4 protein-coding genes and 1 pseudogene are annotated in these 45,290 nt (G+C 74.9%); all 5 read left to right on the top strand.

The annotated features are described in order from the left end of the window. On the top strand, positions 1-3,107 hold a 3,107-nt coding region (locus C2L59_RS49720), incomplete at its 5' end, for an SDR family NAD(P)-dependent oxidoreductase (protein WP_233224095.1). Positions 3,108-3,286: 179 nt separating this feature from the next. After that, on the top strand, positions 3,287-17,674 hold the full coding sequence (locus tag C2L59_RS46270) for a type I polyketide synthase (RefSeq protein WP_103355951.1): 14,388 nt from the start codon (positions 3,287-3,289) through the stop codon (positions 17,672-17,674). Further along, entirely contained in the window at positions 17,675-32,812 is a 15,138-nt protein-coding gene (locus C2L59_RS46265) for a type I polyketide synthase (RefSeq protein ID WP_103355950.1), read from the top strand. A gap of 68 nt (positions 32,813-32,880) precedes the next feature. Continuing rightward, positions 32,881-41,940, top strand: coding sequence for a type I polyketide synthase (locus C2L59_RS46260; RefSeq protein WP_370444847.1), 9,060 nt, complete (start codon positions 32,881-32,883; stop codon positions 41,938-41,940). Positions 41,941-41,972: 32 nt separating this feature from the next. Further along, a pseudogene (locus C2L59_RS46255) lies at positions 41,973-45,290 on the top strand (type I polyketide synthase); the annotation flags it as partial.

Genomic DNA, 45,290 nt, shown 5'->3' with positions numbered 1-45,290 from the left:
CGCAGCCGGCGTTGTTCGCGGTCGAGGTGGCGTTGTTCCGGCTGGTTTCGTCGTGGGGTGTGCGCCCGGATTACGTTGCCGGGCATTCGATCGGAGAGATTTCGGCGGCGCATGTCGCCGGTGTTTTGTCTCTTGTGGACGCTTGCCGGCTGGTGGCGGCGCGGGCGTCCCTGATGCAGGCGTTGCCGGCCGGTGGGGCGATGGTGGCGATCGCCGCGCCCGAGTCTGCTTTGGAGCTTCCTGAGGGTGTTTCGCTTGCGGCGGTGAACGCGCCTGACTCGGTGGTGGTCTCCGGCGAAGAGGCCGCGGTGCTGGCTTTCGCGGCTCGGTTCCCGAAGACCAAGCGGCTGTCGGTGAGTCACGCGTTCCATTCGTCTTTGATGGACCCGATGCTGGCCGGGTTCCGCGCGGTGGCGGAGTCGTTGACGTATCACCCGGCGGAGATACCGGTGCTCTCGAATGTGAGCGGTGCTCTCGCTGTGCCGTTCACGGCGGAGTACTGGGTGCGGCACGTGCGGGAGACGGTCCGGTTCGCCGACGGCCTTGCGACGTTGTCGGCTGCGGGCGTCGGAGTGTTCCTGGAGGTCGGCCCGGATGGGGTGCTGAGCTCGATGGTGCCGGGGGTCGCGGTCCCGACGATGCGCCGCGACCGCGACGAAGAACGGACGTTCTTCACCGCTTTGGCGACCCTGCACACCGCGGGCGTCCCGGTGGACTGGACCACCCTGCCCGGACACCGGATTCCCTTGCCCACGTACGCGTTCCAGCGCGAGCGCTTCTGGCCGGCGCCGGCCCCGCGCCCGGCGGGCGGCGAGGTGGACGCCCGGTTCTGGGCGGCGGTCGACCGGGCGGACGCGGCGGGGTTGTCGGCGGACACGGGCGTGCCGGAGTCGGACGTGGCGAAGGTGCTCCCGGCGCTGGCGTCGTGGCGACGGGACCGCACGGACGCGGCGGCCACGGAGTCGTGGCGCTACCGGGTGACGTGGGTCCCGGCGCCGGAGCCGGTCCCGGTGGCCCCGGCCGGCCGGTACGCGATCGTGGCGGCTCCCGGCGCGGCCCGCCGGTGGGCGGAAGCGTTGGTGCGGCCGGGGGTTCTCGTGGTCGGGCCGGGCGAGCTGCCGGGTGAACCGTGGGACGGAGTGGTGCTGGTTTCGGCGCCGGGAGACAACGCCCTGGAGAACGCGATCGCCCTGGCGAGGACAGAGGTGCGGGCCCGGCTGTGGTGCGTGACGCTCGGCGCGGTGACGGTACCGGGCGACGACGGCCCCGGAGACGCGGAGCTGGCGGGGGCGTGGGGCTTCGGACGCGCTTTGGCGCTGGAGACCCCGGACCGCTGGGGTGGGCTGGTGGACGTGCCGGAGGTCCCGGACGAGCAGCAGGTCGCCCGGGTGTGGGGGATTGTGGCGGCCAGCGGAAACCGGCACGCCGGGGCTGCGGAACTCGCCACCGGCGCGGCTGGCGAGCAGCCGCAAGCTCCCGCAGCCACCAGCTTCACGGCCGGCGAGCGCCAGTCCGCCCAAACCTCCGCGACCGCGGGCGGCGAGCAGCAAGCTGCCGGCCCGCTCACGGCCGGCGAGCGGCAGTCCGCCCAAACCTCCGCGACCGCGGCCGGCGAGCAGCAAGCTGCCGGCCCGCTCACGGCCGGTGAGCGCCAGTCCGCCCAAACCTCCGCGACCGCGGGCGGCGAGCAGCAGCAAGCGGCCGCACCCCTCACCGCCGGCGAGCGCCAGTCCGCCCCAACCTCAGCGACCGAGAACAGCAAGCAACCCCCCGACCCCCTCCCCGCCGGCGAGGACCAACTCGCCCTCCGTCCCACCGGCGTCTTCGCCCGCCGCGTCGTTCGCGCGCCGCTCTCGTCCTCTCCCTCCTGGACCCCCGCCGGCACCGTCCTCATCACCGGCGGCACCGGCGCCCTCGGCGCCGCCGTCGCGCGATGGGCTGCGAAAGCCGGCGCCGAACACCTCGTCCTCCTCAGCCGCAGCGGGCCCGGAGCCCCCAACGCCGCCGCCCTCGCCCGCGAACTCCCCGCCACCGTCGTCGCCTGCGACGTCACCAACCGCGACGACCTCGCCCGAACCCTCCAACGACTCCCGAAGATCACCGCCGTCGTCCACGCCGCCGGTGCCGGTCAAGCCACCGCCTTCGCCGACCTCACCGACCAAGACTTCCGCCGGATCCTCGAAGCCAAGGTCGACGGCGCCCGCAACCTCGACGCCCTCCTCGGTGACGAGCTCGAGGCATTCGTCCTCTTCTCTTCCATCTCCGGCGTCTGGGGCAGCGGTGGCCAGACCGCCTACGCTGCCGCGAACGCTCAGCTCGATGCCCTTGCCGCGCAACGGCGTGCCCGTGGCCGCGCCGCCACCTCCGTTGCCTGGGGGCCCTGGGACGGCGCCGGCATGGCCGCCGGCAAGGCCGAACAGGACCACCTCCGCCGTCGTGGGCTTGCGCCCATGGCGCCCGGCCGGGCGCTGGCCGCGCTGGCGGCCGCCGTGGGGAGCGGTGATGTCGTCGTCGCCGATGTCGACTGGGCGAAGTTCGCCCCTGCCTTCACCGCCACCCGCGCGAGCCGGTTGTTCGACGAACTGCCCGAGGCCGAACTCCCCGAGCCGCCCGCGGACCCCGGGACCAGCCGGTTCGCCGGATTCGCGCCCGCCGAGCTGCGGGCCGAGCTCGTCAGCCTCGTCCGGACCGAGGCCGCGCACGTGCTCGGGCACGCCTCCGCCGCCGCGGTCGAGGCCGGCCGGGCCTTCACCGATCTCGGCTTCGACTCGCTCACCGCCGTCGAGCTGCGGACACGCCTGGCCGCCGCGACCGGGCTCACCCTGCCGCCCACCCTCGTCTTCAACCACCCCACCCCGGCCGCCCTCGCCGAGCACCTGCAGGCCCAGCTGGGCGACCGCGCCCCCAGCGTCCTCGCCGAGCTCGACCGCCTCGAAGCCGCGCTCGACGGCGGCGAACCCGACCGGCTGACGCGCACCGAGCTCACCGTCCGGCTCCAGGCCCTGCTGAGCCGGTACGCCGAACCGGAAACGAATTCCGGCGAGCTCGATTTCGCCGACGACGACGCGCTTCTCGCGTTCATCAACAATGACCTCGGGAAAATGTGACCCACAATTCGGAACCAGTCTGCCGGAGTGGGATTTCCCTGCGTAGGGGCCCCTGTTAGGGGCAATCTTTAGGGGTTGTAGGCCCAAAACCGGTCCCATAGCCTCACTTTGATGCCACTTCGGCGCGCGGATGTGCCGGGTGTCCGCACTTCGCTGGAGAAAAGGCTGGTGGCACTGACATGGCCGACGAGGAGACGCTGCGCGAGCACCTCAGGTGGGTCACGACCAATCTGCACCAGACCCGGCGGCGGCTGCAGGCGGTCGAGGACGCCGAGCAGGAACCGATCGCCATCGTCGGCATGGGCTGCCGGCTGCCCGGTGGTGTCCGCAGCCCCGAACAGCTCTGGGACCTGGTCGCCGCGGGCACCGACGCCGTCACCGGATTCCCCGAAAACCGCGGCTGGGACCTCGCCGCGCTCCGCGACCCCGACCCGGACCGGCCCGGCACCTCCCACACCGCGTCCGGCGGCTTCCTGCACGACGTCGCCGACTTCGACGCCGGATTCTTCGGCATCTCCCCGCGCGAGGCCCTCGCCATGGACGCCCAGCAGCGGCTGCTGCTGGAGACGACCTGGGAAGCCATCGAACGCGCGCGCATCGACCCGGCTTCGCTGGCCGGCTCGCCCACCGGCGTCTTCGTCGGCAACACCGGCCAGGACTACGCGAACCTCATGCGCGGCGCCGGCGACAACCTCGAAGGACACCTGCTCACCGGCACCGCGACCGCCGTCGTCTCGGGCCGGCTGGCCTACTTCCTCGGCCTCGGCGGCTCCGCCGTCACGGTCGACACCGCCTGCTCGTCTTCGCTGGTCGCGCTGCACTGGGCATGCCACGCGCTCCGCCGCCGCGAGTGCTCGCTCGCCCTCGCCGGCGGCGTGACCGTGCTGTCCACCCCGGCGGCGTTCGTCGCGTTCAGCCGCCAGCGCGGCCTGGCCCCCGACGGCCGCTGCAAGTCCTTCGCCGACGCCGCCGACGGCACCGGCTGGGGCGAGGGCGCCGGCGTGCTGGTGCTGGAACGCCTGTCCGACGCCCAGCGCCACGGCCACCCCGTGCTCGCCGTGGTCCGCGGCTCGGCGATCAACTCCGACGGCGCCTCCAACGGCCTGACCGCACCCAACGGCCCCGCCCAGGAACGCGTGATCACCGAGGCCCTCGCCAACGCGCGGTTGTCCGCGAAGCAGGTCGACGCGGTCGAGGCGCACGGCACCGGCACCACGCTCGGCGACCCGATCGAAGCCCAGGCCCTGCTCGCGACCTACGGCCGGGCCCGCACCGGCGACGACCCGCTCTTCCTCGGGTCGCTGAAGTCGAACGTCGGGCACACCCAGGGCGCCGCCGGTGTCGCCGGGGTGATCAAGATGGTCATGGCGATGCGGCACGGCGTGCTCCCGCGGACCCTGCACGTCGACGCCCCGACGTCGCACGTCGACTGGGCGTCCGGCGGGGTCCGGCTGCTCACCGAGGCCCGGCCGTGGCCGGAGACCGGCGAGCCCCGCCGCGCGGGCGTGTCCGCGTTCGGCATGAGCGGCACCAACGCCCACGCGATCCTCGAAGCCGCGCCGGCGGCCGAAGAACCCGCAACCGTGGCGGCCGGCCCGGTCCCGTGGGTGCTCTCCGCGCGGACCCCGGACGCCCTCCAGGCGCAGGCCGCCGCCCTGGCCGGGGTGGAAGGACCCGCCGCCGACATCGGGTTTTCGCTGGTCACCACCCGAACGGCGTTCCCGCACCGCGCGGTCGTGGTCGGCGATCTCGCCGGTGGCCTCGCGGCGCTCGCCGAGGGCGCTCCGGCCGCGAACGTCATCACCGGGGAAGCCGGTGCGCCGGGCAAGGTGGCGCTGGTCTTCCCGGGGCAGGGTGCGCAGTGGGCCGGGATGGCTCTCGAACTCGCGGCGTCCTCGCCGGTGTTCGCGGCCCGCTTCGAGGAGTGCGGCGCGGCGTTGGAGTCCTTTGTGGACTGGAACCTCCGTGACACGCTGGCCGACGCGGAGGCGCTGAGCCGGGTCGACGTGGTTCAGCCGGCGTTGTTCGCCGTGATGGTGTCGCTGGCGGCGTTGTGGCGCTCGTACGGTGTGGTTCCGGACGCGGTCGTCGGCCACTCCCAGGGGGAGATCGCCGCCGCGGTGGTCTCGGGTGCACTGTCGCTCGAGGACGGTGCCCGAGTGGTGGCGTTGCGCAGCAAGGCGATCCTGGCGCTGGCCGGACACGGGGGCATGGTCTCGGTCGCCGCTCCACGCGAGACCGTCGAAGCCCGGCTGATGGACGGGCTGTCGATCGCGGCGGTGAACGGCCCGGCCGCCGTGGTGGTGTCCGGTGCGCCGGAGGCCCTCGACGAGCTGAGCAAATCCTGCGAAACCGACGGGATCCGCGCGAAGCGGGTGCCGGTGGACTACGCCTCCCACTCGGCCCAGGTCGAGCAGCTCCACGACGAACTGCTCGACGTGCTGGCACCGGTCGACCCGCAGCCGGGACACACGGCCTTCATCTCGACGGTCACCGGCGAGTGGAACGAGCGGGTGGACGCCGAGTACTGGTACACCAACCTGCGCAGCACCGTCCGCCTGGACACCGCGGTCGAGCGGCTGAAGCGCGAGGGCTTCGGCACCTTCATCGAGGCGTCGCCGCACCCGGTGCTGACCATGGCGATCGGCGACGACGTCCTCTCGCTGGGCTCGTTGCGGCGGGACGACGGCGGCCTGACCCGGTTCCACACCGCCCTGGCCGAAGCGCACGTCCGCGGGGTGGCCGTCGACTGGACCCCGGCGTTCCCCGGGGCCCGCACGACCGACCTGCCCACCTACGCCTTCCAGCGGGAACGGTTCTGGCCCGCGGTCGTCGCGGACCCGGGTGACGCGGGCACGCTCGGGCTCAGCGCCACCGGGCACCCGCTGCTCGGGGCGGCCGTCGCGCTGGCCGCCGGGGACGGCCTGGTCCTCACCGGCCGCGTCTCGCCGCAGGCGCAGCCGTGGCTCGCCGACCACGCCGTGCACGACACGATCCTGCTGCCCGGCACCGCGTTCGTCGAACTCGCCGTCCAGGCGGGCGACCGCGCCGGCTGCGGCACCATCGAGGAGCTCACCCTCGAAACGCCGCTCACCCTCCTCGCCGGTGACGCCCGTGCGCTGCAGGTCCGGGTGGGCGCGGCCGACGAGACCGGCCGGCGCGCCGTCGAAGTCCATTCGCGACGCGACGAGGACGACCCCTGGACCCGGCACGCCACCGGCGTCCTGGCCCCCGGTAGCCCGGATACCGGGTTCACCTTGGACTCCTGGCCGCCCGAAGGCGCGGCCGGGATCGACCTGGACGGGTTCTACGACGGCCTCCGCGCGGCGGCCGGTCACGGCTACGGACCCGCCTTCCAGGGCCTGCGTTCGGCGTGGCGCCGCGGCGACGAGGTCTTCGCCGAGGTCGAGCTGCCGGAGGTCGCCGACGCGCCCCGGTTCGGCCTGCACCCGGCGCTGCTGGACTCGGCTCTGCACGCGCTGGCCGTGTCCGAACAGGACGGCCCGGCCCGGCTGCCGTTCGCCTGGGCGGGAGTGACGCTGCACGCGACCGGCGCGTCCGCCTTGCGTGTCCGGCTGACCCGCCGGGGCGCGGACGAGGTCAAGGTCGAAGTGGCGGATCCGTCGGGTGCTCCGGTCGCGACGGCCGAGTCCCTGGTGCTGCGGCCCTTGCCCGCCGGCGGCCTGGACCGAGCCGACGACCTGTACCGGGTCGACTGGACCGAAATCCCCCTCGAGGCAACCGAAACCGAAGTCGTCTTCGAACCGGTCACGGGATCGCCGGTCCACTTCGTACTCGACCGCGTCCAGGGCTGGCTCGCCGCCGAGCGGCCCGAGGTGCTCGTCTTCGTCACCAGCGGAGCAGTCGCCGTGCACGACGGCGAGGCGCCGGACCCGGACCTCGCCGCCGCGTGGGGCCTGGTGCGGTCGGCCCAGTCGGAACACCCCGGGCGGTTCGCGCTGCTGGACACCGACGACCCGGACCACCCGGTGGTTCCGCCCGAGCCGCAGGCGGCCGTCCGCAATGGACGGTTCTTCGTGCCCCGCCTCGCCCGCGTCACGGCCTCCGGGGAGACACCGGACTGGGGCGACGGTGCCGTCCTGGTGACCGGGGCGTCGGGGGTGCTCGGCGGGCTCGTCGCCCGGCACCTCGCGCGGCAGCACGGCGTCCGGCGGCTGGTACTGCTCAGCCGCCGCGGCGCGGACGCGCCCGGCGCCGCCGAACTCGCCGCGGACCTCGGGGAAACCGAGGCCGTCTTCGTCGCCGGTGACGCCGCGGACCGCGACCGGCTCACCGAGATCCTGGCCGCGCACCGGATCACCGCCGTCGTGCACGCGGCCGGTGTCCTCGACGACGGCGTCGTCGAGGCCCTCACCCCGGAGCGGCTGGACGCGGTCCTGCGCCCCAAGGCCGACGCCGCCCGCCACCTCGACGAGCTGACCACCGACCTCGCCGCGTTCGTGCTGTTCTCCGCCGCCGCCGGGACGACCGGCGGCAGCGGCCAGGGCAACTACGCCGCCGCCAACGCCTACCTCGACGCGCTCGCCCAGCGGCGGCGCGCGGCCGGGCGGCCCGCCGTGTCCCTCGCCTGGGGCCTGTGGGCCGAGGCCAGCGGGATGACCGGGCACCTCGACGACCGCGCGCGGGACCGCCTCGGCCGCTCCGGCGTGCGTCCGCTGGCGTCCGCGCAGGGCCTCGCGCTGTTCGACCGGGCCGTCACCGCGGGGCCGGCCGCGCTCGTCCCGATCGCGCTCGACGCCGCCGCGTTGCGCCGCCAGGCCGCCGACGGCACCGTCTCGCCGCTGTTCCGCGGGCTCTTCCCGCCTTCCGCGCGACGCACCGCGGCGGCCGGCGGCCACCTCGGCGAACTGTCCGAAGAGGCGCTGCTCGACCTGGTCCGGACGCACGTCGCGGCCGTGCTCGGGCACACGTCGGCGCACGCGATCGACCCCGGCCGCGCCTTCAAGGACCTCGGCTTCGACTCGCTCACCGCGGTGGACCTGCGCAACCGGCTCGCCGCGGCCACCGGCCTGCGGCTGCCCGCGACCCTGGTGTTCGACCACCCCACGCCGGCCGTCCTCGCCGACCACCTCGCCGGCCGGACCGAGCGGACCGCCGTCACGCGCACGGCCGGCGACGGCGACGCCATCGCGATCGTCGCGATGAGCTGCCGCTACCCGGGCGGGATCGCTTCCCCGGACGACCTCTGGCGGCTGGTCGCCGAGGGCGGGGACGCCGTTTCGGCGTTTCCGGCCGACCGCGGCTGGCCGGGTCACGGCCTCTTCGACGACGACCCCGCCCACAGCGGCACGTCGTACGTCCGCGAAGGCGGGTTCCTCTACGACGCCGCGGATTTCGACGCCGGGTTCTTCGGCATGTCGCCGCGCGAGGCGACCGCGACCGACCCGCAGCAACGGCTGCTGCTGGAAGTGGCGTGGGAGGCGTTCGAGCGCGCCGGGATCGTGCCGGACACCGTGCGCGGCAGCCGGACCGGCGTGTTCGCCGGCGTGATGTACCAAGACTACGCGACCCGGCTGCAGAACGTCCGAAGTGGACTGGAAGGGTACGAGGGCTACCTCGGCAACGGCAGCGCGGGCAGCGTCGCCTCCGGCCGGATCGCGTACGCGTTCGGCCTCGAAGGGCCGGCGATCACGGTGGACACGGCGTGTTCGTCGTCGCTGGTGGCGCTGCACCTGGCGTGCCAGTCGCTGCGGCAGGGGGAGTGCGACCTCGCGCTGGCGGGTGGCGTGACCGTCCTTTCGACACCGGGTGTGTTCATCGACTTCAGCCGCCAGCGCGGCCTCGCCGCCGACGGCCGGTGCAAGTCGTTCGCCGACGCGGCCGACGGCACCGGCTGGGGCGAGGGCGCCGGGCTCCTGCTGGTGGAACGGCTGTCCGACGCCCGCCGCAACGGCCACCCGGTGCTGGCGGTCGTGCGCGGCACGGCCGTCAACCAAGACGGCGCGTCGAACGGGCTCACCGCGCCCAACGGCCCCGCCCAGCAGCGGGTGATCCGCCAGGCCCTGGCCAACGCCGGCCTCGAAGCGTCCGAAGTGGACGCCGTGGAGGCGCACGGCACGGGCACGACCCTCGGCGACCCGATCGAGGCCCAGGCGCTGCTGGAAACGTACGGCCAGAAGCGTGAAACGCCGCTGTGGCTGGGCTCGCTGAAGTCGAACATCGGCCACACCCAGGCGGCGGCCGGCGTCGGCGGCGTGATCAAGATGGTGCTGGCGATGCGCCACGGCGTGCTGCCGCGCACGCTGCACGTCGACGCACCTTCGTCCCACGTGGACTGGTCGGCGGGTGCGGTGGAACTCCTGACCGAGGCCCGCGAGTGGCCGGAAGGCGACCGGCCGCGGCGGGCCGGCGTGTCGTCGTTCGGGGTCAGCGGCACCAATGCGCACGCGGTTCTGGAGCACGTCCCCGGGACCGTGACCGAGCCGCCCGCGGATGGTCCTGTTCCGTGGGTCCTTTCCGGCCGGACTGCCGACGCCCTGCGAGCGCAGGCCGCCGCGCTGCTCGGGCGAGCCGGCCTCCCGGCGGCGTCGGTCGGCGCGGCCCTCGTGTCGGCGCGGTCGTTGTTCCGGCACCGCGCGGTCGTGGTCGGCGAGGACCTCCGCGGCGGTCTCACCGCCCTCGCGGAGGGCGTTCCCGCGGCGAACGTCGTCACCGGAGAAGCGGGGGCGCCGGGCAAGGTGGCGCTGGTGTTCCCGGGGCAGGGGGCGCAGTGGACGGGGATGGCCTTGGAGCTCGCGGAGTCGTCGCCGGTGTTCGCGGCTCGCCTGGACGAATGCGGCGCCGCCCTCGGCTCCTTTGTGGACTGGTGCCTGCGTGACGTCCTGGCCGATCCGGAGGCGCTGAGCCGGGTCGACGTGGTCCAACCGGCGTTGTTCGCCGTCATGGTGTCTCTCGCCGAGCTGTGGCGTTCGTACGGGGTGGTCCCGGACGCGGTCGTCGGCCACTCCCAGGGCGAGATCGCCGCCGCCGTGGTTTCGGGCGCCCTTTCGCTGGAAGACGGCGCTCGAGTCGTGGCCCTGCGCAGCAGGGCCATCCTGGCTTTGGCCGGTGCCGGCGGGATGCTCTCGGTGGCCGCCTCCCGCGAAACCGTCGAGCAGCGGCTCACCGGCGGCCTCTCCCTCGCCGCCGTCAACGGCCCCGCCGCCGTGGTGGTCTCCGGCGCACCGGCGGCCCTGGACGAATTCATGGCGGCCTGCCGTGCGGACGGTATCCGCGTCAAGCGGGTCCCGGTCGACTACGCGTCGCACTCGCCGCAGGTCGAGCAGCTGCGCGCCGAACTGCTCGAAGTGCTGGCGCCGATCACCCCCCGCCGAGGGGAAACCGCTTTCGTCTCCACGGTGACCGGCGAGTGGATCGACGGAGCCGAGCTGGATGCGGAGTACTGGTACACCAACCTGCGCGGCACGGTCCGCCTGGACACCGCCGTCGAGCGGCTCAAGAGCGACGGGTTCGGGACGTTCGTCGAAGCGTCGCCGCACCCGGTGCTGACCATGGCGCTCGGCGACGACGTCGTCGCGCTGGGCTCGGTGCGCCGGGACGACGGCGGCCTCACCCGCTTCCACACCGCCCTCGCCGAAGCGCACGTCAACGGCGTCCGGGTCGACTGGACCCCGGCCTTCGCCGGCGCCGCCCCGGCCGACCTCCCCACCTACGCCTTCCAGCGCGAGCGGTACTGGCTCGACGTCCCGGAAACCGGACCCGTCCACGCCGACCAGTCCTTCTGGGACGTCGTGGCCGGCCAGGACGTCCCGGCGTTCGCGGGCGCCCTCGACCTCGCCGAGGACGCCCCGCTCGACGCCGTGCTGCCCGCGCTGGCGAACTGGCGCAGCCGCCGCGACGAAGAGTCCACAACGGACGCTTGGCGTTACCGGATCGCGTGGCGTCCCGTCACCGTCCCGGCCGCCCGGCTGTCCGGCCGCTGGCGAGTCATCGGGGACGACGACGTCCGGGACGTCCTGGCGGCCCACGGCGCCGAAATCGCCGAGGACGACCGGGACCTGGCCGGTGTCGTGGCCGTCCGGCCGGACGCCGCGACGGCCCTGGAACTGACCCGCCTCGACGCCCCGCTCTGGCTCCTCACCGAAAGCGCCGTGGCCACCGGCCCCGACGATCGCGCACCCGATCCGGGGCAGGCCCGGGTCTGGGGGCTCGGCCGGATCGCCGGGCTCGAGCACCCCACCCGCTGGGGTGGCCTTCTCGACCTGCCCGGACGTCTCGACGAGGTGGCCGGCGCCCGGCTCGCCGCCGTGCTGGCCGGCGCCACCGGCGAAGACCAAGTCGCCCTGCGTGCGTCCGGCGTCTTCGCCCGGCGGCTGGTGCACGCCGGACAGCGGGAGCCGGTTCGCCGCTGGCGGCCCGAGGGCACGGTGCTCGTCACCGACGCCGACGGCCACGCGGCCGTCCGGCTCGCGCGCTGGCTGATCACCCGGGGCGCCACCAAGATCGTGCTCGCCGCGGCGGCCTTCCCCGGCGGCGAAGGCCTGAGCGAACACGGCGTGATCGAAGCACCTTGCGACGTCGCCGACCGCGACCAGCTGGCCGCGGTCCTGGAAGCCCACAGCCCGGTGCGGTCGGTGTTCCACACCGCCGCCGTCACGGACCTGGCGCCCCTCGCCGAAACCGGTCCGGACCACCTGGAGCGGGCCTGCCGGGTGATGGCGGACGCCGCCGACCACCTCGACGCCCTGCTCCCGGACGGGCTCGACGCCTTCGTCCTGTTCTCCTCCATCGCCGCGGTCGTCGGCAGCGGCGCGCACGGCGCCTACGCGGCGGCCAACGCCCACCTCGACGCGCTCGCCGAGCGTCGCCGGGCCCGGGGCGAGGCCGCCACCTCGATCGCGTGGGGTGTCTGGGACGCCGACGAAGGCGTCGACCGCGCCCGCCTGACCGCCGAGGGCGTCCCGCCGCTGGATCCCGGGCTGGCCCTCACCGCGCTCGGCCGGGCGCTCGACCACGAGGACACCACCGTGCTCGTCGCCGACGTCGACTGGACGCGCTTCGCCCCGGCCTTCACCGCGGCCCGTGCCCGGCCGTTGCTGGCCGAAATCCCGGAGGCCGTCGAGGAGACCGCGCCCCAGCCGTCCGGATTGGCCGCCCGGCTCGCCGGCCTGAGCGCGGCAGAAGCGAATCGCGTGCTCACGGACCTGGTTCGCGCGCAGGCCGCCGCCGTCCTCGGCCACGCCGCCCCGGCCGCGGTCGACGTCGGACGCGCCTTCTCCGAACTCGGCTTCGACTCGCTGACGGCGGTCGAGCTGCGCACCCGGCTGGCCACCGCGACCGGCCTGCGGCTGCCCGCCACCCTCGTGTTCGACCACCCGACGGTCACCGTGCTCGCCGGGTTCCTCGGCGAACTGCTCGGCATCGGCGGCGGGGCGGCCGAGCAGCCCGTGGCCACCACCGGCGCCGACGAGCCGATCGCCATCGTCGGCATCGGCTGCCGGTTCCCCGGCGGGGTCCGCTCGCCCGAGGACCTCTGGCGGCTGGTCGCCGAGGGCGGCGACGCCGTCACGCCGTTCCCCGGCGACCGCGGCTGGGACCTCGAAGAGATCTACGACCCCGAACCCGGGGTGGCCGGCAAAAGCTACGCCCGCGAGGGCGGCTTCCTCGCCGACACCACACGCTTCGACCCGGCCTTTTTCGGGATTTCGCCGCGGGAGGCCCTGGCCATGGACCCGCAGCAGCGGCTCCTGCTGCAGACGTCCTGGGAAGCCTTCGAACGCGCCGGGCTCGACCCGCTTTCGGTGCGGGGCAGGCGGATCGGGGTGTTCGCCGGCACGAACGGCCAGGACTACCCGGCCCTGCTGGAACGCTCGGCCGAGGCCCTGGAAGGGCACGCTGGAGTGGGCAACGCCGCCAGCGTCGTCTCCGGCCGGCTGTCCTATGTGTTCGGTCTCGAAGGACCGTCGATGACGGTGGACACGGCGTGCTCGTCGTCGCTGGTGGCGTTGCACCTGGCGGTGCAGGCCCTGCGGCGCGGCGAGTGCTCGATGGCGCTGGCCGGGGGCGCGACCGTGATGGCCACCCCCGGCATGTTCGTCGACTTCAGCCTCCAGCGCGGCCTCGCCGCCGACGGCCGCTGCAAGGCGTTCGCCGAGGCGGCCGACGGCGCCGGGTTCTCCGAAGGCGCGGGCATGCTGCTGGTGCAGCCGCTGTCCGACGCGCTGCGCGAGGGCCGCCGCGTCCTCGCCGTGGTGCGGGGATCCGCCGTGAACTCCGACGGCGCGTCGAACGGCCTGACCGCCCCGAACGGCCCTTCGCAGCAACGCGTGATCCGGGCCGCCCTCGCGGACGCCGGGCTGTCCGCGTCCGATGTGGACACCGTGGAGGCGCACGGCACCGGAACGACGCTGGGCGACCCCATCGAGGCCCAGGCGTTGCTCGCGACCTACGGCCAGGAGCGGCAGGAACCGCTGTGGCTGGGGTCGATCAAGTCGAACCTGGGGCACACCCAGGCCGCCGCCGGTGTCGCGGGCGTGATCAAGGTGGTCATGGCGATGCGGCACGGCGTCCTGCCGCAGACCTTGCACGTCGACGCGCCGTCGTCCCACGTGGACTGGGAAGCCGGGGCGGTGGCGCTGCTCACCGAATCCCGCGAGTGGCCCGCCGACCGCCCCCGGCGGGCGGGTGTGTCGTCGTTCGGCATCTCGGGCACCAACGCGCACACGATCCTCGAGCAGGCGCCCCACCCGGTGGCCGAGGAGCGCGAGCCGGTCTCCGGGCCCGTGCCCTGGGTGCTGGCCGGCCGGACCGAAGCCGCCCTGCGCGACCAGGCCGCCGCCCTCGCCGGGGTCGACGGCCACCCGGCGGACATCGGGTTCTCGCTGGCGACGGCCCGGTCGCGGTTCCCGCACCGCGCGGTGGTCTTCGGCGCCGACGCGCTGGCCGCCGTCGCCGAAGGCAGGCCCGCGGCCGAGGTGGTCACCGGCGTCGCCGGGACCCCGGGCAAGGTGGCGCTGGTCTTCCCGGGCCAGGGTTCGCAGTGGACGGGCATGGCCCTCGACCTGGCGGCGTCGTCGCCGGTGTTCGCGGCCCGGCTCGACGAATGCGCCGCCGCCGTCGAGTCCTTTGCGGACTGGCGGCTGCGGGACGTCCTGGCCGATGCGGAGGCGCTGAACCGGGTCGATGTGGTTCAGCCGGCGTTGTTCGCGGTCATGGTTTCGCTGGCCGCGCTGTGGCGCTCGTTCGGCGTGGTGCCGGACGCGGTGGTCGGGCACTCCCAAGGCGAGATCGCGGCCGCGGTGGTCTCGGGCGCGCTCTCCCTCGAGGACGGTGCCCGGGTGGTGACCCTGCGCAGCCGGGCGATTCTCGCCCTCGCCGGTCGCGGCGGGATGGTGTCGGTGGCCGCGCCGCTCGATGTCGTCGAGGGGCGGCTCACCGAAGGGCTGTCGATCGCCGCGGTCAACGGCCCGGCCGCGGTGGTGGTGTCCGGCGAGCCCGGCGCCCTCGACGGCCTGGTCGCGGCGTTCGAAGCCGACCGAATCCGCGCCAAGCGGGTGCCGGTCGACTACGCCTCCCATTCGGTGCAGGTCGAGCAGCTGCGCGACGAGCTCCTCGAAGTACTGGCCCCGATCACGCCGCAGGCGGGGGAGACGGCGTTCTTCTCCACGGTGACCGGCGAGTGGCTCGACGGCCCGGTCCTCGACGCCGGGTACTGGTACCGGAACCTGCGCAGCACCGTGCGGCTCGACGTCGCGGTCGAACGGCTGAAGGGCGACGGGTTCGGCACGTTCGTCGAGGCGTCTCCGCATCCGGTGCTCACTATGGCGCTCGGCGACGACGTCGTCGCGCTGGGCTCGCTCCGCCGCGACGACGGCGGCCTCACGCGCTTCCACACCGCCCTGGCCGAGGCCCACGTGCGCGGCGTGCAGGTCGACTGGACACCGGCCTTCCCCGGCGCCCGGCTCACCGACGTCCCGACCTACCCCTTCCAGCAGGAGCGGTACTGGCCACAGTGGACCGCCGCCACCGCGGGCGACGCCGGCGGGCTCGGCCTCACCGACGCCGGGCACCCGCTGCTCGGCGCGGCCGTCACCGTCGCGGGCACCGGCGTCACCCTGCTCACCGGGCGGCTCTCCCGGCGCACCCACCCGTGGCTGGCCGGCCACGCCGTCGGCGACACCGTGCTGCTGCCGGGCACCGCGTTCGTCGAACTGGCCGTGCAGGCGGGCGACCAGGTCGGCTGCGAGACCGTCGAAGAACTCACGCTGCAGGCGCCGCTGGTCATCCCCGCCCGCGGCGGTGTCGCCCTCCAGGTCCGGGTCGAAGCCGCCGACGGACACGGCCGCCGCGCCCTGACCGTCCATTCGCGACTCTCCGACGACGTCGGCTGGACCCAGCACGCCGAAGGCTTCCTGACCACCGGAGCCGAGCCGGGCACGGCCCTCACCGCCTGGCCGCCCCCGGGCGCGGAACCGCTGCCGGTCGACGGCCATTACGACACCCTCGCCGGCCACGGCTACCGCTACGGCCCGGCGTTCCAGGGCCTGCGTGCCGCCTGGCGCCACGGCGACGACCTCTACGCCGAGGTCGCGCTGCCCGCCGAGCAGCGCGCGGACGCGGCTCGCTACGGGCTGCACCCGGCGTTGCTCGACGCGGCCCTGCACCCGATCGGCCTGACCAGCGCCCAGGCCGGCGCCCGGCTGCCGTTCGCGTGGACCGGCGTCCGGCTGTACGCGACCGGCGCGACCACCCTGCGCGTCCGGCTCGGGGCTCTCGGCGCGGACGGCGTCTCGGTCGCCGTCGCCGACGAGACCGGCGCTCCGGTCGCCGAAGCCGAATCCCTCGTCATGCGGCCGATTTCGGCCGGGCAGCTGGCGGCGGCCGCGGACCAGAGCGCCGACGCGCTGTTCACCCTCACCTGGCAACGGTTCGACGCCGAGCCCGCCGCCCCGGCCGTTCCGCTGGGCGAACCGGGCCCGGTGGTCTACACCGGATGCCGCGGTGACGTGACGGCCGAGGTTCTGCGGACACTGCAGGACTTCCTGGCCGGAGACCACGACCGGCGGCTGGTCCTGGTCACCGAGTCGGCGGTGGGGGACAACCCCGCCGACCCGGCCGCGGCGACGGTCTGGGGGCTCGTGCGCTCGGCGCAGTCGGAGCACCCGGACCGGTTCGTCCTCCTCGACGTCGACACGCCCGGAGACCTCGCCACCTGGGCGGGGACGGCCGCCGCGTCCGGCGAACCGCAGCTGGCGGTGCGCGGCGGCGAACTCCACGTCCCCCGCCTGACGCGGGCGGCCCCGCCGCAGCGGGCGCACACCTGGAACCCGGACGGGACCGTCCTGGTCACGGGCGCGAGCGGCGTGCTCGGCGGGCTGCTCACCCGGCACCTGGTCACCACCCACGGTGTCCGGCACCTGCTGCTGCTCAGCCGCAGCGCACCCGGCCTCGGCGAGCTGCCTGCGTCGGTGACGGCGCTCGCCTGCGACGTCGCCGACCGAGCGGCCCTCGAAGCCGCCCTGGCGACGATCCCCGCCGAGCACCCGCTGACGGCGGTGATCCACGCCGCGGGCGCGCTCGACGACGGCGTCGTCGAAGCCCTGACCCCGGAGCGGCTCGACACCGTGCTCCGGCCCAAGGCGGTCGCCGCGCGGCACCTGCACGAGCTGACCGAGCACCTGGACCTCGACGCGTTCGTGCTGTTTTCCTCCTTCGCCACGACGATGGGCGGCGCGGGCCAGGCGGGCTACTCCGCGGCCAACGCCTACCTCGACGCGCTCGCCCAGCACCGCCACGGCCGGGGGCTGCCCGCCACCTCGCTCGCGTGGGGGCTGTGGGAGGCGCGCAGCGGCCTGACCGCGCACCTCGGCGACGACGACGTGTCGCGCCTCGGCCGGTCCGGTGTCCGCGCGCTGCCGACGGATCGCGCGTTGCGGCTGTTCGACCTCGCGCTGGGCACCGGCGAGCCGCTGCTGATGCCGGTCGCCCTCGACCTCGCCGCCTGGCGGGCCCGCGCCGAAGTCCCGGCGCTGCTGCGCGGCCTCGTCCGGACGCCGGCGCGGCGGGCCGTGCGCGACGGCGTCCCGGCCGGTCCCGGGCTGGCCGAACGGCTCGCCGGCCTGCCGGAAGCCGAGCAGCTACGCGTCGTCGACGAGGTCGTGCGTGCCCAGGTGGCGGCCGTGCTCGGCTACGCATCGGGCCACGCCGTCGAGGCCGGACGCGGGTTCCTCGACCTCGGGTTCGACTCGCTCACCGCACTGGAGCTGCGCAACCGGCTCACCGCGGCGACCGGCTTGCGGCTGCCCGCCACGCTGATCTTCGACTACCCGAACCCGGACGCGCTCACCAAGCACCTGGGCGCCGAGCTGCCCGCGGCCGGCGCGAAGGCCGTCCTGCCCGTCCACGCCGAGCTGGACCGGCTGGCCGCGGTGCTCGCCGCGACCGAACCCGGCGCCGGCGAACGCGCCCTCGTCACCGAACGCCTGCGCGGCCTGCTGGCCCGGTGGACCGCGACCGACGACCGCCGGGACGAGCCCGGCACGGAACTGGCCGACGCCACCGCCGAGGAGATCTTCGACCTCCTCGACGACGAACTGGGGATGTCCTGAATGTCGAACGAACAGAAGCTCCTGGACTACCTCAAGCGGGCCACGGCCGACCTCCGCGAAGCCCGGCGGCGGCTGAAGGAGAACGAGGACCGCGCGCAGGAGCCGGTCGCCATCGTGGGCATGAGCTGCCGGTTCCCCGGCGGTGTCCGCAGCCCGGAACAGCTGTGGGACCTGCTGGCGGCGGGCGAGGACGCGGTCGGGGCGTTCCCCGCCGACCGGGGCTGGGACCTGGCCCGCCTCTACGACGCCGACCCCGGCAGCGCGGGCACCAGCTACACGCGCGAAGGCGCGTTCCTGCACGACGCGGCCGACTTCGACGCCGGGTTCTTCGGCATCTCCCCGCGGGAGGCGCTCGCCATGGACCCGCAGCAGCGGCTGCTGCTGGAGGTGTCGTGGGAGGTGCTGGAGCGGGCCGGGATCGATCCGACGTCCGTGCGCGGCGACAAGGTCGGCGTCTACGCCGGGGTGATGTACTCCGACTACGCGGCCCGGCTGCTGCTCGCCCCCGACGTGTACGCGGAGTTCGAGGCGTTCCTCGGCAACGGCAGCGCGAGCAGTGTCGCCTCCGGCCGGGTCGCCTACACGCTCGGGCTGGAAGGCCCGGCGGTCACGATCGACACGGCCTGTTCGTCGTCGCTGGTGGCGTTGCACCTGGCCTGCCAGGCCGTCCGGCTCGGCGACTGCTCCCTGGCCCTGGCCGGCGGGGTCACGGTGATGGCCACCCCGGGCACGTTCACCGCGTTCAGCCGTCAGCGCGGCTTGGCCGCCGACGGCCGCTGCAAGCCCTTCGCCGACGCCGCCGACGGCACGGGCTGGGGCGAGGGCGCCGGCATGCTGCTCGTCGAACGCCTTTCCGACGCGCGCCGCCACGGGCACCCGGTGCTCGCCGTCGTCCGCGGGTCCGCGGTCAACCAGGACGGCGCGAGCAGCGGCCTGACCGCGCCGAACGGGCCGGCCCAGCAGCGGGTGATCCGGGCCGCGCTGGCGAACTCCGGTCTGTCCGCTTCGGACATCGACGCGGTGGAGGCGCACGGCACCGGAACCCGGCTCGGCGACCCGATCGAGGCACAGGCGCTGCTGGCGACCTACGGCCGCGACCGTCCGGCGCCGTTGTGGCTCGGCTCGGTCAAGTCCAACCTCGGCCACACCCAGGCGGCCGCGGGCGTGGCCGGGATCATCAAGTCGGTCCAGGCCATGCGCCGGGGCGTGCTGCCGCAGTCGCTGCACATCGACACGCCGTCGTCCCAAGTGGACTGGCGGGCCGGGGAGGTCCGGCTGCTCACCGAGGCGACGCCGTGGCCGGAGACCGGGCGGGCGCGCCGGATCGGCGTCTCGTCGTTCGGGGTCAGCGGGACGAACGCGCACGTTGTCCTGGAGCAGGCGCCGGCCGAAGCGCCGGTACCGCCGCGAGCTGCGTCGGGACCGGTGCCGTGGGTGCTGTCGGCGGACTCCGCGGAAGCGTTGCGGGGGCAGGCGGCGGCGCTGCTCCCGCACGACGGCGACCCGGCCGACGTCGGGTTCTCGCTGGTGAAGTCGCGGGCGCTGCTGAGCCACCGCGCGGTGGTCATGGAGGAAGGCGGCCTCGCCGCCCTGGCCGCCGGTCAGCCGAGTGCTTCGGTGGTGACCGCGGAGGCCGCGGCCTGCGGCCGGGTGGCGCTGGTGTTCCCGGGGCAGGGCTCGCAGTGGGCGGGGATGGCGCTGGAGCTGGCCTCGTCGTCGCCGGTGTTCGCGGCGCGTCTGGACGAGTGCGCGGACGCTTTGTCGCCTTTTGTGGACTGGTCGCTGCGGGACGTGCTCGCTGGTGAGCTCGCCCGGGTGGATGTCGTTCAGCCCGCTTTGTTCGCGGTGATGGTGTCGCTGGCCGAGTTGTGGCGCTCGTACGGGGTGGTGCCGGATGCCGTCGTCGGCCACTCCCAGGGCGAGATCGCGGCCGCGGTGGTGTCGGGTGCGCTGTCCCTTCAGGACGGTGCCCGGGTGGTCGCCCTGCGCAGCAAGGCGATTTCGGCGCTCGCCGGGCGTGGTGGCATGGTGTCGGTGGCCGCGCCCCTGCCCGAGGTCGAAGCCCGGCTGACGGACCGGTTGTCGATCGCCGCGGTGAACGGGCCTTCGGCGGTGGTGGTTTCCGGCTCTCCGGCGGCTCTCGACGAGCTGATCGGCTCCTGTGAGGCCGACGGTGTTCGCGCCAAGCGGGTACCGGTGGACTATGCGTCGCACTCGGCGCAGGTGGAGCAGCTGCGCGAGGAAATCCTCGAGGTGCTGGCCCCGATCACGCCCAGGACGCCGGAGATCGCCTTCCTGTCCACGGTGACCGGCGAATGGGCCGGCGCGCTGGACGCCGGGTACTGGTTTTCGAACCTGCGCAACACCGTCCGGCTGGATGTGGCGGTCGAGCGGCTGAAGAGCGAGGGCTTCGGGACCTTCATCGAGGCGTCGCCGCACCCGGTGCTGACCATGGCGCTCGGGGACGACGTCGTCGCGCTGGGCTCGGTGCGCCGCGACGACGGCGGACTGGCCCGGTTCCACACCTCGCTGGCCGAGGCGCACGTCCGCGGCGTGGCGGTGGATTGGACGCCCGCCTTCCCGGACGGCCGGATCGTCGACCTGCCGACGTACGCCTTCCAGCGCAAGCGCTACTGGCTCGACGCACCGGACCGGCCCGTCGCCGGCGACCCGGCGGACGCCGGCTTCTGGTCCGCTGTGGACGGTGAGGACGTCGGAACGCTGGCCGAGCTGCTCGGCGTCGGTGCCGAGACGTCGTTCGCCGAGCTCCTGCCGGCCCTCGCCCGCTGGCGGCGGCTCCGGCAGGAGAAGTCCACGGTGGACGGCTGGCGTTACCGGATCGAGTGGGAGCCGCTGGCCGAGCCGGAAGCGGCGACGCTGGCCGGGCGGTGGGTGGTGGTCATCCCGCCGGGCGCGGACGCCACGGAGGTGACCGCCTGCCTCGCGGCGGCGGGCGCGGAGCCGGTGGTGGTCGAGTGGGCGGGTGAGAGTGGCGTGGCCGCCGTTGCGGAGATGGCGCACCGGCTGGCCGCGGCGGGGGTAGGCACAGGAGCCGAAACCGACCTCCCTCCCGTCGCCGGCGTCGTCTCCCTCCTGCCGGATGCCCCCGGCACCCTGCACCTCATCCAGGCCCTCGCCGGCAGCACCGCCCCCCTCTGGCTGCTCACCCGGCACGCCGTCGCCGCCCTTCCCGGCGACCCGCCGCCCGCCGCGGAGCCTGCGCAGGTCTGGGCGCTCGGCCGGGTGGCCGGCCTCGAACACCCGGAACGCTGGGGCGGCCTCCTCGACCTCCCCGCCACCCTCGACCGCCGCGCCGCGCGCCGGCTGGTCGCCGTCCTCGGGGGGCTTGACCACGAAGACCAAGTCGCCCTTCGGGCCTCCGGTCTCTTCGCGCGCCGGCTTGCGCATGCGCCGGCCGTCGACCCCGCACAGCACTGGCGGCCGCGGGGCACCGTGCTCGTCACCGGGGGTACCGGTGCGCTCGGCCGGCACGTCGCCCGGTGGCTCGCCCGCAGCGGCGCCGACCACCTCGTCCTCGTCAGCCGCCGCGGTGCCGATGCCCCCGGGGCCGCCGACCTCGCCGCGGAGCTCGGCATCCGCGTCACCTTCGCGGCCTGCGACCTCGCCGACCGCGACGCCGTGGCCGCGCTCGTCGAAGAACTCGGCGAGGTGCGGGCCGTCGTGCACACCGCCGGCCTGCCGCAGGCGCAGACCATCGCCGACACCAGTGCCGCCGGCTTCGCCGAGATCCTCGCCGCCAAGGCCGCCGGTGCCGATCACCTCGACGAACTCCTCGGCGACGACCTCGACGCCTTCGTCCTCTTCTCCTCCAACGCCGGTGTCTGGGGCAGCGCCGGGCAGGGCGCCTACGCCGCCGCGAACGCCCACCTCGACGCGCTCGCCGCCCGCCGCCGTGCCGCCGGCCAGAAGGCCACGGCCGTCGCCTGGGGGTCTTGGGCCGGCGACGGCATGGCCGGCAGCGCCGCGGCGAAGGACCACCTGCGCCGCCGTGGCCTGCGGGAAATGGACCCGGATCGGGCCATCGCCGCCCTGCAGCACGCGCTCGACGCCGACGAGACGTTCGTGGCCGTCGCCGACATGGACTGGCCCCGGTTCGCCGCCGGGTTCACCGCCGCCCGGCGCCGGCCGCTGATCGAAGACCTGCCCGAAGTGACCGCCGGGGAGGTCGTCGCCGAGGTCGGCACCGGGCTCGCCGAAGCCGTCCGCGGGCTCGGCCCCCGCGAAGCCGCCCACCACGTCCTCGACGTCGTCCGCGCGCAGGCCGCCGCCGTCCTGGGGCACGACTCCGCCGCGGAAGTCCCGGCGGACCGGGCCTTTCGCGAACTCGGCTTCGACTCCCTGACCGCCGTCGAGCTCCGCAATCGGCTCACCACCGCCACCGGCGTCCGGCTCCCGTCCACCGTCGTCTTCGACCACCCGCACCCCCGCGCGCTGGCCGAGCACCTCCTGCGTGAGGTGACCGCAACCGCGGCCGCGCCCACGCACGAGCGCACCGCGGCCGCGGCCGACGAGCCGATCGCCATCGTGGCCATGGGCTGCCGCTACCCCGGGGACGTCCGGACGCCCGAGGACCTGTGGCGCCTGCTGGCCGACGGCGCCGACGGCGTCGGCCCGTTCCCCGCCGACCGCGGCTGGGACCTGGCCGCGCTGTACGACCCGGACCCCGCCCGCCTCGGCACCAGCTACACCCGCGAGGGCGGGTTCATGACCACGGCGGCGGAGTTCGACGCGGGCTTCTTCGGCATCTCGCCGCGCGAGGCGCTCGCCATGGACCCGCAGCAGCGCGTCCTGCTGGAGACGTCGTGGGAGGTGTTCGAACGAGCGGGCATCGACCCGGATTCGTTGCGCGGCAGCGGAACCGGCGTGTTCGTCGGCGCGACCTCCTCCGGTTACGGCGTCGGCGCGCGCGACGAGTCCGGCGGCTCCGAGGGCTACCTGCTCACCGGCAGCGCCCCGGCCGTCGTCTCCGGCCGCCTCTCCTACACGTTCGGCCTGGAGGGCCCGGCCGTCACCGTGGACACGGCGTGTTCGTCGTCGCTGGTGGCGTTGCACCTGGCCTGCCAGGCGCTGCGCCAGGGCGAGTGCTCGATGGCCCTGGCCGGCGGCGTCACCGTGATGGCGCACCCGGCGGCGTTCGTCGAGTTCAGCCGCCAGCGCGGGCTCGCCGAAGACGGCCGGTGCAAGTCCTTCGCCGACGCCGCCGACGGCACCGGCTGGGGTGAGGGGGTCGGCCTGGTCCTGCTGGAACGCCTGTCGGACGCCCGGCGCCACGGCCACGAAGTCCTGGCCGTCGTCAAGGGTTCGGCGGTCAACCAGGATGGCGCTTCCAACGGCCTGAGCGCCCCCAACGGTCCCTCCCAGCAGCGTGTCATCCGGGCCGCGCTGGCCAACGCCGGTCTGTCCGCTTCGGACGTCGATGCCGTGGAGGCGCACGGCACCGGAACCCGGCTCGGCGACCCGATCGAGGCGCAGGCGCTGCTGGCCACCTACGGCCAGGACCGCGACCGGCCCCTGTGGCTCGGGTCGCTGAAGTCCAACATCGGGCACACCCAGTCGGCCTCCGGCGTGGCGGGCGTGATCAAGATGGTCCTCGCCATGCGGCACGGCGTGCTCCCGCGGACGCTGCACGTCGACACGCCGTCGTCCCAGGTGGACTGGTCGGCCGGTGCCGTCGAGCTGCTCACCGAGGAACGCGCCTGGGTTTCCGACGGCCCGCGCCGCGCCGCCGTCTCGGCGTTCGGGGTGAGCGGCACCAACGCCCACGTGGTCCTGGAACAGGCCGAGCCCGCGGTCGAGATCCCGGCGGGGCCGGACGCGACGCCGCCGCTCGTCCCGCTGTCGGCCCGGAGCGCCACGGCGTTGCGGGCCCAGGCCGGCCGGCTCCGGGGCACGGGCCTGGCGCCGCAGGACCTCGCGTACTCCCTGGCCTTCACGCGGGCCACGCACGACCACCGCGCGGTCATCGTGGCGAGCGGCGACGAGCTCGACCGGGCCCTGGGCGTCCTCGCCGGCGGCGGTACCGACGCCGCCGTGGTCACCGGCACGGCCGACCGGGACGCGCTTCTGGCGGTGCTGTTCACCGGCCAGGGGGCACAACGGGCCGGCATGGGCCGGGGGCTGTACGACCGGTTCCCGGTGTACGCCGAAGCGTTCGACGCGGTGTGCGCGCATTTCGGCCCGGAGCTGCGTGCCGCGTTCGACGACGCCGAGGCGCTGGACCGGACCGAGTTCACCCAGCCCGCGTTGTTCGCGGTCGAGGTGGCGCTGTTCCGCCTCGCCGGGTCCTTCGGTGTCCGTCCGGATTTCGTGGTCGGGCATTCGATCGGGGAGATCTCGGCGGCGCACGTGGCCGGGGTGTTGTCCCTTGAGGACGCTTGCCGGCTGGTGTCGGCGCGGGCGTCGATGATGCAGGCGCTGCCGCCGGGTGGGGCGATGGTGTCGATCGCCGCGCCGGCGTCGGCCATCACGCTGACCGAGGGCGTTTCCCTCGCGGCGGTGAACGGGCCGGAGTCAGTGGTCATCTCGGGCGACGAGGCCGCGGTGCTCGCCATCGCGGCGAAGTTCCCGAAGACCAAGCGGCTGAAGGTCGGCCACGCGTTCCACTCGCCGTTGATGGACCCGATGCTCGAGGAGTTCCGCGCGGTTGCGGAGACATTGACCTACCACCCGGCGCAGATTCCCGTGCTTTCGAATGTGAGCGGTGCTCTCGCCGAGCCGTTCACCGCCGGCTACTGGGTCCGCCACGTGCGTGAGACGGTCCGGTTCGCCGACGGGGTCGAGACCCTGAAAGCCGCCGGTGTCGGCGTGTTCCTGGAGCTGGGCCCGGACGGCGTCCTCAGCTCGATGGTCCCCGGCACGGCGATCCCCGCCCTGCGCCGCGATCGCGACGAGGAACGCACCCTGTTCACCGCGCTCGCCCGGTTGCACGTCAACGGCGTCGCCCTCGATTGGGAGAGCCTGTACGCGGGTTCGGCCGGCCGGGCCGTCGCCCTGCCGACGTACCCCTTCGAGCACCAGCGGTACTGGCTGGAACCCGCCCGCCCCCAGCCGGCCGCCGACACCGCCGACTCCGGGTTCTGGGCCGCCGTCGAGCGCGGCGACCTGGCCCGCGACCTCGCCGTCGACGAAGACCTCGCCGACGCCATCCAGCCCGCGCTGCGGGCCTGGCGCACCCGCCACCGCGAAGCGAGCACCCTGGATTCGTGGCGGTACCGCGTCACCTGGCGGCCGCACCCGGTCCCCGCCGCGCGGCTGTCCGGCACCTGGCTGCTCATCGGCACCGGACCCGCGGGGATCGCGGAAAGCCTGGCCGCGCGCGGTGCCGAGGTGCGCACCGTGCCCGTCGACGGAATGGCTGACGCACAAGACATCGCCGGCGCGCTCGCCTTCCCGGCGAACCTGGCCGAAGCCCTCGCCGTGCTGCAGGCCGACCGGCCCGGCCCGCTCTGGTGCGTCACCACGGAAGCCGTGCGCACCGGCCGCTCCGACACCGCCCCTGACCCGGCGCGCACGCAGATCTGGGGCCTCGGCCGGGTCGCCGCCCTCGAGCTCACCGGCCGCGAGATCGGGCTCCTCGACCTCCCGGCCACCCTCGACGACCGCGGCCACGACCGGCTCGCGGCCCTCCTCGCCGCGGGCCCCGGCGAAGACCAGGTCGCGCTGCGGGCGTCCGGCGCGTTCGTGCCCCGGCTGGTCCGCGCCCCGGCCGGCGTCGAACCCGGCACCTGGCGGCCCGACGGCACCGTCCTGATCACCGGCGGCACCGGCGCGCTGGGCAGCGCGCTGGCCCGGACCCTGGCCGCCCGCGGCGTCCGTGACCTCCTGCTGCTCAGCCGGCGCGGCCCGGACACCCCGGGCGCGGCGAGTCTCGCGACGCAACTGCGTGAACTCGGCGCCCAGCTTGAGATCGTGGCCTGCGACGTGACCGACCGCGCGGCCCTCGCGGAAGTCCTCAATGGACGTTCGATCGGCGCGGTCTTCCACGCCGCCGGCTACGGCCGGTTCACCCCGATCACCGAATCGTCCACGGCGGACTTCGCGGAGGTGGTCGGCGCCAAAGTGGACGGTGCGACCCACCTCGACGAGCTGCTCGGCGACGACCTCGAAGCGTTCGTGCTCTTCTCCTCGGTCGCCGGCGTCTGGGGCAGCGGGCACCAGGGTGCGTATGCGGCCGCCAACGCGCACCTCGACGCGCTCGCCGAACGCCGCCGCGCCCACGGGCTCGCCGCGACGTCGATCGCCTGGGGCCCGTGGGCGGGCGCCGGGATGGGCGCCTCCGAAGAGGGCGAGGAGCTCCTCCGCCGTCGTGGCCTCCGCCCGCTGGACCCGGACCTCGGGATGCGGGCGCTCCTGCAGGCCGTCGAGCTCGGCGAGACCACGGTCGTCGTCGCGGACGTCGACTGGGCCCGGTTCGCGCCCTCGTACGCCGCCGCCCGATCGCGGCCGCTGATGGCCGAGCTGCCCGAGTTCGACGCCGGTGCAGACCCCACCCGCGGCTCGGCCGAGCTCACCACCCGGCTCGCCGCGCTGCCCGCGCCCGAACGCCGTCGCGTGCTGCTGGACCTCGTGCGGGCCCGCGCCGCGGCCGTCCTCGGCCACGACGGCGCCGAGGCGATCGAGCCGGCCCGGCCGTTCAAGGACCTCGGCTTCGACTCGCTCACCGCGGTCGAGCTGCGCAACGGGCTGGCCGCCGACACCGGCCTCGCCCTGCCCTCGACGCTCGTGTTCGACCACCCGACGCCCGCGGACCTGACCGAACGCCTGCTCGGCGAGGTCTTCGGCGCCGACGCACCGGACCCGGCGGGCCACGCGGCCGCGGTGGCCGCCACCGGCGACGACCCGATCGCCATCGTCGCGATGAGCTGCCGCTACCCGGGCGGGGTGCGCTCCCCGGAGGACCTCTGGCGCCTGGTCAGCACGGGCGGCGACGGCATCTCCGCGTTCCCCGCCGACCGCGGCTGGGACGTCGGCGCGCTGTACGACCCGGACCCGGGCAAGAGCGGCCGCAGCTACGCCCGCGAAGGCGGCTTCCTCGAAGGTGTCGGCGAGTTCGACGCCGGGTTCTTCGGCATCTCGCCGCGGGAAGCCCTCGCCATGGATCCGCAGCAGCGGCTGCTGCTGGAGACGTCGTGGGAGCTGTTCGAGCGGGCGGGGATCGACCCGCACGCCCTGCGCGGCACCAGGACCGGGGTGTTCGCCGGCACCAACGGCCAGGACTACGTCACCCTGCTCGGCGCGGCCTCCGGCGTCGAAGGCCACCTGCTGACCGGCAACACCACGAGCGTCATCGCCGGGCGCGTCTCCTACACCTTCGGCCTGGAAGGCCCGTCGGTCGCGGTCGACACCGCGTGCTCGTCGTCGCTGGTGGCGCTGCACCTGGCCTGCCAGTCGCTGCGGCAGGGCGAGTCCGCGATGGCCGTCGCCGGCGGCGTCACCGTCATGTCGACCCCGGGTGCGTTCGTCGAGTTCAGCCGGCAGCGCGGGCTGGCTCCCGACGGCCGTTGCAAGCCGTTCGCCGAGGCCGCCGACGGCACCGGCTGGGCCGAAGGCGCCGGGCTGCTCCTGCTGGAACGGCTTTCGGACGCCCGGCGCAACGGCCACGAGGTGCTGGCGCTGGTCCGCGGTTCGGCGGTGAACTCCGACGGCGCGTCGAACGGCCTGACCGCGCCGAACGGCCCGTCGCAGCAGCGTGTCATCCGGGCGGCCCTGGCGAACGCCGGCCTGGCCCCCTCTGATGTGGACGTTGTCGAAGCGCACGGCACCGGGACGACCCTGGGTGATCCGATCGAGGCGCAGGCCGTGCTGGCCACCTACGGCCAGGACCGCGAGACGCCGCTGTGGCTCGGCTCGGTGAAGTCCAACATCGGCCACACGCAGGCCGCCGCCGGGGTCGCCGGGATCATCAAGATGGTCATGGCCATGCGGCACGAGCTGCTTCCGCCGTCGCTGCACGTCGACGCGCCGACGTCCCACGTGGACTGGTCGGCCGGCTCGGTCGAGCTGCTGACCGAAGGGCGCGAGTGGACCGCGGACCGGCCCCGCCGGGCCGGGATCTCCTCCTTCGGCATCTCCGGCACCAACGCCCACACCATCATCGAACAAGCCTCGCCCGTTCCGGTCGCGGCCCCGGCCGGGGGCACCGGGCTGGTGCCGTGGCCGGTGTCCGGCCGGTCGGTGGCCGCGCTGCGGGCCCAGGCCGCCCGGCTGTCCGAAGTGGACGCGCACCCGGCCGACGTCGGCTTCTCGCTGGCCACCGGCCGGGCCGCGCTGGACCACCGGGCCGTCGTGCTCGGGACCACGGCCGGGGACTTCCGGGCGGGCCTGACCGCGCTCGCCGGCGGCACGCCCGCCGCCGAGGTGGTCTCCGGCGAGCCGGCGACCGGCCCGCTGGCCGTGCTGTTCACCGGGCAGGGCGCCCAGCGCGCCGGGATGGGCCGCGAGCTCTACGCGCGGTTCGACGTCTACGCCGACGCGTTCGACGAGGCGTGCGCGCACCTCGACCCGCACCTGGAGCACCCGATCCGGGACCTCGTCTTCGCGGATCCGGGTACCGGGCAGGCCGCGCTGCTGGACCGGACCGCCTACACCCAGCCGGCGCTGTTCGCCGTGGAGCTGGCCCTGTTCCGGCTGGCCGAGAGCCGGGGCGTGCGGCCGGACCACCTCGCGGGCCACTCGATCGGCGAACTGGTCGCCGCGCACGTCGCCGGCGTCCTGTCACTGGCCGACGCCGCCGAGCTCGTCGCCGCCCGCGGCCGCCTGATGGAGGCCCTGCCCGACGGCGGCGCGATGGTTTCGCTGCGCGCCGGCGAGGAAGCCGTGGCCGCGGAGGTGGCCAAGACCGGCGGCCGGGCGGACATCGCGGCGGTCAACGGGCCCGGCTCGGTCGTCGTCTCCGGCGACGAGGACGTCGTGCTGGCGCTGGCCGCCGGGTTCGCGGAAGCGGGCGTGCGGACCAAGCGGCTCAAGGTGAGCCACGCGTTCCACTCGCCCCGGATGGACGCGATGCTCGACGGATTCGCCGCGGTCGCGCGCCGGCTGACCTACCGCCCGGCCGAACGGGTCGTGGTGTCCACGGTGACCGGTGCGCTCGCCGGCCCCGAACTGTCCACACCGGACTACTGGGTGCGCCAGGTGCGGGCGTCGGTGCGGTTCGCCGACGCCGTCGCCACGCTGGCCGGGCTGGGTGTCCGGACGTTCTTCGAAGCCGGGCCGGACGCGGTGCTCAGCGCGATGGCCGCCGACTGCCTCGGCGAGGACGTCGTCGCGGTGCCCCTGCTGCGCCGCGACCGGCCCGAGGAGCGCACGTTCGCCGCCGCGCTCGCCGGGCTGTGGGTCCGTGGCGTCCCGGTCGATCTCGCGGCTGCGTTCACCGGCGTCCGCCGGGTTCCGCTGCCGACGTACGCCTTCCAGCACCGTCGCTACTGGCCTGAGGCGCCGGCCGCCGCGGGGGACGTCGGCGCGGCCGGGCTCACCGACGCCGCCCACCCGCTGCTGGCCGCGAGCCTGCCGCTCGCCGGCGGGGACGGCACCGTCCTCACCGGACGGTTGTCGCTGTCCGCGCAGCCGTGGCTCGCGGACCACGCTGTGCTCGGCACCGTCCTGCTGCCCGGCACGGCCTTCGTCGAGCTGGCGATCCGCGCGGGTGACCAGGCCGGGTGCCCGGTGGTCGAGGAGCTGACCCTGGCGGCCCCGCTCGTGCTGCGCGAGCGGGACGCCGTCGCGATCCAGGTGTCGGTCGGCGGACCGGACCCCGACGGCCGTCGCGAGCTGACCATCCACTCGCGACCCGAGGGTCAGGACGACTGGACCGCGCACGCCGCGGGTGTTCTGGCACCGACGTCGGCGACCGAGCCGGCGGGGCTGGCCGATTGGCCGCCCGCCGGAGCGGAACCCGTTGACATCACGAGCTTCTACGACAACCTCGCGGCGTCCGGCTTCGGCTACGGCCCGGCTTTCCGCGGCCTGCGTGCGGCCTGGCGCCTCGGCGAGGACGTCTACGCCGAAGTCGCCCTGCCCGGCGAGCAGGCGGGCGCGTTCGGGCTGCACCCGGCCTTGTTGGACGCCGCCCTGCACGCCCTCGGCCTTCGCGACGGCGAAACCGGCCCACGGCTGCCGTTCGCGTGGACCGGCGTCACCCTGCACGCCACCGGCGCCACCGCCCTGCGGGTCCGGCTGCGGCCGGGCGCCGGGGACGCGGTCGCCGTCGACGTCGCCGACACCGCCGGCGTGCCGGTCGCGTCGGTGGCTGCGCTCGTCCTGCGCCCGGTGTCGGCCGGCCAGCTGCGTGGCCCGGACGGCGGAGACGCGCTGTTCCAGGTCGAATGGACGCCGGTTCCGGTGCCGGAAGCCCCGGGTGGCCGGTACGCGGTGATCGGCCCGGACCCGCTCGGCCTGGTGGCCGGGCTCGGCTCGTCCGGCACCGTCGAGTCCTGTGTGGACCTCGCGGACCTGGGCCGCCGCACCGCGGAAAGCGGCGAGGAACCGCAGTACGTGTTCTCCGCGATCCGGCACTCGGCGCAGCCCCGCGAACGCGCCGCCTTCGCCCTCGAACTCGTGCGGGAGTGGCTGGCCGACGACCGGTTCGCCACCGCCCGGCTCGTGCTGGTGACCCGCGGCGCGGTCGGGGCCACCGACGGCGACCGCGTCCCCGACCTCACCGCCGCGCCGGTGTGGGGACTCCTGCGGTCGGCGCAGTTCGAGAATCCCGGCCGGCTCGTCCTGGTCGACCTCGACGACGAGGACCCGCGCTCGGCGGCCCTGCTCGGCGCGGTCGCCTCCGGCGAACCCCAGCTCGCGCTGCGCGACGGCCGGGCGCTGGCCGCGCGGCTGGTGCGGGCCGGCTCCGGCGCCCTGCTCCGGCCGCCCGCCGAAGGCAACTGGCGGCTCGACAGCACCGGCCGCGGCACCCTGCAGAACCTCGCGCTCGTCCCGAACCCGCTGCCGGAGACTCTGGAACCGGGCACGGTCCGGGTGGCCATCCGCGCCGCCGGGCTGAACTTCCGCGACGTCCTCATCGGACTCGGCATGTACCCGGGCGAGCCGATCATGGGCATCGAAGGCGCCGGCGTCGTCCTGGAATGCGGCGAAGGCGTCACCGGGCTGGCCCCCGGCGACAAGGTGATGGGGTTCTTCCCCGGCGCCTTCGGCCCGCGTTCGGTCGCGGACCAGCGGATGCTCGCCAAGATCCCCGGCGGCTGGTCGTTCAGCGAAGCCGCGTCGGTCCCCATCGTCTTCCTCACCGCCTACTACGGGCTCGTGGACCTGGCCGGGCTGCGGGCCGGGGAGTCCGTGCTTGTGCACGCGGGCGCCGGCGGCGTCGGGATGGCCGCCATCCAGCTCGCCCGCCACCTCGGCGCCGAGGTCTACGCCACCGCCAGCCCCGGCAAGTGGGACGTCCTGCGCGCCTCCGGGCTCGACGACGCCCACCTCGCGTCCTCGCGTACGACCGGGTTCGCCGAGCTGTTCCGCGAGGCCGGCGGCGGCCGGGGGGTCGACGTCGTGCTCAACGCCCTGACCCACGAGTTCGTCGACGCCTCCTTCGCGCTGATGCCGCGCGGCGGCCGCTTCCTCGAGATGGGCAAGGCCGACGTGCGGGACGCGGACGCCGTCGCCGCCGCCCACCCGGGCGTCCGGTACCAGGCGTTCGACCTGGTCGAAGCGGGCCCGGACCGCATCCGGGAGCTGTTCACCGAGGTCCTCGCGCTGTTCGAGGCGGGCGCGCTGACGCCGTTGCCGGTGCGGACCTGGGACGTCCGGCGCGCGCCGGAGGCGTTCCGGTTCGTCAGCCAGGCCAAGCACGTCGGCAAGGTCGTGCTCACCATGCCGCCGTCCTTCGGCGACGGCACGGTGCTGATCACCGGCGGCACCGGCGCGCTGGGCGGCCTGGTCGCCCGGCGGCTGGTCACCGGGCACGGCGTCCGCGACCTGGTGCTGCTGAGCCGGCGCGGGCCGGCCGCCCCCGGCGCGGCCGACTTGGCCGGGGAGCTGCGGGAGCTGGGCGCGGACGTCCGGATCGTGGCCGGCGACGCCGCCGACCGCCGCGAGCTGGCCGCCGTGCTCGCCACGATCCCGGCGCTCACCGGCGTGGTGCACGCGGCCGGGGTCCTCGACGACGGCGTGGTGGCGTCGCTGACCCCCGAGCGGCTGAACGCGGTGCTGCGGCCCAAGGTCGACGCGGCCCTCAACCTGCACGAGCTCACCCGTGACCGCGGCCTTTCGGCGTTCGTGCTGTTCTCCTCGGCGGCGGCCACGCTGGGCAGTCCCGGCCAGGGCAACTACGCGGCGGCCAACGCGTTCCTCGACGCCCTCGCGCAGTACCGCGCCGCCCGCGGGCTCCCGGCCGGGTCGCTGGGCTGGGGCCCCTGGGCCACCGACGGGATGCTCCGCGAAGCCGATCTCGCGAAGCTGACGCGGTCCGCCTTCGTCCCGTTCACCGCCGACCGCGGCCTCGACCTGTTCGACCTCGCGGCGGCCCGGCCCGAACCGGCGCTGCTGCCGCTGCAGCTCGACCCGGCCGCGCTGGACGCGCAACCGGGGCTGCCGCCGCTGTTCGCGTCGCTGGTGCGGGCCCCGGCCCGCCGGTCCGCTTCGGTGGCGGCGGACGAGCCGTCAGGGCCGGCCCTGGCCGAGCGCCTCGCGGCCGTGCCCGTGGCCGAGCGCGGCGAATTCCTCCTCGACGTCGTGCGCGGGCACGTCGCCACGGTGCTGGGCCACGGCTCGGCCGCCGACGTCGAGGGCAGCCGCGGCTTCCTGGACCTGGGCTTCGACTCGCTCACCGCGGTCGAGCTGCGCAACCGGCTCACCGCCGAGAGCGGGCTGCGGCTGCCGGCCACGCTGATCTTCGACCACCCGTCGCCCGCCGACCTGGCCGCGCACCTGCGGGCCGGGCTCGCCCCGGCCGCCGTCGACGCGGACGCGGCGGTGCTGGCGGAACTGGACCGGCTGGAACGGCTGCTGGAAGGCGCCGGGGACAGCGTCTCCAGGAGAGTCACCGCGCGGCTGGAGACGCTGCTCGCGCGCCGCCGGTCCGCGGCCGGCGAGGACGGCGACGCCGAACTCGACTCCGCGACCGACGACGAAATCTTCGACCTGATCGACAACGAACTCGGACTGTCCTGAATGGACGGCACGCGACGGGATGGGGCCTGATGGACAACGACGCGAAGCTCCGGGAGTACCTGAAGAAGGTGACCGCGGACCTCCGGCGCGCCCGCAAGCGCGTCCAGGAGGTCGAAGACGCGGCCGCCGCCCCGGTCGCGATCGTCGGGATGGCCTGCCGGTTCCCCGGCGGGGTCCGCTCGCCCGAAGACCTGTGGCGGCTGGTCGACTCCGGCGGCGACGGGATGTCCGGGTTCCCGGCCGGCCGCGGCTGGCCCGACGCGCACGACGCCGGCTTCGTCGCCGAAGGCGGTTTCGTGCACGAAGCGGGCCGGTTCGACGCGGGCTTCTTCGGCATCTCGCCGCGCGAAGCGCTGGCCATGGACCCGCAGCAGCGGCTGCTGCTCGAGACGTCGTGGGAGACCCTCGAACGCGCCGGGATCGTGCCGGACACCCTGCGCGGCAGCCGCACGGCGGTGTTCGTCGGCGCGGCCTCCCAGGGGTACGGCACCGGCGCGGGGGAGGAGGCCGAGGCGGTCGCCGGGCACCTGATGACCGGCACCGCCACCAGCGTCCTGTCCGGCCGGATCTCCTACACCCTCGGCCTGGAAGGCCCGTCGGTCACTGTGGACACGGCCTGTTCGTCGTCCCTGGTCGCGTTGCACCTGGCGGTCCAGTCGCTGCGGCGCGGGGAGTCCGACCTCGCGCTGGCCGGCGGCGCGGCGGTGATGGTCAACCCGGACATGTTCACCGAGATGAGCCGCCAGGGCGGGTTGTCCGGCAACGGCCGGTGCAAGGCGTTCGCCGAGGGCGCCGACGGCACCGGCTGGGGCGAGGGCGCCGGGATGCTGCTGGTCGAGCGGCTGGCCGACGCGCAGCGCCTCGGCCACCCGGTGCTCGCCGTCGTCCGCGGCTCGGCGGTCAACTCCGACGGCGCGAGCAGCGGCCTCTCGGCGCCGAACGGCCCGGCACAGCAGCGGGTCATCCGGGACGCGCTCGCCGACGCCCGGTTGTCCACTGTGGACGTGGACCTGGTCGAGGCGCACGGCACCGGCACGGCCCTGGGTGACCCGATCGAGGCGCAGGCGCTGCTGGCGACCTACGGCCAGGACCGTGAAACGCCGCTGTGGCTCGGTTCGGTCAAGTCGAACATCGGGCACACGCAGGCCGCGGCCGGCGTCAGCGGCGTCATCAAGCTGGTGATGGCGCTGCGGAACCGCCGGATGCCGCCGACCCTGCACGCGGGGACACCGTCGGCGAAGATCGACTGGACGGCCGGTGCGGTCGAGCTGCTGCAGGAAGGCCGGGACTGGACCGCCGACCGCCCGCGGCGGGGCGCGGTGTCGTCGTTCGGCATCTCGGGCACCAACGCCCACCTCGTCCTGGAGGAGTTCTCGGCTCCGCCGGCCGCCCCGGCCGCCGGGTCCGGCGTGGTGCCGTGGGTGCTGTCGGCCAAGTCCGCCGAGGCCCTGCGCGAGCAGGCCGCCCGGCTGTCCCTGGTGGACGGTTCGCCGGCCGACGTCGCCTTTTCGCTGGCGACGACCCGTTCGGCGTTCACGCACCGGGCCGTCGTGGTCGGTGCCGACCGGGAGCGGCTCCTGGCCGGGGTCCGCGCGGTGGCCGAGGGAACCCCCGCGCCGCACGTCGTTTCGGCGGTCGCCAGGAGCGGCAAGGTGGCCATGGTCTTCCCCGGCCAGGGTGCCCAGTGGACCGGGATGGCCGCCGGGCTCCTGGCCACGTCGGAGGTGTTCGCGGCCCGGTTCGCCGAGTGCGCGCGGGCGCTCGAGCCCCACACCGGCTTCTCGCTGCTCGACGAGCCCGAACTGGATCGCGTCGACGTCGTCCAGCCCGCGCTCTTCGCGATGATGGTCTCCCTGGCTTCGCTGTGGGCCACCCACGGCGTGCGCCCGGACGCGGTGATCGGCCACTCCCAGGGCGAAATCGCGGCCGCGGTGGTGTCCGGGGCGCTGTCCCTCGAGGACGGGGCCCGGGTGGTCGCGTTGCGCAGCAAGGCCATCCTCGCCTTGGCGGGCGCGGGCGGGATGGTCTCCGTGGCCGCGCCCCTGGAGCGGACCAGGTCGCTCGCCGCGCCGTGGGGCGACCGGATCGGCATCGCCGCCGTGAACGGCCCGGCGTCGACCGTCGTCTCCGGCGACCCGGACGCGCTCGACGAGTTCACGGCCGCCTGCGGCGAGGTGCGCACCCGGCGGATCCCGGTGGACTACGCGTCCCACTCCGCGCAGGTGGAGCGGCTGCGCGGCGAACTACTGGACGTCCTGGCCCCGATCACCCCGCGCCCGGCCGGTACCGGCTTCCTTTCGACCGTCACCGGCGAATGGCTCGACGGCCCGGAGCTGGACGCGGAGTACTGGTACACGAACCTGCGCAGCACCGTGCGGCTGGACACCGCCGTCGAGCGGCTGAAGGGCGAGGGGTTCCGGACGTTCGTGGAGGTGTCGCCGCACCCGGTGCTGACCATGGCGCTCGGGGACGACGTCGTCGCGCTCGGTTCCCTGCGCCGCGACGACGGTGGCCTGGACCGCTTCGCGCTGTCGGTGGCCGAAGCGCACGTCCACGGCGTCAAGGTCGACTGGACGCCGTACTTCGCCGGCGCCGCGCGGGTCGACCTGCCCACTTACGCGTTCCAGCAGCGGCACTACTGGCTGAAGCCCGGCGGTGCCGCGGTCACCGATCCGGCGGACGCCGGTTTCTGGGCGGCGGTCGACCGCGGCGACCTCGCCGCGACCATCGGCGTCGACCCCGAAGTTCCGCTGAGCGAGCTGCTGCCCGCCCTGAGCGACTGGCGCCGGACGGCCCAGGAAAAGTCCACTGTGGACTCCTGGCGCTACGACATTCGCTGGCGCCCGGCGCCGGAGCCGGTGGGCACCCTGTCCGGGCGCTGGCTCGCCGTGGCCGCGCCCGGGCAAGACACGTCCATAGCGGACGCACTCGGCGCCGAACTCGTGCCGGTGACCGGCGATCGCGAAAGCCTGGCCGCCCGCCTGCGCGAAGCCGGGCCGGTGACGGGCGTGGTGTCGTTGCTGGGCTTCGACGAGCGGCCGCACCCGGAGTTCCCCGAGCTGCCGTCCGGGGTGGCGGCGACGCTGGTGCTCGCCCAGGCCCTCGGCGACGCGGGCATCGACGCGCCCCTCTGGCTGCTGACGTCGGGCGCGGTCGACACGGCCTCGCCCTCGCCCGCGCAGGCGCAGATCTGGGGCCTCGGCCGCGTGATCGGCCTGGAACACCCGGACCGCTGGGGCGGGTTGATCGACCTGCCGCCCGCCCCCGACGCCCGGGCCGTGGAACGCCTCACCGCCATCCTGGCCACCCCCGGCGACGAGGACCAGTTCGCCGTCCGCCCCTCCGGCGTGCTCGTCCGCCGCCTGGTCCACGCCACGCCGCCGCGAACCGCACCCGGCTCGTGGTCCCCGCGCGGCACCGTCCTCGTCACCGGCGGGACGGGCGCTCTCGGCCCGCGGATCGCCCGCTGGCTGCGCACGGCCGGCGCCGGGCACGTCGTCCTCGCCAGCCGGCACGGCGGCCAGATCCCCGACGAACCGGGTATCACCTTCGCCACCTGCGACGTCACCGATCGCGCCGCCGTCGAAGCCCTCGCCCGCGCCCACGACTTCCGGGCCGTCGTCCACGCCGCCGCGCTCATCGAACTCGCCGCCATCGACGCCACCGACGTCGCCGGGTTCGCGGCCGTCGCGCGCGCCAAGGTGCTCGGCGCGGAAAACCTCGACGCCGTCTTCGACCAGGACCTGGACGCCTTCGTCCTGTTCTCCTCCATCGCCGGCGTCTGGGGCAGCGGCGAACACGCGGCCTACGCCGCCGCGAACGCCCACCTCGACGCCCTCGCGCAGCGGCGGCGCGCCCGCGGCCTGCGGGCCACCTCGCTCGCCTGGGGCGTCTGGAACGCCGCCAACCCCGCCAAGGCGAACCAGGACTTCGACGCGAGCCGCCTGCTGCGCCAGGGCCTGCCGTTCCTCGACCCCGACCTCGCCTTCGCGGGCCTGCGCCAGGTCCTCGCCGACGACGAGACGTTCCTCGCCGTGGCCGACGTCGACTGGGCCCGGTTCGCGCCCGTCTTCACCGCCCTGCGGCCGCGCCCGCTGCTCGACGAGCTGCCCGAGGTCCGCCGCGCCCTGACGGTGGAAAAGGCCCAGGGCAAGACCGGTCTGCTGGCCGGGCTGGCTCCGGCCGACCGCCGCCGGGCCGTGCTCGACCTGGTCCGCGCCACCGCGGCCGCGGTGCTCGGCCACGACGGCCCGGACGCCGTCGCCCCGGACGTGGCCCTGCGCGAACTCGGCTTAGACTCGCTCACCGCCGTCGAGCTGCGCAACCGCCTCGCCGCCGAAACCGGCCGGAGCCTGCCCGCCACCCTCGCCTTCGACCACCCGACGGCCGAGCGCATCACCGAGTTCCTGCTCGGCGCCACGACCGGCGGCACCGAGACCGTCGTCGCGGTCGCCGACGACGAGCCGATCGCCATCGTCGCGATGAGCTGCCGCTACCCGGGCGGGATCAGCAGCCCGGAGGACCTCTGGGAGCTGATCACCACCGGCGGCGACGCGATCACCGGCTTCCCGGCCGACCGCGGCTGGGACGTCGGCGCGCTGTTCGACCCCGACCCGGACCACGACGGTACCAGTTACACCCGCCACGGCGGCTTCCTGCACGACGCGGGCGACTTCGACCCGGGCTTCTTCGGCATCTCGCCGCGCGAGGCGCTGACCATGGACCCGCAGCAGCGGCTGCTCCTGGAGGCGTCGTGGGAGGCGGTGGAACGCGCCGGCGTCGATCCGGAGAGCCTGCGGGGGAGCGCCACCGGCGTGTTCGTCGGCACGAACTACGCCGACTACGGCATCGGGCTGGCCCAGCCCGGCAGCTCGGCCGGGCACCTGCTCACCGGCGGCGCGGCCAGCGTCGTTTCGGGCCGCATTTCCTACACCTTCGGGCTCACCGGCCCGGCCGTCACCGTCGACACGGCGTGCTCGTCGTCCCTGGTCGCGCTGCACCTGGCCTGCCAGTCGCTGCGCACCGGCGAGTGCACGATGGCGCTGGCCGGCGGGGTGGCGCTGATGTCGACACCGGCGTCCTTCGTCGCCTTCAGCCGCCAGCGCGCGCTCGCCGCCGACGGCCGCTGCAAGGCGTTCTCCGACGACGCCGACGGCATGGGCATGGCCGAGGGCGTCGGCGTCCTGCTGGTCGAACGGCTCGCCGACGCCCGGCGCCTCGGCCACGAGGTGCTGGCCGTGATCCGCGGCTCGGCGGTCAACTCCGACGGCGCGTCCAACGGCCTGACCGCGCCCAACGGCCCGGCCCAGCAGCAGGTCATCCGGCAGGCGGTGGCCAACGCGCGGCTGACCTTCGACGACGTCGACGCGGTCGAGGCCCACGGCACCGGCACCACCCTCGGCGACCCGATCGAGGCGCAGGCCCTGCTGGCCACCTACGGCCGCGACCGGGTGAACCCGCTCCTGCTCGGCTCGGTGAAGTCCAACATCGGGCACAGCCAGGCCGCTTCGGGCGTCGCCGGCGTCATCAAGATGGTCATGTCCCTGCGCCACGGCGTGCTCCCGGGCACGCTGCACGCGGGCACCCCGTCGTCCCATGTGGACTGGACGACCGGGAACGTCGCCCTGCTGACCGAAAACCGCCCCTGGCCCGAGACCGGCCGCCCGCGCCGGGCCGCCGTGTCGTCGTTCGGCATGAGCGGCACCAACGCCCACGCCGTCCTCGAAGCCGCACCGGAGCCGGTCGCGACGGAGCCGTCCGGGCCCGTCGCGACCGGCCCGGTGCCCTGGGTCCTGTCCGCGAAGACGCCCGCCTCGCTGGCCGCGCAGGCCCGGCGGCTGCAGGCGCGCGTAGGGGCCGCACAGGGGGTCCGGGCCGCAGATGTGGGGTACTCCCTCGCGAACTCCCGGGCTACGTTCGAGCAACGGGCGGTGCTCGTGACCGGCGGTGCGCACCCCGGCCACGACCCGCTGGGCGCGCTCGCCCACGGCCGGGCCGCTCCCGGCCTGGTGCGGGGCAGCGCCCGCCACGGGGGCAAGGTCGCCTTCGTCTTTCCCGGGCAGGGCTCGCAGTGGGTGGGGATGGCTTTGGACCTGATCGACACGTCGCCGGTGTTCGCGGCCCGCATGCGGGACTGCGAACGCGCGCTGGCGCCGTACGTCGAGTGGTCGCTGTCCGATGCCCTCGGCGACGAAGAACTGCTGCAGCGCGTCGACGTCGTCCAGCCCGCGTTGTTCGCCATGATGGTGTCGCTGGCCGAGGTCTGGCGCGCCCACGGAGTTTCCCCGGACGCCGTGATCGGCCACTCGCAGGGCGAGATCGCCGCGGCGGCGGTCGCCGGCGCACTGTCCCTCGAGGACGCCGCCCGCGTGGTCGCGTTGCGCAGCAGGGCGATCCGGGCCCTGGCGGGCCACGGCGGGATGGTGTCCGTCACCGCGCCGCCGTCCGATGTCGAGCGACGCCTGGAGCGCCTCGGTGGCCGCGCGGGGATCGCCGCGGTCAACGGCCCGTCCACCGTCGTCGTCTCCGGAGCCCCGGACGCGCTCGACGCGCTGCTGGCGGAGTGCGCGGCCGACGGCGTGCGCGCCAAGCGGATCCCGGTCGACTACGCCTCCCACTCGGTCCAGGTGGTCCAGATCAAGGCGGAGCTGCGCGAACTGCTCGCGCCGGCTTCCCCGCGGTCGTCCGGTATCGCGTTCTACTCCACGGTGACCGCCGAACCGATCGACACCGCCGGACTCGACGGCGCTTACTGGTACACCAACCTGCGCAACCCGGTGCTGTTCGAAGCGGCCACGCGGCGCCTGGCTGCGGACGGCTACGACACCTTCGTCGAGTGCAGCCCGCACCCGGTGCTCACGATGAGCGTCGAGGACACTGTGGACGAAGCCGTCGTCACCGGCACGCTGCGTCGCGGCGAGGGCGGCCTCGACCGGCTGTACACGTCGTTCGCCGAGGCGTGGGTGCACGGTGTCGACGTCGACTGGACGCCCGCGTTCGGCGAAGGCGCCCAGCTGGTCCCCCTGCCGACGTACGCCTTCGACCACCAGCGGTACTGGCTGGACCCGGCCCCCGCGGCCCCGGCCGACGACGGGCTTTGGACGGCGCTCGAGGAAACCGAAGACCTCGCCGGTGTCCTCGGGGTCGGCCGGGACGCGCTCGACGAGGTGCTGCCCGCCCTGGCCCGGTGGCGCACCCAACGATCTGCAGTGGACTCCTGGTGTTTGAAGGTCGGCTGGGTGCCGGCCGCCGAGCCCGCGCTGCCGCTGCTGTCCGGCCGCTGGCTGGTCCTGCTGCCGAATGGCCACAGTGGATCGGTCGCGGACGCGCTCGCCGCGCGCGGCGCCGACGTCGTCACCGCCTCGCCGGACGAACTGCCGCCGGGGGAGTACGCCGGCGTGGTTTCCCTGCTGGGCCTGGACGAAACGCCGCTGCCCGGGCATCCGCTGATCGCCGCCGGGGTCGCCGCGACGGCCGCGCTGGCGCCGGCCATGGCCGCCGCCGGGATCGACGCTCCCTTGTGGCTGCTCACCCGCGGCGCCGTGGCGGCCGGGCCCGGCGACGCGCCGGCGTCGGGCGTGCCCGCCCAGCTGTGGGGCCTCGGCCGCGTGATCGGCCTGGAGTACCCCGGTCTCTGGGGCGGGCTGGTCGACCTGCCCGCCACGCTCGACGAGCGGGCCGCCGACCGGCTGGCCGGCGTGCTGGCCGAGCCCGGCGGCGAAGACCAGCTCGCGATCCGCTCCCACGGGATCCTGGCCCGCCGGCTGCGCCCGGCCCGCCCGGCGCCGGCCGGCGAGCCGTGGCGGCCGCGGGGGACCGTGCTCGTCACCGGCGGCACCGGCGCGCTCGGCGCGCACGTCGCCCGCTGGCTGGGCCGCTCCGGCGCCGACCACCTCGTGCTCACCAGCCGCCGCGGTGAAGCCGCCCCGGGCGCCGCCGAACTCGCCGAAGAGCTGCGCGGGTACGGCTGCGCGGTGACCATCGCCGCGTGTGACGTCGCCGAACGCAAGGCCGTCGAAGCGCTGCTGGACAGCCTGGGTCACCCGCCGGCGGCCGTCGTGCACGCGGCCGGGCTGCCGCAGTCGAGCGCCCTGGCCGAGACCGGCCTGGACGAGTTCGAAGACGTCCTCGCGGCCAAGGTCGCGGGCGCCGCGCACCTGGACGCGCTGCTCGGCGACGACCTCGAAGCGTTCGTGCTGTTCTCCTCAAACTCCGGTGTCTGGGGCAGCGCGGGCCAGGGCGCGTACGCCGCCGCGAACGCCTACCTGGACGCGCTCGCCGAACAGCGCCGCGCCCGCGGCGCGAAGGCGACGTCGGTGGCGTGGGGGCTGTGGGCCGGCGGTGGCATGGCGTCCGACGGGGGCGAGGAACAGCTGCGCCGCCGTGGCCTGCGGCCGATGGCGCCGGAGCGGGCCGTGGCCGCGCTGCAGGGCGCGCTCGACCGCGACGAGACCTTCCTCGCCGTGGCCGACGTCGACTGGGCCCGGTTCGTGCCCGCCTTCACGGCGTCGCGGCGGCGTCCGCTGATCGAGGACCTGCCGGCCGTCCGGCACGTGCTGGACCAGCTGGAAGCCGAGCAGGAGCGGCACGACGAAGGCGCCGCGGCGGGGTGGCGCGATCGGCTGGCCGGGCTGCCGGCGGCCGAACGCGACCGGGCCGTGCTGGACCTGGTCCGCACCGAGGCCGCCGCCGTGCTCGGCCACCGCGGGACCGAGGCGATCGGCAGCACGCGGCCGTTCCGCGACCTCGGGTTCGACTCGGTGACCGCGGTCGAGGTGCGCAACCGGCTGCGCGAGGTCACCGGCCTGCGGCTGGCGGCCACCGCCGTCTTCGACCACCCGACCCCGGTGGCGCTGGCCCGGTTCCTCGCGGCCGGCCTCGCTCCCGGCGGCACGCCCGCCGAGTCGGCGTTCGGTGCGCTCGACCGGCTGGAGGCGTCGCTGACGGACCTCGCGGAGCCGGACGAGAACGTCCGGCTCCGCGTCGAAATGCGGCTGAAGTCCCTGCTGAACCGCTGGAGCGCGGAGGGGGCGCCGCCTCCGCAGGCGCAGCTGGCCGGCGCTTCGGCGGCCGAGGTGTTCGCGTTCATCGACCACGAACTCGGGATTTCCCCGCCGCCGGCGCAGTGACGCCCTGACTGGACGAACGGATGAGGTTGGCGATGTCAGAGCAGGACAAGCTCCTCGAGTACCTCAAGCGCGTGACGGCCGACCTGCACCAGACCAGGCAGCGGCTGCAGGCGGCGGAGGCGGCCGAGCAGGAGCCGATCGCCATCATCTCCCTGGCCTGCCGGTACCCGGGCGGGGTCGCCTCGCCCGAGGACCTGTGGGACCTCGTCGCGGGCGGCACCGACGCGATGTCGGCGTTCCCCGAGGACCGCGGCTGGGACGTCGAGCGCATGTACGGCGCTGAAGGCGCCCGCGCGGTCGAAGGCGGCTTCGTCCACGACGCTGCTTCGTTCGACCCCGGGCTCTTCGGCATTTCGCCGCGTGAGGCGCTTGCGATGGACCCGCAGCAGCGCCTGCTGCTGGAGACGTCCTGGGAGCTGCTGGAGCGGGGCCGGCTCGACCCGCTTTCGTTGCGGGGCAGCCGGACCGGCGTGTTCATCGGCGCGAACGCGTCCGGCTACAGCAGCACCCTGCGGGCCGCCGCGGGTTCCGAGGGCTACCTGCTGACCGGCGAGGCGCCGAGCGTGATGTCGGGGCGGCTGTCGTACACGTTCGGGCTGGAAGGCCCGTCGATCACGGTGGACACGGCCTGTTCGTCGTCGCTGGTGGCGCTGCACTGGGCGTGCCAGGCGCTGCGGGAGGACGAATGCGGCCTCGCGCTGGCCGGCGGGGTCACGGTGATGGTGAGCCCGCTGGCGTTCGCCGAGTTCAGCCGCCAGCGCGGGCTGGCGTCGGACGGCCGCTGCAAGTCCTTCGCCGACGCCGCCGACGGCACCGGCTGGGGCGAAGGCGCCGGCATGGTGCTGCTGGAGCGCCTGTCGGACGCCCGGCGCAACGGGCACGAGATCCTCGGCGTGATCCGCGGCTCCGCGGTGAACTCCGACGGCGCGTCGAACGGCCTGACCGCGCCGAACGGTCCTTCGCAGCAACGGGTCATCCGTGCGGCGCTGGCGAACGCCGGACTGTCCACTTCGGACGTCGACGCGGTCGAGGCGCACGGCACCGGCACCGCACTGGGCGACCCGATCGAGGCGCAGGCCCTGCTGGCGACGTACGGCCAGGACCGGCCCGCGGACCGGCCGTTGTGGCTCGGGGCGCTGAAGTCGAACATCGGGCACACGCAGTCGGCGTCCGGGATCGCGGGTGTCCTCAAGATGGTGCTGGCGTTGCGGCACGAGCTGCTGCCGCGCACCCTGCACGTCGACGCGCCTTCGTCCGAAGTGGACTGGTCCGCGGGTGCGGTGGAGCTGCTGACTTCGGCACGGCCGTGGCCCGTGCGGGATTCGCCGCGGCGGGCCGGGGTGTCGGCCTTCGGGGTGAGTGGCACGAACGTGCACGTGATCGTCGAGGAGGCGCCTGCTGTCGTTGCGCCGGAGCCGGTTTCCCGTGCCGGCGGCGCGCTGCTGCCGTGGGTGGTCTCCGGGACGAGCGATGCCGCGTTGCGCGCGCAGGCCCGGCGGTTGCTGGACGCGGATCCCGATCCGGTCGACGGCGGGTACTCGTTGGCCGTCACTCGCGCCGGTCTTGCCCGGCGTGCGGTGGTGCTCGGTACCGACCGCGACTCGCTGCGGGAGGGCCTGACGCGGCTCGCCGAGGGGGACGGCGTCACCGGTACGGCGGACCCGGATGCGTTGCTGGCGGTGCTGTTCACCGGCCAAGGCGCGCAGCGGGTCGGGATGGGGTTCGAGCTCTATCGGCGTTTTCCCGCGTATGCCGCGGCTTTCGACGAGGTTTGCGCGCACTTCGACCCCTCCCTTCGGGATGCGTTCGAGGACGCGTCGCTGCTGGACCGGACGGAGTTCACGCAGCCGGCGTTGTTCGCGGTCGAGGTGGCGTTGTTCCGGTTGGTGGAGTCGTTCGGTGTCCGCCCGGACTTCGTGGCGGGGCATTCGATCGGGGAGATCTCGGCGGCGCACGTGGCCGGGGTGCTGTCCCTTTCGGACGCTTGTCGGCTAGTGGCCGCCCGGGCGTCGCTGATGCAGGCGCTGCCCGCGGGCGGGGCGATGGTGTCGATCGCCGCTCCGGAGTCGGCCGTCGAGCTGACCGAGGGCGTTTCGATCGCGGCGGTGAACGGCCCGGAGTCGGTCGTGATCTCCGGCGACGAGGCGGCGGTCCTGGCCATCGCGGCCCGGTTCCCGAAGACCAAGCGCCTCGCGGTGAGTCACGCGTTCCATTCGCCGCTGATGGATCCGATGCTCGAAGAGTTCCGCGCGGTCGCCGAGACACTGACCTATCACCCGGCTCAGATACCGGTGCTCTCGAATGTGAGCGGTGCTCTCGCATCGACGTTCACGGCGGAGTACTGGGTGCGGCACGTGCGGGAAGCGGTCCGGTTCGCCGACGGGGTGGCCACCCTGAAAGCCGCGGGCGCCGGCGTCTTCCTGGAGCTGGGGCCCGACGGGGTGCTCAGCGCGATGGTCGGCGGCACGGCGGTCCCGGCGTTGCGGCACGACCGCTCCGAAGAGAGAGCACTGCTCACAGCGTTGAGCACTGTTCACACCCGCGGCGTGAAGGTCGATTGGACGTCGTTCTTCCCGGGCGGCCGCCGGATCGATCTGCCGGCATACGCGTTCCAGCGGGAGCGTTTCTGGCCGCGCGGCGGTGCCGTCCACGGCGACGCGGGTTCGCTGGGCCTGGGCGCGCTGGATCACCCGCTGCTGGGCGCGGCGGTCACGTTGGCGGGTCACGACGGCGTCGTCTTCACGGGACGGCTGTCGCTGGAGACGCAGCCGTGGCTGGCCGGGCACGCGCTGGGCGGGGCGGTGCTGGTGCCGGGGACGGCGTTGCTGGAGCTGGCCCTCCGGGCGGCCGACCAGGTGGGCTGCGACGTGGTCGAGGAGCTGACGCTCGAAGCACCACTGGTCCTGCCGGCCCGCGGCGGCGTGGCGATCCAGGTCTTCGTCGGCCCACCGGACGGCGCGGGCCGCCGGGAGCTCACCCTCCACGCCCGCCCGGACGACGACGCACCCCCCGGCCAGGACACCTGGACCCGCCACGCGGGCGGCCTCATCGCGCCCGGAGCCGGCCAGACCCCGGAGCGGACCGAGTGGCCCCCGCCCGGAGCGGAGCAGCTCCCGTTCGACGGCCTGTACGACCAGCTGGCCGCCCTCGGCTTCACGTACGGCCCGGCATTCCGCGGCCTGCAGGCGGTCTGGCGCCGCGGCGAGGAGACCTTCGCCGAGGTGAGCCTGCCCGAGGAGTTCCAACCGGACGCGGCAACGTTCGGTTTGCACCCGGCCTTGCTGGACGCGGCCCTGCACCCATTGGGCCTCGCAGCCCCGGCGCCCCCGGCCGGCACCGCAGCAGCCGCC

The organism is Amycolatopsis sp. CA-128772, assembly GCF_002904295.1.
In the GTDB taxonomy this organism is placed as follows: Bacteria; Actinomycetota; Actinomycetes; order Mycobacteriales; family Pseudonocardiaceae; genus Amycolatopsis.
The sequence above is the reverse complement of the archived record's forward strand: the minus strand, read 5'-3'. Positions and strand labels throughout refer to the sequence as shown.

What these genes read in the sequence shown, in the direction of transcription:
- C2L59_RS46270 (WP_103355951.1), top strand. Translation starts at nt 3,287, where the DNA reads ATGGCCGACGAGGAGACGCTGCGCGAGCACCTCAGGTGGGTCACGACC.
- C2L59_RS46265 (WP_103355950.1), top strand. Translation starts at nt 17,675, where the DNA reads ATGTCGAACGAACAGAAGCTCCTGGACTACCTCAAGCGGGCCACGGCC.